A 56,167-nucleotide genomic window follows, 5' to 3' on the forward strand; every position below is an offset into this window, starting at 1 on the left:
TCAGTTCATTGGTTGGTTGAGTACCCAGCCAGGTCAACAGAATAAAGGCGACGGCAAACACCAGAATAAAGGTTCTGCTCATCCAGCCTTTATAGCGCCAGCTGCGCACAGGACTGCGATCCAGCCACGGCAGTACAAACAGTACTGCAATGGCAGCACCCATCGCGGCAACACCCAGCAGCTTGTCGGGTACAGCACGCAAAATCGCGTAGAAGGCACCAAAGTACCAGACAGGAGCAATATGCTCCGGTGTTTTCAGACCGTTAGCCGGTTCAAAGTTGGCATACTCCAACATGAAACCGCCGCCTTCCGGGAAGAAGAACATGACCGTACAGAACACCATCAGGAAGACCACAATACCGACCAGGTCGTGTACTGAGTAATAAGGGTGGAATGGCACGCCATCCAGAGGAACCCCGTTTTCGTCTTTCAGTTTTTTGATATCGATGCCGTCAGGGTTGTTGGAACCCACTTCGTGCAGGGCCAGCAAGTGCATCACCACCAGACCAACAATCACCAGTGGCACAGCCACTACGTGCAAGGCAAAGAAACGGTTCAGCGTTGCACCAGAGATCAGGAAGTCACCACGAATCCATTCAGTCAGTTCGTTACCGTAAGGCAGAACAGAGAACAGCGAGATAATGACCTGAGCACCCCAGTAAGACATTTGTCCCCATGGCAGTACATAACCCATAAAGGCTTCTGCCATCAGAGCCAGATAGATGGCCATACCGAAGATCCAGATCAATTCACGTGGTTTCTGGTAGGAACCATACAGAATCGCCCGCATCATATGCAGATACACCGCGATAAAGAAGAAAGTTGCACCGGTCGAATGCATATAACGAATCAGCCAACCCCACTCGACATCACGCATGATGTATTCAACCGAGGCGAATGCGGCATCGGCACTTGGGGTGAAGTTCATGGTCAGCCAGACACCGGTCAGAATCTGGTTAACCAGCATCAGCATCGACAGTACGCCGAAGAAATACCAGAAGTTGAAGTTCTTCGGAGCATAGTACTTCGACATATGCTTTTCATAGGTGCTGGTAACCGGCAAGCGGTCATCAACCCAACCCATCAGGGTGTTTTGCTTGTTACTCATCAGGCGTTCTCCTCATCCACACCGACTACAACCACATTGGCACTTTCATAGCTGTGCGGTGGAATTTCCAGGTTGGACGCAGCCGGAGATCCCTGAAAAACACGACCAGACAGATCAAAACGAGAACCGTGACATGGGCAGAACCAACCGCCAGGCCAGTTTGCATCAAACTGTTGGGGTTGAACTTCGCCAAAGTACTTGGGAGCACACCCCAAGTGGGTACAAACACCCAGCACAACCAGTACTTCCGGTTTGCGTGAGCGATTGATGTTATCAGCGTAGGCTGGTTGCTGAGCCTTGTTGCTGTTATCCGGATCTTTCAGTCGGTCATTGTGCTCTGGAAGATTTTCCAGCATGTCGTCTGTACGACGCACAACGTATACCGGCTTACCACGCCATTCGGCTGTCAGCATCGAACCTGGTTCGATCTTGCTGACATCGATCTTGGCCGGAGCGCCTGCCGCTTTCGCCTTTTCACTTGGAACCCAAGATTTGACGAAGGGTACAGCGACGAAGCCAGCACCAACCGCGCCGACAGCAGAAGTCACGCCCACCAGCAGGGTGCGCCGACCTTTATTAACGCCGTCTTGACTCATTACCATCTTCTCCCATCATTAAAATTCTTTTCTGCCGCGAGGTCGTTTGCCTGAGAGGGACTACGGTCGGCAGACCCGGCGTAGAATGCAGAGCGGCGCACATAGTAAAGAAATTGAGGATTTGAAACAACCGGGAAGACATACCCACTGTAGGGATATAAAAACAAAAAAAGCGTCCATTGACATAAGCCAAGGGACGCTTTTTTTTGTAAGCAATAAATCGCTTAACGTTTGGAGAACTGCGGCTTCTTACGTGCTTTACGCAGGCCGACTTTCTTACGTTCAACCTCACGAGCATCACGAGTAACGTAACCCGCGGCACGAAGTGATGGACGTAGCGTTTCGTCGTATTGCATCAGGGCACGAGTAATGCCGTGACGGATAGCACCCGCCTGACCATTACCACCACCGCCATTAACATTCACGACAATGTCAAACTTCTCCAGACTTTCAGTCAATTCCAGAGGCTGACGGACAACCATACGAGCAGTTTCACGACCGAAGTATTCTTCCAGTGTGCGCTTGTTGATTACGATAGAGCCAGTACCTGGACGCAAGAAAACGCGAGCAGTAGACGTCTTGCGACGACCGGTACCGTAGTATTGAGTTACGGCCATATTATTCTCCCAGCTTCAGTTCTTGAGGCTGCTGAGCGGTGTGTGGATGCTCGCTACCTGCGTAAACTTTCATTTTCTTGAACATGGCGCGTCCAAGAGGATTCTTGGGCAGCATGCCTTTAACTGCCAGTTCGATTACGTCCTGAGGCTTGTAGTCGATCAGCTTTTCAAAAGAGATCGATTTCAGACCACCAGGATAACCGGTGTGGCGGTAATACATTTTATCGCTGGTTTTTTTACCAGTGACTTTTACTTTTTCAGCATTGATCACGACGATATAATCGCCGGTATCAACGTGTGGTGTGTATTCTGGCTTGTGCTTGCCTCTCAAACGGCGAGCAACCTCGGTGGCCAGGCGACCCAGCGTCTGATCAGCTGCATCAACAACAAACCATTCACGTTTTACGGCTTCGGGTTTTGCGCTGTAAGTTTTCATCAAATTCTCGCCTTCAAGGGCATGTTGATCAGAAAAGAGGGCGGCATTCTACAGGACGGTTATTACCCACGCAACCACCTGTGTATTTTTAACACAGTCAATCGCGGATCAGCCGTCACGACACGAGTGCCAGAATGAGCCGTCTTTTCATAAAGGGGCGCGGATTGTATCTTTGGTGCAGAAAATAGTCCACTTAAAAATGGATTATCTACGGATTTCTATTGTCCACAGCACAGATTGGCTTCGTCCATACAAGACCGGCATGGCCTTGTCTATCCATCGCCCAAGAACCGACTCCGTGCCGTTATGAGCGGCGACGGAGAACATGGGCGGTTACAGAGGGCATCCCTGCGCACAATGAATTAATGCTCACGGGTTGAGCGGAATTCAACATCGGGCCAGCGATCCTGAATAAGACTTAGGTTCACCCGTGTCGGAGCGATATACGTCAGATAGCCGCCACCATCAATAGCCAGATTATCGACAGCCTTGCGTTTAAAGTCTTCCAGCATCTTACTGTCGTTGCAGTACACCCAGCGGGCGGTATTCACACTGACCGGCTCGTAAATACATTCAACCTTGTATTCGTCCCGCAAGCGCTGCTGTACAACATCAAACTGCAGCACCCCGACAGCCCCCAGAATCAGGTCATTGTTGTTGATTGGCATAAACAGCTGGGTCGCCCCTTCTTCTGATAACTGCTGCAGGCCTTTTTGCAGCTGCTTCATCTTCAGAGGGTCTTTCAGTCGTACGCGCTTGAACAACTCCGGAGCAAAATGCGGGATACCGGTAAACCGCATGTCATGGCCTTGCGTAAAGGTATCACCAATCTGGATGGTGCCATGATTGTGCAGACCGATAATATCGCCAGAAATAGCCTCTTCGACCTGGCTGCGGTCCCCGGCCAGGAAGGTGACCGCATCCGCGACCTTGATGTCCTTGCCGATGCGGGTATGGCGCATCTTCATGCCTTTGCTGTAAGTCCCGGAGCACACTCGCATAAAAGCAATGCGGTCACGGTGTTTCGGGTCCATATTCGCCTGGATTTTGAAAATAAAGCCGGAAAAGGCTTCTTCTGTTGGCTCGACAGTGCGCTCGTTGGTTTCCCGTGCAATCGGGGCCGGTGCCCACTCAACAAAATAGTTGAGCATTTCCCGCACGCCGAAGTTTGACAGCGCCGTACCAAAAAACACCGGTGTCATTTTGCCTTCGCGGTATTCATCCAGATCAAATTCATAACTGGCACCCCGCACCAGCTCGATTTCATCAATCAGCTCCGTTACCAGTTCTTCACCCAACAAGGCCAGCGCTTCAGCCGACTCAATCCCCTGAATCCGGGTATCATCCGGGACAATGCTCGCTTGCCCTGGCTGGAACACATGAATGGTATCGGTGACCAGGTTGTACACCCCCTTGAACGCCTTACCCATGCCGATTGGCCAGGTAACGGGGGCACACTTGATCTTCAGAATGGTTTCGATTTCGTCCAGCACTTCAATGTGATCGCGAACTTCGCGATCCATTTTATTGATAAAGGTAAAAATCGGGGTATCCCGCAAACGGCATACTTCCATCAGCTTGATGGTCCGATCCTCAACACCTTTCGCGCCGTCGATCACCATTAAGACTGAATCCACGGCGGTCAGGGTACGGTAGGTATCTTCCGAGAAATCTTCGTGCCCTGGAGTATCCAGCAGGTTGACCATGCAGTCCCGATAAGGAAACTGCATCACCGACGTGGTGATCGAGATGCCCCGGTCTTGCTCCATCTGCATCCAGTCCGATGTGGCCATACGGCCCGTCTTTTTGCCTTTTACAGTACCGGCCAACTGAATGGCGTTTCCGAACAGCAACAGCTTTTCAGTAATCGTGGTTTTACCCGCATCCGGGTGGGAGATGATGCCAAAAGTTCTACGCTGTTGAACTTGTTGAAGAAATTCATATGACACTATATTTTTACCAGTTTTGTGTACGCATGGGTGTACACAGTTAGTGAGACACCCTATTTCATGTTGAGTGTCAGTTTACGACACTCAGCTATGGATCAACAAACAGGCTAAATTACCTGCTCTGCACTGAGGTTCACATCATCACCCCAGATATCGACTGCCGCCACTCGCCAGTAGTACGTTGGCGCTACTCCGCCCACCTTATCCACGATAACCTGTCCTTGGCTTGCTGAGCCTTCATAAACCAGCGTACCGCCCCCGGGCGTGAATCCACTCGTGTCACTTGCCCATACTCGATAAACATCGATATCAACGTCTGAGGATGCAGTCCAGCCAACGGTGTGCGTGACCGCATCAGTTGTATCAGTGAACACTTCTGAATAGATGCCTGACAACGTTGCCGGAACCGGATTCTGAACGTCTAGCACCGTTGCAGTTTCAGATTCACCGTTGGCATTAACGCCCACTACCTCAAACCGCAAGCTGCGGCTGGGTGATCCGTCTTCCCGCGCATTTTCGATGCTGTACGTGTACGACAGGCCACTCACATCAACAGTCCGCATTAATGTCACGCCAGCGTCCCGATACACCCGGACCCGATACGACGTCGCGTTAACGACACTCGTCCACTGGACCTTGCAGAATGTGCCCACGAACGGTGTTTGCAGTTGCAGGCCGATAACATCGTTTGGAGCACCAACAGTAACACCCACTTCGCCCTCCCACGTTGACCATGGTCCAGCGCCCACATTGACGCCTGCTACCCGCAAATACAGATAACCCTTGATGATAGGCAGGGTGTACGTCGTGCCAGTCAGTTGCTCAACCAGTGTCCATGCAATGCCATCAGTACTCTGCTGCAGGACGTATGACGTTGCACCCAGCGCCGGTGACCAGCTGACCTGAACCATGGTCAGGGTGTCCGGCAACTGGCTCACACTCAGGCCGCTGACAGTCGGCAGTGCCGGTACGCTCGGCGGGCTGGCTGAGCTGTCCAGATCTGGAGCAGTCAGCGAATCGAATGAATGCACAATCGATTCATAGCTTTCTGCTGTGATTTCGACGCTATCAGATTCACTGGGCTTGATGCTGACCACTTTGCCCAGCTTTGACCAAGCATCAGCCGCTCCGAACATAAACATGGGCGGCTCGGTGGCAGAGCTGAAAAACAGCTCATCTTCCAAGTCTGTCGTCAGCACCAGCTGCTGATCGTGATCGCCAGCCGTCACCAGATACGTGCCAGTGGCGCTGCCGTCCTTTTTGCGGAACACCAGGTAATGGTTACCGGTGGTAAATGAGACTGGCTCTGACACATCAACCGCTCGCCCAGTGATCGACTCAACAAATCCACCAGCACCCCACCGCGGCAAGTCGTGCGTGATGGCAATCAGGTCACCAAACGTCGGTATGTGTCCCTCCATTCCCGTCTGGAATGTGAACGTCTCACGGATGTAACGATCTCGGGCAGCAATGTACATGCCCTCATGGTAGGCATGACTCCGGTCTGTGCAGCCTGGCAGCTGGATGGACTGCGGATAATCCCCAGCACGGTCCGGCATAACACATTGCACTGTCTCTTGAGTCCAACCCGATGGATCTGTGTACTCGATTTCCACCGAGTCGTAATCGCTGTCGTCGATCAGTGTGATATCCCACGAAAACGACCCGGAGACGATATTCTCATGAGTGAACATGGCCACCGGCAGCGTTGCAGGCTCATCACGCACCAGAGTGATGACTGATCCGGAGATGATGGGTACCGCCCGGCCAACCCGGGCAATGGTTTTTGCTGCCTCCCAAACCGTGACTTTTGAATCAAAAATCCAGTCAAAATACTCGCCACGGCTGGAGTATGTCAGGTCAAGATCATACAGGTGATCCAGATCCAGCATGCTGTCATCCATGCGTCCGCCATACGCCGACCGAAACACATCGCAGAAGGCCCATACAATCGAGCGTGTTGGCTGGGGTGCAGACCAGGTGCGAGTGGTTTTGTCCCATATGGGTAGCATACGCGTGCCGACCGCGTTGATACGGTTTGACGACTGGTCATTCAGGTTGTTTGTTGCTCTGGCAGCTACCGCCAGCATGGTCACATCGCCATAATCTTTTGTGGATGGCATGAACGCCCGCAGCGACGACCACAACAGAGTGTCGCCAACTCTGTGACTGTCGCTGGCATCATTTGTGCGACGAGCACGGACCGCATAACGCCCACTCGGAACTGTTTTAGTCAGAGTGAAACGCTGTGGCGTTACGGTTTTCAGGGTTTTGCTGAAGCTGGCCAGACTGGCCCAGGTGCCAACGGCATTGCCGTTGTCATCAATCTGGCGATACTCCCACTCAGCCGTAATGGTGCGTTCATTCAGACCGCCATCATCATTTGCGTAATACAGGCCAGTCGATATCGTCGCGTCCACTTCCAACCGTGTTGTTCTTGTGCCTGAGCTGTTGGCGACAAACTCGCGCCAAGACTCATAACTGGATTCGTTCGGGCCGTAAAGCTCTAGCCCTGCAACCTCGGTTGATGTCTCGACGTTGTCCGGGAACAGGGTGACCGTTTCTCCCGGCTGAGCAATATCCGTTTCGACGTCTTGGAACGACTCAACCACCGTATCCTCAATGTAAATAGTCTCGATCTGAAACTGACCCTGCGTGACGCAAAAGAGCTGATACTGGTACTGGTCGTTATCGCGATATGAGTTGTAAGAGCGGGCAGCATAAGACGGCCAGGCGCGAACGCGGCCATAAGCCACTTCGATTGGCTGCATCAGCCGGATCTGATTGCGTTGACCGGTTAACGCATAAACCGGATCTGCCTCCGGGATTGCCCCGGGCGTGCTCGGGTCGGGAATCATCGACATGGCAATCGCGGCTACTGCCGCCCCGACGACAACCGCGACTAATATTGTTGTTGTCACCGGATCACCCGGCACCGCCACCAGATTGACGATATCGCCGTCATTTAATGGCTGATCCCAATCGGCACGCAAAACCGGATCACCGTTGATGATGCAGATGGTTGGCCGGTCGAACTCAACAAACCCTGGGTACTGCTGTTGCAACCACCCGCGAACCGACACACCAGCGGGCATGGTGTGCCTGGCGGTGTCTTTAAAGGGCTCGAACGGATTGCTGATCTCGATGATGTGGACGGTCATGACAGTGCTCGATGCCGGTAAAACTGGATTGTGCGCCAGCCAGACGCGGGCAATTGATGAACGGGTTGTGCAATAAGCCCTTTGCCATCACAGGCATGGACGACAACGCCGCGATCGATGGCCAGATACAGGCCGACGTGATGGATGATCTTTGATTGCGACAGCGCCACGGCGCAGAAATCGACTGGGGCCGTGGTTGCAATCCAGTCTGACCCGGGTTCCGTGCTGTCGAGCATGATGCCTGACACTCTCCGCTTGTCTTTCGGGTCGACACCAGCCCAGACCGGCAGATCGATGCCGTGATGCTGTCGATAACACCAGACCAGCCAGCCCCAACAGTCGAATGCGTTCGGGCCTCTGGCGCCAGCCAACCACGGTTTGCCCAGGTGATCCATAACCCAATGGTGCATCAGCTACCAATACCAGGGAACCGGGCACGAGTGTAGAGCTCGCATGGGAACGGCATATTCAGCACATCGCCAAACGTTGCGTTAGCCTGCACTTCAACGACGGTCGCGGTGATGCTGGTCAGCTTGAGTGACAGCGGTGGGTCCATTTGCGGCCGGGTCAGATCGTTGCTCAGATATGGACGGTAAATACAGCGAATCGGCTCAGAGTAGGATTTTGCCGCATTGACGAAATCCGACACACGGCGATCGATGTTGTCGATTGCCAGCGTCAGATCCTGACGCCCATTCTCGCCAGCGGCGGGCAAACTGAACCGGAACGGCACTGCATCAAACTCGACGGTGACGCCGGTTTCCAGCGTTGCTGTTACACTCGATCGCTGCTGTACCAGATACAGACTGTCACCACCGGATGGGTTTGTCAGCTCAATTGTATCGAGCGTGACAATGTTTGATGGAGCCACGGCGTAGGCCTCTTTGATTGCGGCGGAGTAGCTACTCGTCATGTTGAGCCAACATCAAATATTGAGGTAAAATAACTGTATTGAGCTGTATCAACGTCTGAATATGAATTACCGCTGACTGTAAGATCCTCACAGTAAATTTGATATAGAATACTACTTCTAGCACTGTTCAATGAGGGTCCCCCCATTGATCTATATCCGCCCCATACAAATGCTGCAATTAGGTCATCTATCTCCTCCGGAACACTCCCTCGGAATGCGCTGGCACCAACACTGACATATTTTGGACCTGTCGTTGACTCTGATGGCCACCGTCTTTGCCCTAGAACAGTGTCCTGAGTACCATATGGACGAGCAAGTCCGTGTTGAAGCATCACGAGGTGACTGGAAGTAGCTCCTGAGTTATTGTAAATGCCGGCCTCGATAGGTTGAGTCCCGCTCTCGTAAATCGCAACATTCGAGATATTCTCAATCACACCCAAGTAATAGGAATGATTTGGATTTTCCAGAATGTATTCACGCAACGCGAGTGGGAAAGTAATGATAGAATATCGCCCCAAACTATCAGTTATCTGGCTAACAACCGCAGCTAGACCACCATCCTCAGTACGTGTTAATACCATGTCCGTACTCTCAGCATTGGTATTAAAAATGGCCTGAGCATCCGAGCTATTACTGCTCGTCAGCTCCATTAATTGTGGCGCTGCGATATTAGTTATAGAGTCACCGTCCACAGGTACGCCGTCTAATTCATTCATGCTGTGCATCATATCAACCAACAACAACGATCCTGAATTTATCAAAGCTGAATTGGCAACCAACGGCATTGAATCGTCTTCAGAGTCAATGGCTTCTACCATAATATTAATTCCCATGCTTAATAGCCCCACTCGTTGATTTTTTCGACAATTGCTGCACTTAAATGAGCATTACCATCCCCATGCGATAAATGAACTACTCCAGAACCCGCCGTTGTGTATTCGACCCAAGTACCGGATTCGTTGACAATAATATGTCCAACGTCGTCCGTATTATTGTCAATACCCCCCTCTCCAGTCCTAATATAGTATTCCAAATCACTACCACCTGTAGGTAACGCCGTATCGTTCCACGTACCAATATACGTCAGATCATTTGGGGACCACGAGACAGAGCTATAATTGAAATAATATGACAGGGGCACTACACCATACGTTGTGGCTACTTCAGATTCAGTCATGCCAGGGTATGTCGGGTCAATCAGAGTGCTAATAGTGCGATCACATAACTCTGCGCGGCAGTCGATGTAACGATCCCCGAACATTTCCCGAATAGCGTGGTTCAACAAAACCAGATCAGCTCCATCGCCGGTTGAATCGTTATTAAATTGTGATTCCTGCCAGTAACATACCAATCTGGAGCCATCCCAGGTCATCTGGCGACGGCCTAATACGGTGATTGGTACGTATCGTTTTGAATTGGCTGTTAGCAGCTCGCGCATCTCAGCGTGGACATACGCTCCTGTCTCCCAGTGCTCCCCGTTCTGCTCCAGCCACGATAAGTGTAACTGTCCACTGAATCGATTTCCGGTCCGAATGTCGTGTCGCATTAGATCCAATATTTCTTGTGACCCTGCGCTGTTGTTGCCCTCGCTGTCATCCAGAGATGCGCCAATATCCGCCGTATAAAATGGGCGAGCTCCAAATGCAGCTGCCAGATCGGTTTTTATATAGTCGGTCATCGAATCCCCATACAGGACAACACTATCTGTATAGTCGGACTGATCATCCAACCTAACGGGCGTTTTGGCACTAAAATATACCTGACCGGTCTTTTCTGGCCGACGTGCTTCCCATTCGTTCGCGTTTGCATAGCAGTTTAATACCCAAGGCTGACCCGATGGAAACGTCAGGACAGGTTCGGTTTTGACCACACCAAATGTCCCACCCATGTAGATCAACCAATCATCCAGCTCTAGTTCGATACCACCTATTGTGCCTGGGCTGGAAACTTGCCAGCAGGATTCCTCCAACGGGCTAGATGGTGCGACCCCCACGCTGGCATCTATCTCTCCCCAGTTGATCCAATCACCAGGCATCCGCTTAGCGAACTCCTTGTAATATGAGCCACCAAATGAAAGGATTACATCGTCAACATCGTAGTACACACAACTGAACCAACCCGCGGCAGACACCCGCCACCAAGAACCATAGGCTTGTATTTGAGACGCGCCATCTGTTGTTGGGGCGTATTGTGGTATCCAGTCAACGCCATCTGAAACTAACAGATCCCCCTGTTGTAAAACTCCAATCGTACCCCCGAAATCACGACTCCCTCCACCTCGACGCCGGAAAACCATATAATCACCAGCGTTGTAATCACTCGCATCGGGCAAATTATCATCGTGATCGATTCGTCGAATCAGCTCCCCAGATGATTGAACCAATCCCGGCGACCAAGTGCCGACATATCTGTTCGCAACCGGTCTCAATGTGCGACGTCGAAACTGATGCGAAAAATCGTCAACCCCTGAAATCATATACGTTTCATAGCTGGCAAATGGCACCCATGCAAATGCCACATCTGACCGATGCGTTTTAACTCCGGTACTAACGGATACGGATCGACTTTCGTGTGCAGGAACAGTTATTGGAGCACGACTGTTAGCAAACAATTCCTCTACCAGCGATTCGCTCAGTGATGAGCCATCAACCTGAAATTTTCCAATAATTTTGCCGTCGGACTTTCGTATAGCCAAGAGGGCTCGCTTTGTTGTTTTATCGGTGATTGCAAACACATAACCCGACTCCGGTGCTAACTCCTCTGACTCCAATCCAGCGGTGCGATTATCGACATCGTCAAAAATACCATCGGTCCTTGCATTAATATCGTCAACAAGAAGACTGAGATCCCCAACCGGGTCATAATCTGACCGAACCCAGGCGCTACCGTCATAGAAATATAAACCGTTATCTTCACCATCATCAAAAACCCTGGCGAGTGGATAATTGCCATTTTCGTCTACAGCAGGCTCCCCAAAAAGAACCAGGTCTGCAAGATATCTGTATGGGAGTTGACCTTCGACCATGGCTTTAATTTCGTCATACGCATCCGCAATCGACTTCCTCACGCTGGGAACACTCTCCCCATCCAATATGACAGAGTCATTCTCTCCGCCCTGAATGATCGTATTGAGATTGTTAATGGCTGTCTGCAGGTCTTCCAGCGCCTGAAACGCGTTCGTCGCCATGTTATCCCCCGTATTCGTTGATCGTTGCGACAACCTGATTGCTCAGGTCTGTAATTGATATGCCGTTCAAACTCGTGAAAATAGCGTCGTCTGTCATGCGATTGGTTTTCTCAACATCCAACCCTGCCGTCACAGTCCAGCCTCCGTCTCGATTGAGCGCCGCTTGCAGTGACCCTGACTGAATCCGCACCTGGTGCGTTGTCACGCCGCCACCAGACACCACCGGGCATTCAAACCAGCTGGTCGCGCCGTCCAGGGCGTGAAACGTCCAGCTTTCGAACAGCTGGAATTCGGCGTCTGTGAATAACCATTTCACCGAAATCGTGTTTTCGGAGTCGAGAAATCGACGGCGCTGGCGATAGCGGCCGGATTCCATTTGCGTGCGAATGGCGCTGTTGTTGATGGTCAACGAATAGTCGCGGGTTGGAGCTGGCAGTGTTGCTGGATAGCTGATCATCAGGCCACCCCTCGCCGCCAGTTGTAGCGAGCCTCACCGGCCCGGCTCACCGCACCGCCACCGTCATAAATGTCTTTAGCAACGGCTTGCTGCGCTTTCTGGATGATCACGTCAACGTAGCGGTCGAGACCGTTGGTGGTTTCGGTTGTGGTTGCTTCAGTGCCGGCGGCGTTGTTATGAACCGTGACGTAGGTGTTGCCAGTGCCACCTTGCTGAACCTGATCCAGTGTTGCATCCAGTTTGGCGGAAGTTTTGGCTGTGGTGACCCTCTCCCCCTCTTCCAGTATCCACGAGCCTGTCTTGGGCACTTCGTCGAGCCCATCATGAGCCATACCAACCGCGCTAATTGCACGCACGTTGGTCATACCCATGGTGATTGCCGCTCCAGCCGCGGCAATCCCTAGTCCAGGTCCAACGATAGGGATCGGTGCTAATGCCGCATAGGCGCTGGTCGCCCCTTCGTAGGTTTTTACCAGTGCGTTGGCCGTCGCCATGGTCTTAAACAGCTTACTTTGCTGGCCATACCCGGCTTCTGCCATCGTGGCCATATTGCCAAAAAAATCCGATGAATCGGCCAGTGTCATATCGTTGTTGGATTTTTTCAGAGCCGCGAGTGCGGCCTCATGCTCTGCAGTATTTCGCTGGCTGAGTTGTTGGTATTTCTGCTCAGTGATCAGTTCGTTTTGTAGCGCATCCTCGATAATCGCTTGGCGGCTAGCGTAGGTTTCTTGTATCTGCTCTCGCTGCGTTTGCAGTTCAGATTCAACGCTTTGCAGGTCTGTTATCAGCTGATCATTAATGCCAGATGTTTTCAGAGACGCGAGTGCTGCCTGATGCTCTGCCTCACTGCGCTGGCTGAGCTGCTGGTACTTCTGTTCGCTGATCAGGCCGCTTTGCAGTGAGCTTTCAATGATCGACTGGCGGCTGGCGTACGCTTCTTCAATGCGCTCTTGCTGCGTCTTCATTTCATTGCTGACACGCTCAAGATCAGCAATCAGTTTGTCGCTGATGGTTGTTCCAGATTTTTCTGAGCCTCCAGTGGCCAATAGAGTTGCCGTTTTGGCAACTTCTTCGCCGGCTCTTTCAGCCTCTTCGGTGACTCGCTGATACCAGTCTGATATTTTTTCAGACGGTGGTGGGGCCATTGCAGCTGCATTCAGTTCTTTTGTAAGTTCTGCAACCTGGTCACTGGAGACTTTGGCCCAGAGCGCCAAGCCGCTATTCCTATCTGCTTGTACATCAATACCCGGAATGATGTTGATCAGATCCAGTACGCCATCGCGTACCGTCAGTAGATTTTGCACGGCGGTGGCTACAAATGTCGCCACCAGCAACTCTGCCCCCTTCCAAACAACCTCTAGTCCATTCACTACATCGGCAACCGCCCCCACGGCCATCACGGCCAGCTGCATCCCCTGGTCTACCGTGTCTTTAAATCCGTCGGACGCCTTGGCTGACTCCACAAAGTCAGTTTTAATGGCAGTCAGCACCGGAGAAATAGCTACCGCAAGCGTGTTGCCCAGGCCATCAAAGACTTTTGCCGCTCGGTCACCCGCATCGTTAGCGGCTTCAATTTTTGCCGCATCAACACGAGATACTGCCAGACCAAGCTGTTCGGCCTCTTCAGCTGCGGCGGCCAGCGCTTCTGGACCACCACGCATGGCGTTAACAAGACCGACACCGCCAGAATCAAACAGCTTGAATGCCAGTCTGACTTTGTCCGATTGAGTATCTACGTCGCCCATGGCTGCAGCAATTCGCGAGAACTGCTCATCTGGCGATAGGTTGTTCAACTCTTTAGCTGACAACCCCAGTTCATCCAGTGCCGATACCGCTTCCCCTGTTCCTTGCGCCGCTTCAGCTACACGGCGCACCATGCGCTGAAGACCCATATCAAGATTGTTCTGGCTGACGCCATTGAGTTCTGCTTGGTGTCGAAGTCCCGCCAGTGCCTCCGTGGTTATGCCAATTTTGTCGGCATGTTTGGCCATGGCGTCCACATTAGCCATTGATTCAACCGTGAGCGCCGTCAGCGCAGCCGCTCCTGCAGCAGCACTGGCCGCAATCGCAGCCGCTCCAATTTTTGCGGATTTTTTGACGTCTTCAGCCCAGTCGTGCGTATTGCTCTGGCTCTTTTTCAGCTCGCTGTTGAACGTGGCTGAATTGGCACTCAGCTCAACCACCAGGCTAGCAATTTTGGCTTTGATGCTCATGAGAAAACTCAGTCAGGTTTTTTGAACGCGGCTTTGAGTGCCATTGCTAATGCTCGTGATTCGCTGGCGCTAACAGGCATTGGATTGGCGTCTGCTTCGAGTGATTCCGGTGTTGCAAACAGATCGGTCGCGGTTAATCGGTGCTCTGGTTTTAACCGAGCCAGAAAATTAACCAGGGTCGCGGTGGCATGACCCAATCGCTGGTTTTCAACATGGAATCCAGCCGGTTCCAGGGCAAAAAATTGACGCCAGTGGCGAACATCGATGGCTGGCAGTTGCATCAACTCGTGGTGCGAATGAATGCCCAGCTGGTGCATGAGTCGGTAATCTGCCAGCAGCTCCGGACTGCCGGCTAGTCCTTTTTTTCGGACTCGTCCGTGTTCGTCACGTCCAAACCACCCAGCCGCATGATTTCGGTGTAAATGCGCTGCACAACGGCCTGTGATTGTTGCACCAGAGCATCCGAATCACCGGACTCAAACACTGGCTGACCGGTTTCATCCATGACGGCTAACTCCAGCGCCTTGCCCATACTGGCAATGGCCCCGGATTCGCGGTAGACCTCATTTACCTGTGCCGATTCGAAGGCCTTGAGCTCACGGATCGGCAGGGCATCAATGCCCCACTCGGGCACTGCAACCGTGCCGGAGCGTAATTTGCTGGCGAGGATTAATTCGCGATTAATTTTCATGGTCAGCCCACCGCGTTGATGTTGAGAGTGAAGGTGACGAAGGTTTCGTCTTTGAGGCTTGGGCCTTTTTTCACATTCGACACCCAGGCGGTGAGCGTCAGGGTTTCGGTAGTCTCACTTTCAGTTTCTTCCGATGGAATGACGTATTCCCACTGGTTTTCGTCACCAGAATTAAAATCCGTCAGGATGCCAGCCAATCCTGCTGAATCTGTCTTGATTTTGAACGCCAGTGCAGACGCGGATTTGATACCAGCGCGAGTTCGTCCCCAGGTGCTGTCGGTACGGGTGTCGTCATTCTCTTCGCGCTTCAAATCGAGTTCCGGCAGCGGATCATACAACGTGCCGACATCGACAAATTCGGGAGTACCCAATGTTCCATCCCAGCGACGCAGGACGGTATTGCCAGCGCCAATTTTAGTATTTGTGCTCATGAGTTACTCCAGAGAATAGTGATATCGAGCGTGTGGTTATGATGTTCTGTGCCGGACTCCCATCCGGGACGAATGTTGGTGACTGCAATCAGTTGAATCACGGTGGTGTCGTGTGTTGCCTGGTAGCCGTCGAGCAGTTCGGCGATGTCGTCGGCCAGTTGTTTGGCGGCCAGATACGTTCTGGCGTACACATCGAGCTGAAAGGTGCTGGTTTTGGTGGTGTGCTGAGTGCCATCGCTGCGGCGCTCTGCCATCGGGTTGCTGATATTGGCCAGCCGAATAGCAGGGTATCGACAACGCTCTGGCAGCACACCAGGATGCACACGATCGGCCACGGCATTGGCAATTGCAGCCGGGGCCGAGCTGGTCAGCATGTCGATCAGAATGGCTTCGAGCATGGCTACTGTTCCGAGTTAATTGCCAGCGGCTTTTTTGGCTGCTTCACGGGCCTGTTTTCTTTCCAGGTTTTTGAATCGTTTGGCGAGAATGGTGCCGAAGTCAGTAGCGACCTGCTGCCACAGGTCGTCTGCAGCTCGGCGCATCCACCCCATAGGCGCCACGCGTTTTGTGCCGAACTCGAGTAAACCAGCGTACCAATGACGCTTCATGCGGTAGCCGATATTGACGGTGGCGCTGGCTTCATCATTGGCCTTTTCAGACCAGCGCTTGGTGCCTTCTTTGAGACTGCTCTTTTGCTTCTTTTTGCGGTTGCTGCCAAGGTACACCGGGTCTGTCGATTCCGGGGCCGTTTCAGCCATTCGCTCTTGCATCGGTTTGGATGCCCGCATCAGCGCGCCACGCAATATCCGCTGACCAGTGATTACATCGATTTCCTTGAATTTGGCGTCCAGCTCATCCAGCCCAGTAACTTCAATCTGCTCGTTTGCCATAACTGGTGTACTCCACTTGCAAAACGGTTTTGGCCCGGAATGGATGATCAACTGCGGTGATGTTGTACAGGGTACCGTCGATGTTCAGGCGCATTTCCTGAGTCACATCGGGCGTGTAATGCGTTGTAACGGTGTAGCCGGCAGTCACGGTTTGGGTGTCGTTGCTACTGCCCTCGCCTGACGCACCGGCCTGCAAACGACACCAGACGGGTTCCAGCTCTTGCCAGATGGTTTCGTTTTCGTTCAGTTCGTTGCGTGTCTGAACCGGCTGCTCAATTGTTGCGTAGGTGTCGAGGATACCGATCACTGCTGTGCCCCTATGCGATTCGGTAAATCTTGTACGGTTGCCATAGGTATTCGATAGCCTTTGGAACTGGCGCATCAATGTCACGAGTGACGTACAGGTGCCCCACCAGCAATAAACAGCCACTGGTGATGGATTCATTCAGAGTGACGGAGTCGTCCATACGCTGCTGACGGTAGTCGATGGCGGCCTGCTGGCTGGCAATGTCGTCCGAGTCTGCGTCTGGCAATGCAGCGGCAACGTCCAGCGCCGTCTGTGCGTTATCGATCAGCGTCTGGGCTGCGTCCTGACTGGCTTTATCGGCGTACAGGTCGCGGTCAGTCAGGTGCGTGAATTGCTGTTCAGCGGCGGTAATCAGAGACTGAATCAGTGCGTCTTCACGAGAGTGCAGCACGCGCAGATGCTGCTTCGCCAGAGCGAGGTCGATCATGTGTCAGGCCTCAAGCGTCGTCTTCAGTGAAGGTGTCTTCCGCCTTTGCCTTCGGCTTCAGGCTCTGTTCGCCAGCCAGCACTTTTTTGTGATCCAGCACGGCGGCGTTCAGTTCGGTCTTGCAGTAGTTAACGTCGGCTGTCTTGTCGGACAGCATGCCGCGCTCTTGCAGTGCCTTGGCCTGGTCATCTGGCAGGTTCTGCACCAGCATGTTGGGCTGGTATTTGATTCCTTCAACGGAAGCAATGGACAGCACTCGGAATACGGTGGTTTTGGTCGCCATGGTTTTGATCTCGTGGTGTGATTGGTTGGCAACCTGTAAGCCTGGCTTACAGGTTGCTGATCATGTTCCTGGTGTCAGGAAAATGATCAGGAGGCAGCACACTGCAGTGTCTTGACTGCACCACCAACATCCAGCAGATTGCCGTCGGCCCGTTGGAAGCCAACAAAGCCAACCTGACCTTTCAGCGTGAAGGCGCTGTCGGTCATACGGAACATCATCAACGCCATCACGTCGCGGATGGTGTAGTGGCTGAGATCACCGAAGGCGACCGGCTTGGCGCTAGCGGCCACATCGGCCATCTGTTGGTTTATCTGGTAGCCATAGCCAAGAATGCGATCCGGCTCGGTTTCGCTGATGGACGGAAGCCAGATTGGACGGCCGGTGGTGTCTTTCTTGTCTTTCAGGTCGCGCAGAGTCAGGTCATTAAACATGAATTTGCAGGCACCTGATTCGCGGTAAGCGGGGTCAACGCTGTGCACCAGATGGTTCAGTTCGTCGAAGGTGATGGCGGTGGCGCTGGCAGATGTCTTGCCAACAGACGCTGCTGTGACCACGCCCTTGGGCTGGCCGGTGCCGGTGCCGATGGTGAAGTGCTTGTTCTGGATGCGAGCCAGACGCATAGCCAGACGTTTAATGACATGTGCTTCAATGTCGATACCAGAGTCTTGCAGCAGCTCAAATGGTAAGGCGATGGATTTGGAACTGTACTTAAAGGCGCCCATAGACAGGGTGCCAAACTCGATGTCGCCAGAGCTTGCGGTGGTATTTTCACCAACAATTTCACCTTCTTCACTGGTGGCGTCGGTGGTAGGCATATCCATCGGGTTGCCAGTGTCGGTTGGCAGGATGGTCGCCACTGCGCGCATGCCGCCGAAGGCTTTCATAGCTTCCAACAGGCGGGCGACAAACTCACGATGCACCAATGCAGCACCATTATTGGCTTCCTGTGTACCCATGGCCGCGTTCACGCGGCGAACTTCGCTCTGCATGAAGGTACGTTGGTCGCTGGTCAGAGCTTCAACGCCACCACGCATCCAGGCATTGGTGCAGGCTTTCAGCTTCAGGTTGCGGGCAGTTGCTTCATCATTGCTGATATTCAGTTGTTCGGCCACGTTATTAACGTGGTTTTGCTGGTCACTGGTCAGATTCAGTATTTCTTCCTTGCGCTTGATCTGGTTGTCGATGCCTTCAATCGCGGCTTTGTGGTCGTCGTAGGATTTCTGGTCATCGACAGTCCACGACTGATCTTCTGGCTTTTCGACCAGTGCGGTCATTTTGGCTGCGATCTGAGAGCGTTCTTCCCGCAGTTCTTGAATAGATTTGGCCATCTTGGGGTCTCCGTTTGGCGTTTTTAGGTACAAAAAAACCCGCACTTGGCGGGTTGGATGTGGTGGCGGGAAGCCGCTACCGGGTTGTGATTTCGTTAAATGGCGAGAGCCAGAGCTTCCACCTGACGTTTCAGGCGGGCACGGTGTTCAGATTCTTCGATTTCTGGTTCTGGTTCGTTGCTGGCTGCCAGTGCTGCCGGGGTGTTGGCGTAGGCCGACAGATTCCAGCGAGTGCGGTTGTTGGTTGAGTCGGTTTTTTCATCGTCAAGGATGCTGTCGATAAATCCGTGATTTTTGGCTTCGGATGCGCTGAACCAGGTCTCTTCTTCCATCCAGATGTTGAGCTGGTCGCGCTCAAGCCCGGTTTTCTTCTGGTAATCGTTCAGAATCGCATCATCGACTTTGGCTAGCAGTGCACGGGTCTTATCCATGTCGCGTTTGTTGCCGATCGCCAGCGTCCAGCCTTCGTGGATCATGTAGAAACCACCATCGGCCATGGTAACACTGTTGCAGGCGGCGCTGACGTAGGTGGCAGCACTGGCGCACAGGCCGTCGATCTGGGCGGTGATGTTGGCTGGATGCTGCTTGATGGCGGTGGCAATGGCGCGACCGTCGAACACGTCTCCACCGGGACTGTTGATATGCAGCATGATGTTGGCGGTGTCGATGGCCATCAATTCTTTAACGAAGGTTTCGGCCTCTACGCCCCACCAGCCGCCAATCGCGTCATACAGGTAGACGTGGGTGGTGTCGGCGCCCGCTTCGGCGTTGATGGTGACCTTTTGGCCACGTTCAGCGTTGTTCTGCAGAAGGTTCAGCAGTCGGTTCATGTTCATTCGGTATCACCTGTTGGCTGTGGCGCGGGTGTTGGTTCGGGGTTGGATCACGGGGACTGGCAATGTCACCAAGTTGGCCGTGGCGCGGGTGTTGGTTCGGTTTCTGTGGTGCCGTCTGAGCTGGTTTGTCCTGTTGAGCTGCTATCGCCTGCCGTTACCGGCTTATACAGCACATCGCCACCATCAACCGGTGCCATGTCTTCCAGTTCGCGCACTTCGTTAATAGTGAAAAAGCCCGGCATCTGGTTACCACCAAGTGCGGTTTTGTAGGCTTCGTAGCGGGTTTTTATGTCGCCACGTAGAAGGCCATCGATGTTGAAGCGGAAGAAGTAGCGGTCAGATCGGATGACTTTGCGATTCACTTCCTGTTCGATTTTGTAAAGCAAAACGCGAACGGTGTAAATCAGCAGACCAAGGTTCTGCTGCTCGATGCCTGAGCCCCAGCTGGTCGACTTTTCAATGTGGCCCACCAGGTGCGGCGGTACGCCGAAAATTCGGGCGATATCAGCCACCTGAAACGAGCGGGTTTGCAGCAGCTGTGCATCTTCCGCGCTCATTGTGATTTCTTTGAACTCGCCACCTTGCGGAATGAATGCAGGTAGGTGGCGCTTGTCCGGGTTCTGATGATGATCGAACCAGTATTTGCGAATGACTTCTGCCTGGGATTCTTTCAGCGGCTGATCGAATCGGATATACCCCCTCGGGGTCGCGTCGTTGGCGAAGAAGCTGGCGCTGTAGCGGTCGGCTGCCAGAGCACCACCAACGCTGTTGAGCATGACGGAACGCAGTGCCGACAGGCCTTTTTTGCCGTTCCAGCCGATATTCGGAATGTGCAGGATATCGTCCTGGTCGAATACCTGGTAACTGCCATCATCAAATACGACGGCGTACTGCAGACGGCCGTTCACGTCGTCTGGCTCTACGCGCCATGGTGCCAATGGGATTAGCTCCAATACCTGGCCGTTACGATTGCGTCGAATCAGGCTGTAGTGATTGCCATCCAGCAGCATGTGGTTCAGCACGCACTCCCAAAACACCACGCTGGTGATCATGGCGTTGGGTTCGTCGTGCAGCAGCTTCTGAGCCGGGTGATTCTTTGCCAGGTCTTTGTTCTGGCCGTTACGCTCGTAAACATGCCCCGGCAGGCTGGCAATAGTGCCAGACAGCAGGCGCACGCAAGCGTAAACGGTGCTGACTTTCATGGCGGAGTCACGAGTAACCGGTTCACCGCTGGCGCTACCACTGACTTGGAACATATCCATCATGGACTCAACATCGCCACTGGTGACAGTGACCGCATTCTGAATGTCGGCCAGCTGGGCCTGAGTGGCCTGTAACTGCTGTTCAAGATGAGCGGTTTTGGATTTGAATGGCCACATGTGGCGGATCACCAGTTGATAAAGTCGAGGTTAATACTGTCGTCTTCCGGCTCATACATCGCCCGGCCAACGCCCATGATTGACGTCACGATGCCGTCGATTTTGTTTTCGCTGGATTCTTTGTCTGGGAAGTAATTTTCTTTTTTGTCGACCTTGTTGGTCGTATTGCTGGCCATCCAGTTGAGGATCGGATCGTCTGGATGGTGGAAACGGCCTGCCATGATTGCGGCTTCCATTTCTTTCATCGCCAGCGTCATGTTCTGGACGGTGTTGCGGTATTCGACGGTTACGGCACCGTCCTCGGTTTCGAACTGCTTGGCCATCTGCGCTGCACGCCATGGGTCGTAGACAATTTCGTTGATGTTGAAGCCTTCACAGTCGGCCGTGCCTTCTTCCTTGATCAGGTTGAAGTCGATTTCATACCCAGGCATGGCCATCAGGTGGCCAGAGGCAACCCAGCGCTGATAGGCGTTTTGGTTTGCCTTCTCTTTGGTGTTATTGATCGTTTCTTCCGGCAGATAGAACTTTGGGAATGCGTAGTAATGCAGCTGACCGTCAATCTCACGGCGGAACAGGCGCATGGTGGCGCACATGTCGATCTTGGCCGCCAGGTCGATGATCAGATAGCCCTCATCATTGCGGAAATCTTCAATATCGAGCGCTGGGTTACCACAGGCGCGCCACTTCACCATGTTCAGCCATTGCGCCTTGGCACCACACCAGATGTTCAGGTGCTTGGTCTTGAAAATGACCTGCCTGGACGGGTTGTTGATGGCGTTGCGCTGCTGACTGAGTAGGTAGTCTTCACCCACTGAAACGCCCATGTTCGGGTTTGCCATGCGCAGTGCTTCGGGCTTTTGCCAGTCGTCATCATTGTCAATGGTGTAGATGATGGCGAACAACTCATCATTCGGCACCGTGCCTTCGAGCATCTTTTGTGCTTCGAGGCGTTTGTCGTAACACGGGCCGGCTAAATTGGTACCAGCCGTGGTGATGATGAACACCAGAGGGTTATCACGGGCACCCATACCAGTGACCATGGTCTCGTACAGGTCTGGCGTCTTGTGCTCGTGGAATTCGTCAATGATGGCGCCGTGAGGTGATGAGCCGTCGCCGGGGTTGCCAACGATCGGCTCAAATCGACTGCCGTCGTCGGGTCGGTTCATGTTCGAGGCGTTCACCTCGATACCGAAGGCTGACAGTAGCTCGGGCGTTTTTCTGACCATGATCTGGGCTGGCCGGAAAACCTCCCAGGCTTGCTTCTCTGTGGTCGCGCCACAGTAGACTTCAGCACCGTATTCACCGTCGAGTGTGAACATGTAGTTGCCAGCACCTGCAGCCAGCACCGACTTGCCTTGCTTTCGGGGTAATTCGCCGTAAAACTCCCTAAATCGACGAGCTTTGTCTTTTTTGCGCTTCCAGCCGAACAGCACGCAGAATATGAACTTCTGCCACGGCTCCAGCTTAATCAACTCACGTTTGCTGGCCCATTTGCCCTTGGTGTGCGGCAGGAGCTGGACGAACATGCAAACCGCTTCGGCCGCAACACGGTCAAACCGATACGGATAGGCCTTGGTTTTCTCTTTTTTCAGGTCATCGAGGTGACGCTGAGCGGCTTTAATCACCCACTTGCATGCGAGAATGCGGCCAGAAACAACGTCTCTGGCGTACTTGTTCGCCGCGTTGACGTTGTGGAATGTTGCCATTTTTCATCATTTTCCGGCCAAAAGCCCCGCCAATTCTGCGAATGGATTGCTCTGATCTTTCTGTTTGGGTACCACCAGCCTGGTTCTGTTGGCCGGATCGAGGCCGAGCACAGCACCGAGCGACATCATCTGGCGCAGCGCTTCGTTGGCTGCGGACAGTGCCGGGTTTTTCTTTTCGGTGCCGTTGTCCTGGGTGATCGTAATGCCCTGCTGTTGAGCCTGCAGCTTTGATTCACGCCACGTGGAATACGCCATGCAGAAGGCTTCGAGGTTCCAAAGATCGGTTACTTTCAGGACGCCAATTTTACAGAGCTCCGGACAGTGAGTTTCCCAGCACTCAACCGCGTGCGGGTAATTATGCAGGTGCTCTGGCGGATCGACGTCGAGAAGCTGAGTGAACTCAGGTTCGTTTGTGTTCAGCGCTCTCTTGCCGGGGTTGCCAGCGGCCTGCTTGGCTGCGGTCGGCTTCGGTTTTCTGCCTTTGCCTCCAGCCATAATTGATTCTCATTGCAAGTCCGAAAAATTTTCAATTTCGCGGGCGTAAAAATTCGACTGAGGCCGACGGTCTGTAGCGGCAGGACTGTAGAGATTTGACCCACCCCCCCTTCGTCGGACTGACGGGTCAACGACCAAAACCCCCATCTTCAGTGGCGGTCTTGCGGTCGTGGTGCTTTTTACAGAGCGGTTGCCAGTTGTCACGATTCCAGAACAGCGTCTTGTCGCCCTTATGTGGCACGATGTGGTCGACAACTGTGGCTTCCATGATCACTCCTTCTTGCTGGCAGTGGACACAAAGCGGATGGCTTTGAAGAAAGCCTGCTCGAGCCTTCTGCCAGCGACTCGTGTAGCCTCGTTGATGAGCTGACTCTCGCCCCTCATTGGCCTGTTTTGCTTTTGCTTTCCTGTGTTTGTCACAATACGTCTGGCCACTGGGCAGCAGCTTGCCACACCCAGCCGCAGCGCATGGTTTGAATCCCATTTACGGCCGCTTAATCAAGCTGTACACCTCACCAGCGGTATCAAGCACAGACATTGCCTGATCTACCTTCGACCTATCTTTCTGCGCCAGCGCCTTGGCTTTCCCTGTCTCTACAACGTGCTTGATAGTGTCGTGAGTTGATCGATCCGACACCGCATACTGCGCAGCATCACCAATTGCATCCACAACATCGGCCGCGCTTTCACTCAGATCTCGCTGTCGAGCCCTGCCGATCACCAACCCCAGCGGCTCGATCAGCCCTCGGTATATCTTGGCATACAGACCTGATCCCTCCGGCCGATCAGTGACAGCAGTAAAGAGACTGGCGGCTACTGACAGTCCCATGATGACTTGCCCCCACACGGGTATGCCTGCACTCGATGCAGCAGCCAGCGCGGCCACAGCATCAACCAGGTCGGCGTCAGCGGCCATAACTACCAGCGGGTAGACCAGCGCGGCTATGACCGCGATCCATATCGATACGGTTTCGAGTTTCATCATTATTAGATTCTCTTTTTTCAGTAGCCGATAATGGCTGGTTTTGCGCTGGATGCGCGAGGATGCAACGTTGTGTACACACCGCCGCGGCGCTCCCAGATCACCAGATCACCAGGTCGGCAGTCCAGGTGCAGCATCAGACGGGTTTTCCCACCCATCTGAGTATCGTAATAGATGCCAATACCAGTGAATCCGCACTGGATAGCAGTCGTCATTGCATACATGGGCGAGCAATCCACAACGACATCACCGGCATCAGATAGACGTATAGGATCATCAGCAGGACCGACAAAGTGCCGACTAGTCTCACTGCCATCATGCCGCCACCAACCACCAGCCAGCGGGCTGGGCGTTACAGGCACGCCCAGTGCGGACCGGAACTCGTCCAGCTGGGCAAAAAAATACGGGTCGCAAAACTCGGAAACGCCCGCCGGAAACTCGTGTGTATCAAAATAATTTAGAGAGCCAAAATCAATCATCGCTAACCTCAACCTCTTGTTTGTACTTCACGATCGCGAGATCCCGATCATGTCGGCTCAATATCTTTTGATGCTCATCGATACGAGTTTGATGCCGAATATGCTGACCGTCATGACCATCCAGCCGGGTGCTGATCTGACCAAAAATTTTCGAGAATCCCGCCACCTGGACAATCACTGTCACCAGCAACGCTAATGCCGGTATCGCAATTTGCAGGTCGATGAAATCCATAAAAAAACCGGGAATCAGAAACGAAAAAGCCCCGCGAATGCGAGGCCTTAAAATACCGCTGGCGTAAAATTACCAGCTTGGGAAATTATCAGTAAAACCGCGTCATGAGTCAAACATTAATCTACTTGATCAAACAGTTTGGCTGTTTCATGCAAAACATCACAAAGCTTCGATTTTTCCCCCGTCGAAAGCCATGCATATTTCTCATTGCCAATAACCCTGACAGCGGCCAAATCCGTCAGTTCTTTAATATTAACACCAGCGGCAACGGCTTCCGCCGCCAAAGCTTCAAGCGCCTGTTTATAAACGTCTTCCATTTTCATCTCCATTGAATAAGTAACTATCAGCGATCCAAATTATTCCAACACACCAGTGATGATCAATCAATCTCCCATATTCCTGCCTTGGCCATATCCGCGATTGCCATCACCGACCGGGGTGGCGGTTTTTTTCAACATTCTGTTGTAACTGGCCAATCGATCCACCCGTACACGCAAAAACAAAACCGCCTCCTCCAACGATAACGGCACTCCGTCCGGCGGTACCCATCCAATACCGTTGCAGTGAATACACGCACAGTCGGGGTTATTAGCCAACATCGACGATTTGATACCACTACCACAACACACATCACAACGCCGCCATGTATCCCGGCAAAACTGCTGACGCTGCAGCGCCCTGGTTTGATATGTTGTCGCCCCCATGCTATGCAGCCCCACGGAACTGACGGACACTGCGCAGAGCATCCGCCACCGTCGGCAGGGTCACTGAGTCCAGCCAACCACAAGCGCTGTCCACATTTCCAGGCAGTACACCAAAATCCCGGTGGTAGTTTCGCAAATCCAACCCGATTTCCCCGCCACTGAGCCGACGGACGGCCTTATCAAGATGCGCGGGTTTTCTGTACTTTTTATGCCCGGATAGTGCCAGTGCCCGATAATTATCCATATGTACATACAATAATAGCTGAGCGCGAACAGCAACAGCGTGGCGGTGCTTGCCCATCTCTTGGGCCACATCAAAGCCGGCAGTATTCAGCGCATCCACCAGCGCAGCAATCGCACCTTCTTGTATACTACGCATGACAGCCATTGTGGGGGGGCCGTAGCACCACAGCAGCCAGTCCTTCATTGGCTCCGGCTGATCCTCTACTGCCGCAATGATTTTGCCAGCTTCATACTGGCTCGCAATCCGATGCGTACTACTGACCGCCGGCCGACTACCACACTCAACAAATCCTGATGATTGTTGGTTAATGCTATACGCCTGCAAAATTGCAGTACGCGCTGAATACATGCTCGTGATCATATCCACCCCTAAGCCGATATTGCCTTGTCTTTTGGTACCCCATACAACGCCAACAACGCCGCATCACGAGTATCCGAATTGCTCCGGCCAGACCAGCCAGTTAACCGATTGAAAAACACGGCGTCCGTCTTGGCTTGGCGCTTGGCAGGCCCCTTCAGCGGCGCCACCTGCACTACACGAAAACCACGATGCTGCAAACACTCCACCAGGACCCGTGCAACACCCTTCACTTGACCGACGTTCTGAGCAATGCGTGCATGCTGGCGAGCATTGGTTTTAGCGCGGTGATAGGTCGTTTTGTCGGTCTCGACATCCTCCACCACGAACAACACATGTTCAGTATCCAGCCCCACGGCGTATTCCAACAGATCCGGAAACGAGCGCTTATTCAGGCTCAGTAGCTCCCCACCACGCACTTCAGCGACACCGCTTTGCACCAGATCTGGGTCAATACCCACCACCAGCTGTCCGGACACCACAACCGGGAGGGGTAACTTACGTTCAATGGCCACCAGCCGCTCACGAGCCGCAGCCCTGGTATCAATCATTGGTTTCATAATCCACCCTCATCGCTAAAACGGAATGTCGTCGTCAAAATCGTCAAAATTGTTTGCTGGATGCTGATACCCGCCTTGAGATGGCTGGTCATGCAAGTACGCGCCCTGGGGCTGATTGGCAGGAGGAGGCGTAGCGACTGGGTTATATGGCGGCCGCTGGGGCTGTTGTGCTGACTGACGGGGTTGTTGTGGCTGCTGACCATACCCATTCTGGCCACCCGACTGCGGCTGATCGGTACGGGGCGTCAGCATCATCATGTCGTTACAGATGATTTCCGTGGTGTAGCGTTTGACGCCGTCTTTTTCCCATTCGCGGGTTCTCAAACGACCTTCAAAGTAGGCTCTGGAACCTTTTTTCAGATACTGCTGGCAGATTTCTGCCAATTTGCCGTACACGGTCAAACGGTGCCATTCGGTTTGTTCTACCTTTTGGCCGGTTTGTTTGTCGTTATAGCTTTCATCGGTCGCCATCGTCATGTTGGCAACGGCATTGCCATTCGGCATGTAGCGTACTTCCGGGTCTCGGCCCAGAGTACCAATCAGTGTCACTTTGTTAACGCTGCGACCCATTATCGCCCCTCTTTTCTGTATTTTGTTGCCAGCTTCTCTATGGCCAACGTCAATGACTTGGCGCGAACCATTACGATCTCTTCGCCATCGTCCGTGACGATTTTTAATCGGTGCCACCGGCCAAACAGCGATACCAGAATCCACCCTGTAGCCCGGTATGAAAGCCAGCCAATAACCAGACAAGTAGAAAAATAGGTGGCCACACCGAGACCCATACAAAACAAATCAGAACTCATACCACCCCCTGACCGATTTCACGACGTAGCCCCCGGTTCGAAAGTCCAAGCTGTTGACCGAAGTTGGATCTGATTTCGGATCGTTTACAGAGTCAGTCATTGGTTAATCACTCCTGATGACGGCTCAAACCGCTTCACAAGCCACTCGTAACGAATATTAATCCAGCCCGCCAACATGGCATCTTCCGCCACCATGCCGAACGTCACCGACGCATCGTCAGCGGCATCGGCCAGCGTCTGGGCCACCGAATCCACCAGCTCCTGAGTCACCACCTTGCACGCCGCCCGACGAACCTGTAGCCAGTGGCGGACGTGATCCGGATTGAAATCACCCTGAGCGCTCCAGCTCGACCAGTCGAAATCCTCGATCTGCCACTTCGGCGCTCTGGCCTCTGCGCCCTTCTGGCTCTGAGCCTTCACCCATTGGCTGCGGGCGTGTTTCAGTAAACTCAGATCCCAGCTGCCAGACCGAGGTAGATCGGGAGCCAACAGCCAGAACACCCGAAACTCAGGCACCAGCGCCAACGTGAAATCTTGAGGAACACCAGCCTGCTGAATTCTGGCCAGCGTGTCTGGACTCGGTTGCCAGTCATCCGTCATCGCAACCCCGGAACGATCACGCCGAACCGCCGCAATATCGTTGTTGTGCTGATAATTGGTTAACGGATAAATATTGGTAGGCTGATTGGCGGGAAATTTTTCCCGGGGGGGTGGGGAAATTTTTCCCGGGGGGGCGGGATTATTATCCCGGCCTAAATCAGTCTCTGGGGAAATTTTTCCCGACTGAACCGAATCAGATTCAAGGGCGGGATTATTTTCCCTATCGGTATTTTTTTCCCTGTCTGAACAATTATCCACACACAATTCAGATGCCTCATGATCATCCAGCCGGTTCCAGCCCTTGGCCTTCTCCGTCAAACGAAACAGAGGGATCGAATCCTTACCACGAAACAACGTCTTGCGAACAATCAGGCCTGCGGCCTCCAGGGCTTTCATGTGGCGCTTGATGGTATCGGGTTTATCCGTCAGCAACGGCAATTCATCCATTACCTTATCCTTCGAAACCGATATCCACACCTCCCCACCCTGCGCGATCGGCTTAGCCCAACAGGGAGCCTCGTACAGAAACGAGAACAGCGCCGCCTGAGGGAAATTCAAGCCCCATTCAAGCGCTCGTGGCTGATTGATATAAATTGAAAACTGCATCGATGCAAAAGCCTCGTCAGTTAGCCGGAAACCATCGTCGTGGCATCACGCAATGGCCAGAAAAAGAAACCGCCCCAACGCTTCACAGCGGCACGAACGGCATGGTGCATAACCCAGCACCGGGAACAATCACACACCACTTACGGCGGTGAATTGGCTGTCTTTCCAGCTGTCTGCCACCGCACCCGAAAAAGGTGAACCGAGTCGGAAGCTGCGGGTGTTGTTTCTGTCCTCCACGACCGCCCGCTGCGCGAAGCCTGGGTTACCGCCCAAGTCGGTGGTTGATCAAAATCGGTAACGCCGCGCTTGTGCCTCGTTAACCGCCTGGCATTCAACACACAACTGAACGCCAACAATATGAGCACGGCGCGCCTCCGGAATCGGCTCGTCACACTCAATGCAAGACACCGCACTCTGCATGCTGGCAGAGGCAGCCTGAGCGCGTAACGAATTACGGAACGCCTCCTGCTGCTCGATTAGTACCTGTGCTCTATCGGCATCATCTGCCATAATTAACCCCGTCAAATTTTTAGCGATTGGCTCGCAAAACATCAGCAACACCAACAACAGCAGCGCGCCAACAGCCTCGATCCAAGCGCGATTAAAGACCTTTAAATTCATACCGCCCTCTGCCAACATCACTGCAACTCAACAAGGAAGTGTCTGCATGCCTAACCACATTGTTGCCGGTACCAGCAAAGAAGGCCGCGGCCAGATCGTGCGCGACTACTGTCAGCCAGGTGCATCCACAACGCTCGTCCGAGAACCCAACAACCCTCACGACCCAAACGCAGTCAAAGTCATGATGGGCAAACACCACATCGGCTACCTGAAAGCCCCAACGGCCAAACGGTATGCAAAACATATGGATAACGGTGTCCAGTACAGCGCCGTGATCGACTCCATGTTCATGCCAGACAACAGTGAATGGGCACGAGTAACCATCTCGGTCACGAAGATCGGAAGCAACGTCCCACCCACCAGCAGTGCCCAACGCAAGAACTACTTCATCCTCAAAGAAGTCAGCTCTGGCCAGCACGCAACGGTCATTCGCAAACATGCACAGCCAGACAGCCCTTGCCTGATCAAAGCGGACAAAAAAGGCAAAACCGCCTCGGTCTACCTCCTCGTACCAAAGCTGTTTGGTCTGCTCGACTGGCCTGTAAAAATTGGCGTTATTCAACCAACCCAGCACGTCCAAGAGCTTCTGCTGCATCATCAACGTCTCCATGCCAGACTCAAAGACCTGCAAATGCCAGATAACGCGTTACCAACATCTGCTGTTGCTGTGAAGCTCACTGTATAAATACCCATGCCCAAACAGGCATTACCGACCCCCAAAAAGCCGAGTACCATGAACATCATTGGTGCTTGGCATAGGCGGCAGGGTCGTAACGCAGCGCCCCCCGGGTCATCCAATCCAGTTGAATAGCTCGTTTTTCAGGCACACGATCTCCCCACTGTGAGATTGAGGGAAGCGTAATGTTTAATGCCTGCGCTAATTTTGTCTTTGAGCCGTAGTGAGCTATCACCATTGCCTTGTTCACATTTCTGTCCTGTCTTAGAAGCCAATAAGTTTAGAATACCAAACTTTTGAAGTTTAAGACTACAAACTTTTAAAGGTTTAGTATCCTAAACATGGATGTATCAACCAGAATTCAAGAGCGCATGCAGGCTACCGGCCTAAAAGCTGTTCAAATCGTCAAGCTGACAGGCGCTACCAAAGGCTCTGTATCTCAATGGGTTAATGGTTTATCCAAACCAAGCGGGGAAAAACTGCTGGCGCTTGCGAAAGCATTAAGGTGCGACCCTGAATGGCTTTTGACCGGTAAAAATGATCAAAATATAGATATTCAGGAAGAGCCAGCCCAGTGGATAGGCGGTATCGAGACCTGGGACAGCAGAACAGAGCTCAGGGAGGATGAGGTCGAATTGCCCTTTTTTACGGACGTTCAACTAGCCGCAGGATACGGTGCGGCGCAAGTGCTAGAGAATCACGGTCCAAAACTGAGGTTCGCCAAATCCACCCTCAAGCGTAAAGGCGTCGATCCGGCTCATGCCGCTTGCGTCAAAGTGACTGGCAGCAGCATGGAACCGGTATTGCCAGATGGCTCAACTGTCGGCATCGATACCGCCCAAAAGACCGTCATTGACGGTAAAATGTACGCCATCGACCACGACGGCATGTTACGAATCAAATCGCTATACAACGTCCCTGGTGGTGGCATACGCCTGAAAAGCTACAACAGCGTGGAATACCCGGACGAAACCTATCAGGCCGCCGACGCAAAAAACATCCGTATCATTGGCCGAGTATTCTGGTATTCGGTGTTAATCTAATTCCGGAATTTAGAAAAAAGGAAGGACCCTTATGAATCTGGTCAAGAAATCACAAACAACTTCGCTCTTTCTCACCATCCTGCTAGGCCCTCTGGGCGCATTTTATGGCAGCCCGATTGGTGCGCTAATACTGTGTGTTATCGCCATAGTCACAGCTCCAACAATCGTTGGACCAGTCATATGCTGGATACTGGCTATATTTGTTTCCGATTCTGGCGTCAACAAACACAACAAATCCATCGACATTTTTTTGTCTAATAAAAAAGATTGATTAATACAGCGCCCTTTCGCATCGTGAAATCCAAGTCAAGCATTCATGGAATTTCATCAAAGGTTTTGCCATTCAGGTGTCGACCATTAACCTGCTTGCTGCGACGAACACCATCAGCACCCCACCACACTGATTAAAGAAAAACGCAACATTTGATTAAGGACAGTACCAAGGAGTAGGCACAATGGGTAATACAAGCAAGGCGACTCATATCTTCGGCGGCGCCCACACCCGTAGAAAACTCGAAATTCTTCGGGCTTATATGGGCCTATTCACAAAAGCGATGAAAAACCAGACCTGGGATATTCACTACATCGATGGGTTTGCAGGTACAGGCGAACAGTCATTCAAAACAGATCAAGATTTACTGGGTGGAGAAAGCATCATATCCCTGGACGGATCGGTAAAAATGGCACTCGAAGAATCCTTTGCTCACTACCACTTTATTGAGTTAAAAAAAGATCACATTGAAGCGCTGGAAGAACTCAAAGCCACCAGCGAAAAGAAGAATCAAATTCATATTCATCAGGGCGACGCCAACACCCTTGTAAAAGACCTGTGCCAACAAATCGACTGGCGCAGCAATCGAGGCATTATATTTATTGATCCCTACGGCATGGAAGTAGACTGGGAAACCCTGGCAGCCATCGCCAATACCAAATTGGATATGTGGTTTCTGTTCCCTCTCACCGGGCTGATTCGAAATGCCCCAAAAAGCAAGAGAGCCCTGGACAGCCACAAACGAGCAGCACTAACCCGAATTCTCGGAACCCCCGAATGGGAAGACAAGCTGTACTCTCAAGAAGAAGTAGCCGTAGGTGCTACGGGCGATTTGTTTGGAGACACCTGTGAGCCGGAGCTTCAGCTCAACGTCAAAGGCCTGGAGCATTACGTAACAGAACGCCTTGGCACCATCTTTTCGCATGTAGCCGAACCCGTCACGCTACACAACAAGCTCAACGTCCCGATTTTCTCGTTCTACTTTGCAATAGCTAACGATAGCGCAAACGCCAAAGACCTCGCCAACCGCCTGGTAACTGGTGTCAGGAAGTCACTGCGCGCATAGGAATTTCATCAAAGGTTTTGCCATTCAGGTATCGGCCATTAGCCTGCTTGCTGCGGCGAACACCGTCGGCACCCCACCCACCCCACTGCTTAAAGAAAAACGCAACATTCTGGTTGGCACACGCCAACTGAATCGCCTCGACCCACTCTGGCTGCATCGGGCGCGCCTTCGATCCGGACTCCCCGCCAACAATCACCCAATCGATATTGGTCAGGTCTATTTCCCCCAACTCTTCCAATAATGGCTCAACGGAAAGAAACCGAATGCCAGCATCCACCGTGCGCAGCTGGTCTATGCGTGGCAGCCCGTAGGCTTTGTCTTCAACACTCACGCCAATCCAGGCGTTACGTGGCGCGGGACGGTTGGCAAAGTATTGCGCCAGCCGCTCCGCCCGCTTGGTCAGAATTTGATACGTGTGCTGCGGTGTCCTCTGAATAACATCAAACACCCGATCAATGTAATCAAACGGCACACCCTCATGAAACAGGTCGCTCATGGAATTCACAAAATACACCGTCGGCACTTTACGCCTTACGGGTTGCTCCAGCCTGTCTGGCATCAGCGTCAGTTGAAAGCCGTTCTCGTACCCTCTGGCCCCCATTGCATGTAGCCGGTGAGCCATCGTCTCTGCATAGCAATGTTTGCACCCTGGAGAGACTTTGGTGCAGCCCGTTACCGGATTCCAGGTTTGTTCCGTCCATTCAATTTTTGTTTTGCTGGTCATGAGATTGTCCTTCTCGTTATGCGCTGAGTTTAGCACGTAGCCAGATGGCGCTCGACGCCCACCGACAAATGGCAATGGTCAATCAACCAATCTGCTACTCCGGTTCATTATTTCAAAAATAAGTTTATTATACTAAACATATTGACTCTTGTTTGTTTAGAGATCTAAACTATGAGCATACCAAAGACAAACAAGGTCGATGCCATGACAACCTACACCACTACACCCGGGGTTTTACCGTACCGGCAGGCCCAGACCCTGGCAGGCATAGCCAATGGATTAACCAATAAAGAAATGGCCGCCGAGGCAGGCATATCCACCAGCGTGATTAAAAACGCTGTTAACGATCTTTTCTTCAAGTTTCACCTCAGCAAGGGAAAGCGTTCGCTGCTGGTGGCTGAGGCCATGCGCACTGGCTGCCTGACCACCAAATTGTTGCTGGTGGTCTGTCTGTTCGTCAGCGCTGTGCAGGACGACCAAACCGAGCGCGTACAACGCCGCTCCACCAGCCGCCTGACCGTTAGAACACTGCGAACTGTGCGCAGCGGCCGCAAAGAAGCTCCTTACTGGAGCGACTTGTTGGTACTGGATGAAGGAGAGCTCTCGTGAAAAAAGCCGAATTCGACGCAGTCGGCTCAACCTCTACCAGCCACCAGCCACTGACCGACTGGCTCAAGGAGCAATTGCAATGATTTTAATCTGCACACCTGCTGGGTGGACCGGGCTGCTCAATGGCCGTTATCAGGCCAAAGGCAGAAGTCCAGCAGAGGTAATCACTCTATTGCTAGATCAACAGTTTGGTCACTGGCGAATAGCGGAATGATTTAGCCCTCGGCGGCCAAGGACGCCGCCCCTTTAAAGGGATGTTTTTTGGATTACGCCTATTCCTGGGCTTAATCCAAAGGGCAGCACCCTGAATCGGCCAATGCACAGGCAGGAGCCTCAGCAACGGCCCGCGATCCGGCGCGGCAGTAACTGGAAATCAATCAATTTCATCAACCGCAAGAGGACACACCGATGACAAAACCAACCGAGATAAGCGTATTCATTGCCGATTGCGACGGCGGAGTATTCGACGGGCAGGTATCCAAAATCCTGAGCGAAGCCGCCATGAGCGCCGTCACCCACAGCAAGCAAAGCAAGGTCGTGATCGAGTTCAACATGAAGCGCATTGGCGAAAGCCAGCAAGTCATGATCGACCACAAACTGAACTACAAAATGCCCACATCCAAGGGATCTGTCAGCGAAGACAGCACAACCAACACCCCATTCTACGTTGGTCAGGGCGGTCGCATGACTCTGTTCCCAGACAGCCAGTCCGACATGTTCAAAACCGACAAGAAGCAGAACGCGTAAGCGCTCTACCCAAACCCTTTAAACCGAAACCACGACAACCAACACCGCCAAACCAGAGGAAAATCCGATGTCATTGGACGCAACTGCCATCCGCGAAATCCAGCAATCCGCAACCACCCAGCACCTGAACAAGGAGTTGGACTACGAACGCGTACTGATCGCACCTGAAAACTTCAAACCGATCGATATGGAAAAATTCCAATCTGGTCGCTCAAACTACCGTGGCGAATTCAACACAGCCAGCCTGAAAGCCTTCGGCGAGTACTGTGAAGAACATGACCCCGCCGAGGTAATCAGCTGCTACATCAACAGCGACCAGATGAGTGCCAAGGTGATTTTTGACCAGGGAGATAGTGAAAATCCTGGCCACTGTCAGCACGTTGCGACCCTCTCACTAGACAAAACACCAGAATACAAAGCCCTGCTGCGCCTCAATGGCGAGAGCATGAACCAAAAGGACTTTGCTGAATGGTTCGAAGACTGGCGCGACCACGTTATCCCATTCGGTGAAACGACCACAGATGAAGAAACCGGCGACGAACAGGAAGACCCAATCATGCCGATCGGCAAGGCCATTGCCGCGATCCGTCGGGTAAAAATCAAAGCCAGCGCCGAATCCACTCACGCCGAAGGTGACTTCAAGGCCAGCTCCAGCCGCATGGGCGAAGTCAGTGCCGCATCAGAAGGCGGCAATGTTGCAGGCTTCACCTTCAAGTGCGTGCCCTATACCGACCTTCCGGAAGTCGATTTTAATGTTCGTGTCAGCATCCTCCTGGGTGGCGAAAAACCCGTGTTCAAAGCCCGTGTTCGCCAGATAGAAAAGTGCCAGATAGTAATTGCCGAAAACTTTGAAGAAAAACTCCGCAACGAACTGGCATCAACCTGCATCAGCCCCGTTATCGGCACCTTCAACCCAGGCCGTTAATCCATACCCGCCCGGCGCAACGCCGGGCCTGATTGATACACAAGAAATAGAGGATAACCAAGAGCATGAGCACAAAACCTGCCACTAAAATCGTCCCTGATCAGGTCGTCATTCACTGCGAACAACACCCTGGGTGCTGTGGCTGTGATATCAAAGACCTATGCCAACAGGTCACACCTGGCAACTACCACAAGCGCATCGACGGCATGATTAAAGCCATCGACGACAGCAATATCAAAGCCACCAGCAAGGAGACGACTCATGGTTAAAGGCTACTGGTCGACCAAAGACCTGTGCGAGCGCTTCCACTGTTCATCTCGCACCATATTTCGCTGGATGAAACGGGACACACACCCATTCCCGCAACCCATTAACCGCGCAGCTGGCGGGCATAACCGCTGGGCCATCGACGACGTGGAGCAGTGGGAACAGACGTTGAAACAAGTGGCCACCGCGGCATGAGCCATGCCCGTTCGGAAAAAATCACATCGACTCCGGAGACAGCAATCTATGAAATATGACCACCGATTCACCCGCTATGAAGACAGAGAAACCCTGGAACGCATCCAGCGCTGGCCAAATCTCGCCAAGCGCTTTGCACAAGTAAGCGTCCGATCCGCTGCCTGTGGGGCCTACTGGAAAGACGGTAAGTTTACAGCCACCAGAAATAACGCCGATCGATTCAGCATGAAGGATGCTATGGCTCTATGCAGTCAATTTAATACTCAGCATGAAATCCAGCTTGTACAAGCCGCCGCCAGCCGCAACACAAACAACCGCTCCCAATACCCGAAACAAAAACCACGCTGGTCACAACAAGAAGTAGACCAACTGATTAAATCCAGCCAAAACAAAACCGCCAACCAGATAGCCGAAGACCTGGGCAAAACAGCCAGTAGCGTTTGGTCAAAGGTGCGATATCTCCGCAGAACCACACACCCTGATCTGATACTGCAGAAAAATGGCGAACAACATCACCTCACCAAATACACGGAACAGGACGTAGAACTCAGTCGCCAACTGAGCGAAGCGGGACTACCGCACAGGATCATTGCGGAAAAGATGGAAGCCCCCATGGGAACCATCCACGGGTGGTGCGCCTTCCACTGTCGGCGCAGCGCCGCAACCAACTAAAAACGCAACCAACTACAGAGCCGCCGCCATGAAAAACAAACTCACTGACCTGAACGACCACCTCTTTGCACAACTGGAAAGACTGGGAGACGAAGACCTGAAAGGCGAAGACCTGGAGCGAGAAATGGAACGAGCCAAAGCCATCACCGACGTAAGCAAATCCATCGTAGCCAACGCCAGCTTGCAGCTGAGCGCGATCAAACTCAAATGCGAACACCAAGGCTACAAAAACAACGACCTGCAGGCCCTGATCAACGCAGGAGTAAACGCATGAAATGTCGACCCATCAAATACACACAAGCGGAACTGGGCTGGCTAAGCGACAACCGAACGCTGCCCATCAGCAAATACACAGAGCAATTTAACGTCCGCTTCCTACGTAACGTAAGCAAAAACAACCTTCACGCCCTGCGTAAACGCAAGGGCTGGAAGACAGGACGAACCGGCTATTTCGAAAAAGGCAGCAAGCCACACAATGCCGGTACCAAAGGCTTAATCAGAGTCAACAAAACCAGTTTTAAAAAAGGCCAGGTACCACAAAATAGGCGCCCTATGTACTCCGAGCGAATTAACAAGGACGGCTATGTAGAAATCAAGGTGCCAGAACACAACCCGCACACAGGGAACGCCACCCGCTTCAAACTCAAACATCGTTGGGTGTGGGAGCAGGCCCACGGGGCAATACCACCGAGCCACATACTGAAATTCAAAGACGACAACAAAACCAACTGCGACATAAGCAACCTGGAACTTATGCCCAGGGGCGTACACGCCATCCTCAACAAGCGCGGCTACAGCCACATGCCAGACGAAATCAAACCCACAGCCAAACTGATTGCCAAGATCGATCACAAGCGGTTTGAGTTGAAGAACGGGAAAGGAGTGGCTGCGTGATCACCTGTAACTCTTACTTCAGCGGCGCTGGCCTGATGGACTTCGGTCTGCATCAGGCCGGTATCCAGATCGGCCAAGCATTCGAGCTGGACGCAGACGCATGCAAAACCTACCGTGCAAACCACAGCCATAAACTGGTAGAAGGCGACCTTACGCAACGACTGGTGCTGGAGCAAGACAATTGCGACGTTATGGCATTCACTTACCCATGCACGAAATACAGCCGCATTGCTGATATCCATGGCACCCGCACCGGTGATGAATTATTCCTGCATGCCATCCGCCATCTTGCCATTGCCCGGCCAGAGGCATACGTAGTGGAAAACGTACCAGGCCTGCGGGCGTTCCCCATTGTGATGGAAGCCATGACAAAAATGCCAGATTACCACGTGCAGACATTCTGCCCAGTAAAAGCCGAAACATGGCTGCCACAGCGCCGCCACCGCCTGATTATTATCGGCACCCGCCGTCAGTTTTCCATTCGGCCACCAGAGAATGCCCGCGCCGTAACGCTGGCTGAAATCATTGAGGCAGACCCGCGGGTAACCATTCCGAAAGCGGTGGCGCAGCGCATGAACGGCGAATACCGCGACCTGCCAATTATTTCCGACCCAGCAAAAGGCGATATTGCCCCAACCTGCATTGCGCACTACGCCAAAGACAAGAGCACAAGGCTTATTGCCGATAAACGCTTCCCGCTGGGAGTGCGCCCCTACTCCGTGCGCGAATACGCACGCCTCCAGGGGCTGCCGGATTCGTTCATTTTTCCAGTATCAGAAACTGCTGCTTATAAGCAGATCGGCAACGGTGTGCCGGTTGATATGGCCTGCTGGGCAGGCGGTGAGCTGGTCAGATACTTCAAACAACGGAGAGTGTCATGAGCAATCAATTCGACTTTATAACTGCGGCGGATTTGGCAAAGGGTGAAGCGGTTGAGCGTGAACGCGCCACGTCATTTGCCGTGATGGCTCGTGAGTATTTGAAAACAGAGCGCGAACAGAACGCTCTTCTGGACGCCAGAAAAGACGCACTCTGGCAGCAACTGATCTCAGTCCGGGGCTTCGTGGCATCAGACAAAATGGCCTGTACCTATCAGACTCTTGGACAGTACAGAACTGCTGTTCTGGAGCTGCTGATTATCGACGAAGAATCAAAACACAACTGCAAATGCAGTCAGCTCCGCACTGCCCTGTCTGAAGCTATTCGTCTGATCAAAGACGGCGGAATCATTACAGCCGACGACATTGAGCAACTGGAGATTGTAATGAAGGAGGTGGGCAGTGATTAACGTATCAGACGAAATGAAAACGTGGTTGCACAACTACCCAAAAGAGAAAGGGGTCGACCAGGCATGAAAAAAGGCCAGTACAACACAATACGGAAACCAAAATGAAAATTGAAAAATTTGTAGAATTTGAAACCGAAGTCGAAATTCATGTTGATATTGATGATATCGCATCAGCAATTATTGAGGATCGGGAGAAATCGCGCCACGCCATGTTGAGAGGAATAATAAACTTCCATAAGTTTATGGAAGCAATGCCGGACGATATTGTTTCTGAATGTAACTCAGAGCAAGCAAAAATAATTGCCGGTTTTTTTGAAAAGCAGTTAGTTCGGTTTAAGTCCATATAACCCTAGAGCTAATGCGCGAGCGTTAGCGAGTCGAATTGAGCGCCTTGTTATGGCGCGGAGGTGTCTAATGGAAATTGAATATTGCTGCGGTGAGGATGGCCCATCGTACTTTACACGAGACCATGTACCGCTAAACGAATTTATGACTGAGGTGGCAAGGCATGTTGATCCCAATGACCGGATTTTAAACGAGGAGCCTGTCCACTGCTGGATGCGAGTTTGCCGAAATTTCCAAGAAGAAATAATGATGTACGCTGAGGCAAAGCCGGAAAGCCGAGGCGCATTTAAATGCACTTGGGTGCAGGCGTATTGAGCACCATAACCCCTAACTTTGAGGACGAGCGAATGAAGAAATGTGAAGTTTGTGGCTGCGAAGAGATTGGACAGGGCGGCTACCTGCAATGCGAATGCCCGGCCCCAGCGAGTTCCGGCAACAGTGAATTGTTATTGCGCGAACCGGTTGAAGATGTGACCAAGGCAATATTGTTTGAGGACTGCGGAAGCACTGAGGGTTGGCAGGATAATACAGAGCTTGGAGAGGCTGCGTGCAAAGCATATAGGTCCACGCTTTTTAGGCATTGCCAGTTTTGGCGGAATGACGCCCTAGAAGCTGCTGCGAAAATTGCCGAGCGGTACGGGCAAATAAATGTGGCAAACGATATACGGGCGCTGATAGCGCAATAACACCCAGATAGCGAGCCGCAGGTCTCGCTAATCGCCGTGTTATCACCAGGACTGGCAATCCAGTTAATCACCACTACTTATCCATGTATTTAATACGCAGTTATTCCGCAAACTCGATGTCTACCACCTTCGCAACGGCTTTACCTTCGGCCCAATCGGATAACGCAGAATCCAGTGTGTAATACTTGTCTTTATCCATCTCTTTTACATAACCCGGCTTTAGCGGCTTATTGTCATTGCCATATGAATACTTGCTGACCAGAACAGGCAGATAGTCTTCCTCATAGATCACATTGCCCTGTCTTTAAAATATACAACCACCTTAACCTTATCCAATGAACGGTCACCTGTGTTTTTTAATGAGATACGAGAAGAAAACACACTCGTGTGTAAATAAATCAACCAAGACAGATATCAGAAAGGCGAGCCCACCATCGGGAGTAGGCCGTAGCCTGTTCCTTCAGATAGTCGTACTGATCGTAAACCTGCCACTGACCTGGCAACTTGTGGCCAAGCATTATTTCTGCAACATGTGGTTCAGTGAGTTCAGAGAAATTGGTTCGGGCTGTTTTGCGCAAGTCATGTACAGACCAGTGCGCCATTTCGTAGCCCTGATGCCGCCGCAACCATTGACGAATGTTGTATGGCAACTGAAGAGGAACACTGGGACCCATAGGGCTATCCAGGTTAGATGAATCAGGGAACAGATAATCACTATCACCAGCCAGTAAAAAGGCGTCTTGAATCAAGTCTGCAACTCCTTCAACAATGGGGCGTAATAGAGGCTTACCGGTACTTTTCCCCATTTTATGATTCTCTGGTGGAACCGTCCAAACCATCAAATCAAAATCAAAGTGATTTTTGCGAGCAACGCGAAGCTCTCCATTGCGACAGGCAAACACCAGGCACAACTTCAAAAACAGCTTGTTCCTGGGAATCATCCGAGACTGATCCACAGCCAACCAGAAATACCGGATCTCCTCAGCAGACAACGACCGAGAACCCGGCTGCTTCTTAACATTCAGATCCTCAGCTGCCTTCATGTCAGACAATACATTGAGCGTCACCAAACGACGGCGAACACCCCACTTCAAAGCCTGCTTGCTGTTCGTAAGGATCCGATCTGCAATACCAGGTACCGACTTGGCCAAAGGCTCAAGCACCGCTAACCACTCATGCAGAGTTACTTTATCAGCTGGCAACTGTCCAATTTTTGGAAACACATAAATCTCAAACGAGCGTAGAATTTCCCGATGGCCCTTCTTGTTCGCCACGCAGTAAGACTGGTACCACTGGCGAATCAGGTCTTCCAATGTACCCGCTTCCTGAACCGCCTGCTTCTCAAGCTGGCGAACAACACGCGGATCGTGACCCTGCTCTAGCTCAGCACGTAAACGCAGACACTCAGCGCGGGCATTCTTTAATGTCAATAGAGGATAGGTGCCCAGATCCAGGCGAGCGGCTTTACCGGCATAACGGAACCGCATTTGAAACGTGATTTTACCCGCAGGCGTAACGCGAACACTCAAACCATCGCGGTCTGAAACCTCAGACCGTTTCTCCCTGGCCTTACTAGAATTAGCCTTCAACCATGAATCTGACAGCGCCACCAGCCCACCTGTGTACACACAAAAATTTAGTTGACTTAAATTTAACGCATATGTACACAGATGTGTACTAAATTACAGTGGCTCAGGTTGTTATTTAATGTCTCGGCTTGTCGTTTTGATTGTGTAAAAACGAGAGGATTAACTAGTAAAAACAGTGAGTTAAAAAAAATAATGACACTGTTTGTCTCGCTCTGTCGCTAAGTTAATGATTTGGGTGGGAGATGATGGCGAAAGTACGACGTGTCGAGACTTCCTGAGAGATACTAGACATAGACATCCGGTTATTGTGGCTACAGCCTTGGCACAGCACGCCACAGCGACTTGAAAATAGAACAGGCGCTATTTTCACCAATCAATGGAAAATCCACAACCGAAAGCTATTAACCTAGACAAGATTCCTGGAACGCCGACCGGCGACACGGATGCCCTCCCCTCTCCACGACCCCACCCGCGATACAGAATAATGAGGTAATACTTCAAAGTGGATTACCGGGATTGCTGTCAGCATCACTCAACCCCTTGGCCGATCTTGGGCCAGGTTGGTGCCGTGGCCGGATAATGGAATTCTTTATATTAACCCACACTTCAAACCAAGCGACACGTATCAAGAAACACTCAGCAAGAAATCCCAACCTCACAATAAATCCAAAGCACAAAATAACTTCAAATTACAAAACGGATATTATTCTAAAAATAACACCCATCAAACGTCAACCAACGCTCTAATTTGGATATAAAAAACAACTAACATCATCTTATGTAAGAAAGTGCAAATATATGAAAACAAGTTTATCAAAAATCTGACATTTTAAACTTGTGTATAAAATCCGTTTTCAAAAATCCATAGCCGCCTCTTCTCCAAAAAACAAATCGATCAAAAATGATTAACGATACGACTTGTAAATACTTATAAAAATATCTGACCAACCGAACAGGTAATTACATTGCCAGCAACATGCAAGATTTAAAAATATAAATTTTAAGACGACTCAACTGCGAGGAAAATTCACTGACAGAATAAAATAAAAAACATCTGAATACAGTCGAAGGGAAATTCAAGGCTTATAATGCAAGCAAACTTGCATCAGCCCAAGATATTCACTTCTTCCATATTCAGACGTTCTTTTCAAGCGGACTCTATGAGTTATTATTATTGAATCAGTCTATTCTTATTGCTCAGTCGTCAGCTCTGGCGTATTAACAGGAGCCTGGCGAGGGTTAACCTGTTCCTGATAGCTGTATGCCAGTTTAATCAGAGTGGCCTCATCAAATTCCCGACCCAACATTTCCATACCAATAGGCATTGCGGGATCATCATCCGTCATACCAGCAGGCATGCTCAACGCAGGGAACAAAGAGAACGGGCTCAGACGGTTATTTCGTCCGGCACTCGGTGAACCACCCAGGTCTCCGGCTTCACCGGTCAAGCTTGGGTACAGTAATACGTCATACGCTTCGCCCAGGCTGTTACCTTCGTCATCCACATTGTTCAATGCTTTTAACAAGCTGGTACGGACAACAACAGGCCGCTCAACTGTGTTCAGGGTATACACTTCTTGCTGTTCGTCTGTCAGGTTATCCAGATCAATCGTGCCACGGTATTCCAGTGAGGACTTGTAGTTCTCAAGGTAGCCATTGCTGTCGATCAGTCCTTGATAGGTTGTAATGTGCCCATCAACCGACGTGGTCCAGCTGTTCAGGTAGCTGACCAGGTCGTGCTGAAACTCATAGCTGGACATGGAGGCGTAGTCATAAAGAATCGACTCCAGGTTATCAATGGTCACTTCTTCAACCGTGGCTCCAGCCGCTTCCATCGCTGCAATCGCACTGTCCATCAGAGCGTTGACGTTTTCGTTATCGCCGAACAAGTCACGATCGATGGCAATACGAGCGCCATTCAGACCATCAGCATCCAGGTAGTCGGTATAGGTTTCCGGCACACCCGTCACTGACAGGTATTCTTCTTCACTGCTAATGGCAGCCGCATCAATTTCAAAGCTGACGCGCTGATTGGCATATTCAGAATCATCAAACCCAACCATGACATCCATCATCAAGGCACAATCTTCAACAGTACGGCAGATCGGGCCACCGGTATCCTGCCAGGAAGCCAATGGCATGATGCCGTCCTGGCTGACCAAGCGCATGGATGGGCGAATACCGACCAGGCCACCCAGGCTGGCAGGTACCCGGATAGACCCTCCCGTATCACTGCCTGTCCCTACCATTGCCAAGCTGGATGCAATGGCAGCACCGGTACCACTGGATGAGCCACCCGCACCCTTGGTTTGGTCATACGCGTTTTTAACCAGGCCTCGGACCGAGCTTTCGCCCGTATATCCAAAGGCAAACTCATCCATATTGGCCTTGCCCAGAACAATAGCACCGGCGTCACGCATCTTGCCAATGGTGTAAGCATCACTGACGGGACGGTTATACTGGAATGCCAATGCGCCACCAGTGGTTGGCATTTCAGCAGTATTAAAGTTGTCTTTTGGCAAAACAGGAACACAATAAAGGGAGCCATCAATACCATCGTCTTCAAATGCCAGATCTTTTGCACGAGCTTCATCAAGAGCAGATGAGTTAATCGCAATGACACTGTTCAATTCAACATCGGTACCTTCATCGTCATAGGTATTAATACGTTCAATATACCCTTCAACGACTTCTTCACAGGTAATACCGCCAGTAGCAAGAGAAGTATGCAAACTTTCGATGGTCGCTTCAGTAAATGAAAAAGCAACCGGAACCACCTCATCATCATCGTTGTCAGATCCATCACAGCCGCTGAGAATTACTGAAAAGGTAAGTACCGCACCAGCCAATTTTTTCATTTGGAACATAAATATCTCCGCAATTGTTTTTGTATTCCCTTCTGTATTGGCACTCGCCAATAATATCCTTCTGGCCGATCTATAATCATTTATCGTGCCACACCGATCAACTCTAAAAAAAATGTCGATTTTGTCGAAAATAAAATGACGAACGTAATTTGAATAACAAAAAAAACACAGAAAAAACTATTTTCACAAATAAAAACATGGCCCCGCATTTGAAATCATGATGCTTATACGTTATCAGGGCCGTCGTTTACTATAATGCTTGACTCAATATACCCATACTTTATTTGATGACTTTATTTTGGTGCGATAAAAATTCTATCGCACATTATTATGGCACCTCCCGGCACCTGTTTTTGGAAAGTTGAAATCACTACCATCACCTCGAGTCATGACCCCAACAGCCAAGCAGTCACAGAAACCAAAGTGAATATGTAACCGAGCATCCGATTCAGTTGTCAGGAATAAATAGAGGGAGGAGGGGAAGAAAAGGAAAAGGTAAGAAAGGGAGAACTCGATGAATCTTGAGGCGCCGCTGGCGGCGCCCTTTCACTGAGCACTATAAAAAGAGGGAGTCTCATCCAATGAGACAGCGCCCTCCAGGGCCGGGGCAACACCAAAGGCAACATACAGCTCGACCAAGGCCTGGATATGTTTCTGGCGCTGCACCACCAAGCTGTCTCTGGCGTTGAAGAAAGTGCGCTGGGCATTAAGCAAATCGGAAAAGTCCGTATCGCCATATTGGTAACGAATGTCAGCCAGTGCCAGCAACTCCTGATTATTTTCCAGGGTATCAACCGCAAGTTCAGTCTGCTGACGCTCATAATCAACCGCTTCCATGGCATCCAGTGTTTCTTGCATGGCATCGATAACAATACGGCGGTATTCCAACCGGGCAACGGCTTCTTCTACTTCGGCCTCAGCTACCGCCGCAGCCTTGCTGCCTGCATCAAACAGCGTGACCGACAAGGCTTCTGTCAGACTCAAGGTCCAGTTCCCGGCCAGGGACATTAAATCCGCTGGTGACAACCCGGCACTGAGGCTAAGACTGGGCCAGCGATCACTTTCGGCCAGATAGATATCTTGATGACGTTGACGCAATGCCAACTCCGACGCGACGATATCCGGCCTTTGGGTTAACAGCTCAGCGGGCTGCACACTCGCCACCCGTGGAATCTGCAATTGGTCAAAATGTTCGTCACCCAGATGAATTTGCAGATTGGATCGGCCCAGTAAAGCTGCCAACGCTCGTTGATTGACCGCCAGCTGTTGCTGTAACGACACCGCACTACCCAGTAATGACAAGGTGGTATTACGTTGTTGCGCCATTTCGATGCCACTGGCATCACCGGCATCAAAACGGATCTGTACCAGTGACTCCATTTCCCGGCTGGCTTGCAGATTCTGCTGCGCCAGCTGTAAGCGAGCCTTGGTTGATAGCCAGTCCAGGTATTGCGTTACCAGATTACTCTGTAGTGTGATGCGGGCGCTGGCCAGGTCCACTTCTGCGGCCACTACGTCCAGCTCTGCCTGTTCGATCAATGTCCCCCGCCGCTGCCATAAGTCAACGGTGTAACTGGCTGACAGATTCAATCCCGTACTGTTACTGCGTCCACTGGCATCATTCAATGCCTGCTTCTGACTGGCAGAGGCGCTGGCAGACAGTGTCGGCCAGCGATCGGCATTTTCGCCATCCAGTGCAGCGCTGGCTTTGCTTATACGCAGCAAGGCCTGACGCACATCGATATTATCCAGTTGCGCTTCAGCCATCAGCCGGTTCAGCTGCGGTGAACCTAACTGTGCCCACCACTGATGTTGTAATTGCCCGACGTGCAAGGCCTGCTTGGTCTGTTGTTCATTGGCTGCCATATCAGGTAATGCCACGACTTCCGGCTCAAACCGCTGTGGCCCGGCGCAACCACCAGCCGCCAGCATCGCAGCCAGAGCGGTAATTTTCATGGCCATCATGTATGACCCCGAATGCAATCTACTCACTTAATCCTCCGCCAATGCGTCAATCGGGTTCAAACGGGAAGCCTTGCGTGCCGGAGCATGACCAAACACCAGCCCGACCAGCAGCGCCGACGCAAATGCCATCAATGGCGGTGCCCAGGAAAAGGCCACGGCAACATTCATTTGTCCCATGATCAAAGCGATAGAGCCGCCCAGCATCAACCCCACAACCCCGCCCAGACAGCAGACCACCAGTGCTTCAATATTGAACTGTTGCAGAATGTCACTGGGTTTGGCCCCGGTAGCGATCCGCAAGCCGATTTCCCGTCGACGTTCCGACACACTGACCAGCATGATATTCATCACCCCGATACCACCAACAAATAACGAAATAGCCGCAACAGAGCCTAACAACCAGGTCAGGGTATCCTGGGTTTCTGAAATGGCTTCAATCAGGGAGGCGGTGTTACGTACGGTGAAATCTTCACTGCCATGCCGGGCAGTCAGGAGTTGGGTGACTTCGGCTTCGACCTGATCAATGCTGTCGGTGTCCTCAACCTTGACGGTAATGGAGCTCAGGTATTCACGGCCAAAAATCCGCACCATACCGGTCGAGAGCGGCACCAGCACCTCTTCATCCATGTCATTACCTCCGGCCGTAGCCCCTTTGGCCTCCAGCACGCCGACAATCAGATACATGCCATTTTTCATAAACACGTATTGGCCAATCGGGTTTTCGCCATTCACAAACAGTTGATCCACAATGGTTTGCCCAACCACCAGCAGTGGAGCCAGTGAATCCATATCCGCACTGGTAAAGAAGGTGCCTTGCGATAACTGCCAATCTTTCACCCGCAGGTAGTCTTCCGTGGTTGCCCGGATACGCCCGGAATAATCACGATTGCCAAAACGGATGGTGGCATTGGAATTACGCTCTGGAGAGACCACTTCGACACCGGGCAATTCAGCCAATAGCGCAGCATCCTCGCGGCTCAGCGTGGCAGTAGCACCCGAGTTGCGATTATTGGCACCGCCGGGGCGAATCAGTAACAGATTGGTGCCCATCGATTCAATACGATCCAGCACTTGCTGTTTGCCCCCTTCACCAATGGCCATCATGGCCACTACGGCAGCGACGCCAATCACAATGCCCAACAAGGTCAGCAGCGTACGAAACCAGTTGTTTTTTAATGATTGTAACGCCGTCATCACCGATACCAGTGCACTGACCGAAGGGTATGACTGCAGAGGTGGTGGATTGACGGTCTCAGGGACTGGTGTTGGTGAATGACTCTCTTCATCACTGTCTGACAGAATGCGGCCATCGTGGATCTGGATCTGACGTCTGGCCGCTGCGGCAACCTCGGCATCATGGGTAATCAGAATCACTGTCACCCCTTCAGCATTCAGCTGACGGAGCATGTCCAGCACCTGGACACCGGTTGCACTATCCAGAGCACCGGTGGGTTCATCTGCCAGAATCACATCTGCGCCGTTGATCATCGCCCGGGCGATGGAAACTCGCTGTTGCTGTCCGCCCGATAGCTCCGCCGGGGTGTGCTGCATACGCTCGGCCACGCCAAGCTTATCGAGTAATGCTGCCGCGCGCTGGTGACGGGCCTCTTTCGGGGTGTGGGCATACACGGACGGCAAGGCGACGTTTTCCTGGGCAGTCAGGTTGGCCAACAACTGATAACGCTGAAAAACAAAGCCAAAGGTTTTGAGTCGCAATGCAGCCAGTTGATCGGGAGACAGACTGTTTACATCATGTCCATTAACCCGATATTCACCCGAGGTTGGATGATCAAGGCAGCCGAGAATATTCATCAGTGTTGATTTGCCCGATCCGGATTGCCCCATCACCGCAACAAATTCACCACGCCGAATGGTCAGACTGACGTTATCCAATGCTTTGACGACAACATCTCCAGCCTGGTAATAGCGGCATACGCCACGCAATGAGATCAATTCATGCTGTGGTCTGGTATTGGGTTCAGCCACCACGTCGGCCTCCCATGCCGCCACCCATACCACCACCGGGAGGGCCTGGACGGTCATTACCAGTCATGCTTCTCGCCTCTGTGGTGGTCTGTTTTTGTTGGCTGCCGGTAATTAACAGCGCGCCTTCGTCCAGACCAGAACGAATTTCGGCATGAGTACGGCTCTGAACCCCTAATTCAACCGGCACACGTTCGATACCATTGGCACCGGCAACCCGGGCAAATGCGCCATTACGGCCGTTACGAATGGCCGCTACAGGCGCAACCAGCACATGACTGGCCGCCCCTTCAACAAAAAACACCTTGGTGGTCATCGAGTCCATCAAACGGTCATTATCGTTAGCCACATCCACCAGCACCTGATACAGCACAACATCATTCACTTCTTCCGGTGTTGGCAAGATCTGCCGGACGGTCGACCAGCGGTAGCGATTGGGATTCCCCAGGGTGGCAAATTTGACGTCCATACCACGGCGAAGCTTGGGAACGTCTGCTTCCGATACTTCAGCGCGTAGTGTCATCACTGACAGATCCGATATTTGCAGTACGGTCGGGGCACTGTTCGTGGCATTCAAGGTCTGGCCTTCGCGCACATCAATACTGGCGATGGTGCCATCGATCGGGGCATAGATCCGGGTGTAACCCAGCGAAACCTTATCGGCTTCCAGTGCCGCGGCATTTGCTTTGATTTCGGCTTTCTGGGCGGTTATTTTGGCTTTGAGTATTTTCACATTGGTGCGGCTTTCAAACAGCGCGTCTTCGCTGATCGCCTTGCGGGCGTACAGCCCTTCGTTACGCTTCAGCCGTAACATTTCCAATTCCAGCTCGGCTTCCTGTTGCGTCAACTGGGCTTTCAGGTTTTCCAGCCCGGCTTCCGCCGTTTGTACATTCAGTTCAAATACCGAGGCGTCAATTTCTGCCAATAACTGGCCTTTCTTGACCACTTCACCTTCTTCAACCATCAAGTGTTTGATCTGGCCAGATACCTGAGCACCAACTTCAACGTAATTTTTGGGTTCCAGCGTGCCGGTAGCTGCGACACTCTGCTCAATATCACCATAACGCAGCGGTTCAACCAACCAGTCTTGTGATTCATCGTTTTCGACCAGTAGCCACCAGTAGGCAGCAGCCCCCAGCAAACAGCCCAGAACAACGACCCACAGCAACAGAGAGAGCCAACGCCGGGGGCGTGAGGTGGTGGTGAATTGCGTCATCCGTTGCGATTTCCTTAACTGTTTATGTATTCATAAGTCCGACAATCTTGCACCTGATACCGGGCTACGCGATTAAACACAAAATAATAATTAAATTGATTGTTATTTGCATTAATTTGCACTTCATTATTTTACCGAACATTCGGAAAAACAATGCACTGCACCGGCCCACCGTAGTGACTCACTGGTCTTGCCAGTCAGGCAAAGGTATAGTCTGGGTTCTTCGCCGATGTCGTAAAATAACAACCGATCCATACCATTGCGCGTCCCTGTGTCCTTGCTACGAGGTTGGCTATGAGTCTTCTTGATCAAATCGGCGAGCAGTTGGAAAGCCTAAACAAGTCCGAACGCAAGGTCGCTGAAGTCATTCTTCAGGACCCCAAAAGCGCGACTCGCATGAGCATTTCAACACTGGCCAATGCATCGCTGGTCAGTGAACCTACCGTGAACCGCTTTTGCCGTAATTTCGAAACGTCCGGTTTCCCGGATTTCAAAATCCAGCTGGCTCAAAGCCTGGCAACCGGTACACCGTACGTCAGTCGCGATGTCGAGCAAGACGACAATACCGAGGAATACACCGATAAAATATTCACCTCGACCATTGCTGCGATGGAAAATGCGCGCAAGCATGTGAATTTGATGGCGATCGAAAAAGCCGTGGACATACTGATCCAGGCCAAGCAGATTGCATTTTTTGGTCTCGGTGCCTCAGGCCCGGTCGCGATGGATGCACAGCACAAGTTTTTCCGCTTCAATTTACCGGTGATGGCTTACGATGATGTGATGATGATGCGTATGGTCGCCGCAGCGGCTCATACTGGTGATGTGATTGTGGCGATTTCCTATACCGGCCGTACCCGTGACATGGTGGATATCGCCCGCATTGCCCGCAGTAATGGTGCCAGCGTGATTGGCCTCACTGCCGACCAGTCGCCACTGGCGGCTTCCAGTAGTGTGCACCTGTCCTTCCCGACCCCGGAAGACACGGATAAATACATGCCCATGACGTCACGGATTGTACAACTGGTGTTACTGGATGTGCTGGCTACTGGCGTTACCTTGCGCCGGGGCGTCGACTTCCATGCGCACTTGAAGAAGATCAAGGATAGCCTGAAAGCAACCCGCTACCCCGACCTGCCCACTCAACCCTGACACCTGTCCAGCGAATAATCCCCTTGCCGTATCCTTTAACTAACGCAGTACCGGTTTGATAAATTTCAGTGTCATGCGGTCACTTTCCCCTATCTCCTGATAACGGTCGCGATCCTGATCACCCAGCCGGTATGACGGTGGCAAGGTCCAGACACCTTTGGGGTGACGGGTCGTATCGGCCGGATTGGCGTTGACTTCGCTGCTGGCAGCCAGTGTAAAGCCAACCTGTTGCGCCATACGAATTACATACGCCTGGTTCATATAGCCGCTGCTCTGCTGATCAGCCAGTGGCCGGTCGGCAGCCAATCGATGCTCGACAACTCCCAGAATACCACCGGGTTTCAGCGCCCGATAAAACGTCTCGAAAGCCGCCAGTACCTGTTCATCACCACCCCGCATATACCAGTTGTGTACATTCCGGAAACTCAGCACCCGATCAGCGCTGCCATCGGGTGCAATGGCGTGGTCACTGCCCGGGGCAAAGACCGTCAGGGTTGTGCTGCCAAATGACCCCGGCTGGCTGGCCATTTTGGCCTCAAATCGCTCCCGGCTGTTGCGAAAATAGCCCACCGGGGAATCCGGATCAAAATGCGCCGCATAATACTGTCCTTGCTGAGCCAGAAATGGCCCCAGAATATCGGCATACCAGCCACCACCGGGCCATATTTCCACAACCGTCATATCGGCTTGTAGATCAAAAAAAGCCAGCGTCTCGGCAGGATGACGAAAGGCATCCCGCGGGCGATCATGCTGACGCACATCACTGGCCAGCACGGTGGCAAAATCCGCAGCGGACGCTGCTTTTACATCAGCCTGACTGACGGACACAACACTCGCCAGACTCACAACGATCAAACCATCCAGGCACCGGCGGCCCAACCTGAAAAACTGCTTTGCGTGATCCCGGGCGGTATTGGCTTCTGACTGCATCGGTCGACATCCCTTGCTATCTATTATCTGTTGTTGGCCAATCGAGGTTATCCTGGCACAACGGTGCGCATGCCACGGCGTCATGGCGGCAGTATGATATCAGGGAGTTTACGGTTCACCCACACGGTTCACCCACACCCTGCCAGATCGCCCGCCGTCACCCGCTGAAATCATGCCTGGAGCACAGAGTCGGTCACTCGCAACCCGCTCTGACAGGTACCAGCTTTTTGGCCATCTGGATCAGGTAACGCCACCGACTCACCAGCAAGGCCGTGAAAATCAGCCCGCAGCCCAACATTTGTATCGGCGACATACGTTCGGCAAACCAGAAAGCCGCCAGAAATGCTGTCCAGACCGGCTCCAGTACCATAATCAGGGCTGCGGAGCTGGATGCGGTCTTACCCTGCGCCCAGGTCTGCAGAAAAAATCGCACACATGTCGCAATCAATGTACTGGCTAACACCCATAGCCAGATATCAACGGTCTGCGGCAGTTGCCATTCTTCCAGGATCAGCGACAACGGCAGCGCAACCAATCCCACCATGGTCAACTGCACCGATGTCAGGGCAATCGCAGGAATTGTGGCCGCCGCCCGACTGGTCAGGACAAATGTCAGAGAAAACATGCAGGCCGCCGCCAGATAACAAAATTCGCCAAGGCCAAACACAAAGTTTCCATCCAGTGACAAACACCCCAGCCCGGTTGCCGCCAGCGGCAGCGATACCCAGGTAGTCGACGGCGGGCGATCGCCAAACAGCAACACCACCAGCGGCACCATCACCACCCCGAGACAGGTCAGAAAGGCCCCGACTCCCATGTGCTGACCATTCTGTAATCCCATGATCCAGAAAGCGATCGCCATACCAAAGCAGGCTCCAGAGCGTAAAGCCCGCAGCCAGTCTGATGAACTCATGGCACGAATATCCTGACTGCCCACCAGTCCCACGATCATCCCGGCACTGACAAAACGGATAAAAATAAACGCCAGTGGAGCCATGCCCGCCAAGGCTTCCTTGGAAAAAATCCAGCCAGCGGCAGCCAGCAAAGTCACCAACACCAAGGCCAGATCAGCCTTGACGGATCCCACTTTATTCATCACAAAAACTCCAAATACCACACTCTGTTGTACACAAATCTAAAATAGAGACGCACTGTACTCGCAAACGAAGGCAGATGATTGTGCCAATTGCGGGATAATGATGGGTGCAGACACCTCGATAGGCGCATGGCCATTCATATACACTGCGACCAAATAACGCAGGGCAGATCATCCCGGGTAGAATCAAGCCAGACAGAATCCCTTATACTGACGGCCGATTACCCTTGGACACCGCTTTATTCATGCGCTCGCTGGCTTCTCCCTCTTCCGGACTCAATCAGGTACTGCAGCGACTGGCCCTGCTGCAGCTGGCCATCGCAACGGTATGGCTGTTATTTCTGAGTTATCTGCACTCGCAAGGTGTCGCCAATCTGGAGGCTGCCTGGGTACTGCTGGCGCTGTATTTACCGCTGCAGGTCTTCAGTCAGTGGCAAGTCACTCAAGGGGCCATCCAGGACTGGCAGCTGTTTTTACACCTGTCACTGGAGTGTCAGTTATTTACCGGACTGCTGTTTTTTACCGGTGGCGCCACCAATCCGCTCATTTCTTACTTTCTGGTACTGCTGGTGCTCGCCAGTTATGGCTTACCCTGGATACTGGCCATTTGGATGACAGCATTATGTGTCGCCGACTACAGTTTGCTCAGTATCTGGTATCAGCCGTTGTTATTGCACCATGGCCACGCGATGAGCAGCGTATCGCTGGTCGACTGGCACTTGTCGGGGATGTGGCTCACCTTTGTGCTCAGTGCGCTGATTCTGGTGACGCTGATTCCACAACTGATCCGAACCCGCCAGCGCCAGCAGCAGGAAATCCAGCAACTGCGGGAGCAACAGCTCAAAAACGAACAGCTGGTGGGGATCGGTACACTGGCTGCCGGTACTGCTCACGAAATGGGCACGCCATTGATGACCATGGGAATGCTGCTCGACGACCTGATCGATAGCCAGACCGCAGCAGAGATCGAACCGGATCTGTCCTTGCTGCGGGAGCAGGTGAATCGTTGCCAGCATTCGTTACAGGAACTGGCTCGACAGGGACGTGAAGCCCGTGATGCACGACAACAACTCGCCAGCGACTGGCTCGAAAGCCAGCTACAGCGCTGGCAACTGAGCCAGCCCAACGCGGTATGGCAGCCATTTGAACACCATGGCTCGGCGCTGATTCATACCTCCCCACTGCTGGACCAGGCGTTATTAAACCTGCTGAACAATGCTGCCGAAGCAGGCCAACAACCCATCGAACTCCAGGCCAGGGAACAACAAGGTTATTGGATGCTGGATATTATCCAGCCTGATCCCCACGCCGCCGCTTCCCTGAGCCGTTACTCACCATACAACAGCAGCAAGCAGACCGGGCTGGGGATTGGCCTGTACCTCAGTAACGCCAGCGTTGAGCAATTTGGCGGCAATATTGAACTACAAGCCCTGCCTGACGGTGGCAGCCGTTGCACGCTCAGCTTGCCGATTTCCTTTTTACCGGAGCCACAATCATGACCTCGACCCAGTCTCTTCCTCGCATACTGGTGATTGACGATGATCTGCATTTCAGCCAGGTCTTGTGCCGCAGTCTGGAGCGACAGGGATTCAGCGCCCGACCGGCACACAACAGCAATGAAGCACTGGCTGCTCAAACCAGTTTCCAGCCACAATGGGCGACTCTGGATTTACGGATGGAGCAAGAATCCGGCCTGACCCTGATTCCCCGATTACTGCAACAACAGCCGGAGCTGACCATCGTTATGCTCACCGGTTATGCCAGTATCGCGACAGCGGTAGAAGCCATCAAATTGGGTGCACACAATTACCTGCACAAGCCCGTTACCCTGCAAGAGCTGGTCGCTGCCTTCAAAGACAACAACAGCTCCCATCCAGTCGATAGCTGCAGCGAACCGGCACAGGTGATGTCAGTGGATCAATTAGAGTGGGAGCACATCCAGCGAGTACTGAATGAACATGACGGCAATGTATCCGCAACCGCCAGGGCATTGAATATGCACCGCCGCACACTACAGCGAAAATTACAGAAGTACGCCCCCAGGTAATCCTGGGGAGATGGTCAATTTCAGAGGCCGTACTGATGTTCCAGTGCGGTAATGGTGCCGTCTTCCTTTAAGCTGCCAAGGGCATTTTGCAGGCTCTGGAGAATCTCGTCGTCTGTCTCGGTATTAAACGCCAAGTACACAGGGGACGATTTTAATTCCAGCGCTATCTTTAATTCATCCAGATCCCCAGCTTCGGAAGCCTTGTAGGGACCAGCCAACACATCGGTTACCCACAAATCAATCGAGCCATTCTGCAAGCGCAACGGATTGGCCATGTCATCGCTGGCAATGGATACATTCATGCCTTCAGAAACCATTTGGCCGGTAAACGCATCTCCCTTATAACCGCCAATCGTATATCGTCGGGCATCCGACAGCCGATTCAGCTTGATGCCCGAATCCCCTTTCGCCATCAATGCGACCTTCATAGTCGTAATCGGGCCGACCCACTTGAATACCGACTCCCGCTCTTCGGTACGTACCGTACAGAACAAACCGTGGTTAACGCGACGCTGGACACGATCCATACCATAGCTCCAGTTACGCAGCTTCATGCGGTATTCAATACCCGCCTTGGCAAAAGTGGCTCGTATGATGTCGGTGCATAAACCACCAATGTCTTCAGATTTATGGGCATACCCCTGCACCGTCATGCTCATGTTATAGGGCGGATACTGTTCTGTAAGTAAGGTGATTTTTTCAGCGGCTGGCGCTACACAAGAAAATACCGAGAGTATGATCCCTGCGACTATCCCCATCCGGTTTTGTCCAATCATAGATGTGCCTCTAATATCGGTTGTTTGATGCGATAATCTTTCTGAAACCAGGCCAGCTGATTCACTCTGAACCTTCTGAGTATGCCGAACACCAGTAGCCTGCTGATTTTTCTTCGCCTTGGCCCAAGACTGGTCAAGATCAAGGGCAACCAGACGGTGCAAGGCAGCGACAAAGCGAGAAACAGAACAAGGGGAAATCAGCATTAACATTCGGCCGCAGCAACACAGCGCCTAATTTCTGGCCAAACCCTGGCGTCATCTACTCTGTTACAACGCTTGGGACCCTGGTCGAGCCATTGGATATGGAAAATTACCGTACACCATAACGGTTCAATATTGCGGCGCGATTCATACTTTTTTATTACAAATAGAACAATTTTCAGACCAAGTGTTTAGTAATTGATTGGTCATGATTTCATCAAAAATTGCAATGATTCTGGCTCGGCGAGCCATCAGGTGCGGAAATGAGGGCGGTTGCCTACACAGCGGGGTGAACGGTTCGGGATGACAGTGCATCAACCATCTATTTGAAATAAG

General features: G+C 52.1%; 67 protein-coding genes (2 of these 67 running past the window's edge). 19 read left to right on the forward strand and 48 right to left on the reverse strand.

Translation table 11 applies throughout. The annotated features are described in order from the left end of the window. From Q8W32_RS06610 to Q8W32_RS06785, 36 genes are all read right to left on the reverse strand, one after another. On the reverse strand, positions 1-1,108 hold the 5' portion of the coding sequence (locus tag Q8W32_RS06610; RefSeq protein ID WP_303432713.1) for a cytochrome b N-terminal domain-containing protein. It extends 119 nt beyond the left edge of the window; 1,108 of the gene's 1,227 nt are visible here — the first part of the coding sequence; its start codon is at positions 1,106-1,108; its stop codon lies beyond the left edge, outside the window. Beyond that, positions 1,108-1,704 carry a ubiquinol-cytochrome c reductase iron-sulfur subunit gene (gene petA, locus Q8W32_RS06615; RefSeq protein ID WP_303432714.1) on the reverse strand — a complete coding sequence of 199 codons (597 nt, stop codon included), beginning with the start codon at positions 1,702-1,704 and terminating at the stop codon, positions 1,108-1,110. Before petA ends, Q8W32_RS06610 begins: the two co-directional genes overlap by 1 nt. Before the next feature lie 224 nt (positions 1,705-1,928). Continuing rightward, positions 1,929-2,321 (reverse strand): 30S ribosomal protein S9, encoded by a 393-nt coding sequence (gene rpsI, locus Q8W32_RS06620; protein WP_303432715.1) that lies wholly within the window; start codon positions 2,319-2,321, stop codon positions 1,929-1,931. 1 nt (position 2,322) lies between these two features. Beyond that, positions 2,323-2,757, reverse strand: coding sequence for a 50S ribosomal protein L13 (rplM, locus tag Q8W32_RS06625; RefSeq protein WP_303432716.1), 435 nt, complete (start codon positions 2,755-2,757; stop codon positions 2,323-2,325). A 362-nt stretch (positions 2,758-3,119) separates the two neighbouring features. After that, complete coding sequence (locus Q8W32_RS06630; RefSeq protein ID WP_305414210.1) at positions 3,120-4,706, reverse strand: peptide chain release factor 3; 1,587 nt, start codon at positions 4,704-4,706, stop codon at positions 3,120-3,122. Between the two features lie 107 nt (positions 4,707-4,813). Further along, complete coding sequence (locus Q8W32_RS06635) at positions 4,814-7,867, reverse strand: host specificity factor TipJ family phage tail protein (protein ID WP_305414211.1); 3,054 nt, start codon at positions 7,865-7,867, stop codon at positions 4,814-4,816. Then, the gene (locus Q8W32_RS06640) at positions 7,864-8,277 is read right to left on the reverse strand and encodes an NlpC/P60 family protein (RefSeq protein WP_305414212.1); all 414 of its coding nucleotides are present in this window, start codon (positions 8,275-8,277) and stop codon (positions 7,864-7,866) included. The genes Q8W32_RS06635 and Q8W32_RS06640 overlap by 4 nt, the downstream gene beginning before the upstream one ends. Continuing rightward, on the reverse strand, positions 8,277-8,780 hold the full coding sequence (locus Q8W32_RS06645) for a DUF1833 family protein (RefSeq protein WP_305414214.1): 504 nt from the start codon (positions 8,778-8,780) through the stop codon (positions 8,277-8,279). Before Q8W32_RS06645 ends, Q8W32_RS06640 begins: the two co-directional genes overlap by 1 nt. Further along, positions 8,777-9,598, reverse strand: coding sequence for a hypothetical protein (locus Q8W32_RS06650; RefSeq protein ID WP_305414216.1), 822 nt, complete (start codon positions 9,596-9,598; stop codon positions 8,777-8,779). The genes Q8W32_RS06645 and Q8W32_RS06650 overlap by 4 nt, the downstream gene beginning before the upstream one ends. Positions 9,599-9,615: 17 nt before the next feature. Then, a complete protein-coding gene (locus tag Q8W32_RS06655) occupies positions 9,616-11,967 on the reverse strand; it encodes a hypothetical protein (RefSeq protein WP_305414218.1) in 2,352 nt (783 codons plus the stop codon). Between the two features lies 1 nt (position 11,968). Beyond that, a complete protein-coding gene (locus Q8W32_RS06660) occupies positions 11,969-12,424 on the reverse strand; it encodes a hypothetical protein (protein ID WP_305414220.1) in 456 nt (151 codons plus the stop codon). Then, positions 12,424-14,637, reverse strand: a complete 2,214-nt coding sequence (locus tag Q8W32_RS06665; RefSeq protein ID WP_305414222.1) for a hypothetical protein — start codon at positions 14,635-14,637, stop codon at positions 12,424-12,426. Before Q8W32_RS06665 ends, Q8W32_RS06660 begins: the two co-directional genes overlap by 1 nt. 8 nt (positions 14,638-14,645) lie before the next feature. Further along, the gene (locus Q8W32_RS06670) at positions 14,646-14,954 is read right to left on the reverse strand and encodes a hypothetical protein (RefSeq protein ID WP_305414223.1); all 309 of its coding nucleotides are present in this window, start codon (positions 14,952-14,954) and stop codon (positions 14,646-14,648) included. A 35-nt stretch (positions 14,955-14,989) separates the two neighbouring features. Beyond that, positions 14,990-15,328, reverse strand: coding sequence for a hypothetical protein (locus Q8W32_RS06675; protein ID WP_305414225.1), 339 nt, complete (start codon positions 15,326-15,328; stop codon positions 14,990-14,992). 2 nt (positions 15,329-15,330) lie between these two features. Continuing rightward, entirely contained in the window at positions 15,331-15,759 is a 429-nt protein-coding gene (locus Q8W32_RS06680) for a hypothetical protein (RefSeq protein ID WP_305414226.1), read from the reverse strand. Continuing rightward, complete coding sequence (locus Q8W32_RS06685; RefSeq protein ID WP_305414227.1) at positions 15,756-16,157, reverse strand: DUF3168 domain-containing protein; 402 nt, start codon at positions 16,155-16,157, stop codon at positions 15,756-15,758. The genes Q8W32_RS06680 and Q8W32_RS06685 overlap by 4 nt, the downstream gene beginning before the upstream one ends. Positions 16,158-16,172: 15 nt before the next feature. Further along, a complete protein-coding gene (locus Q8W32_RS06690) occupies positions 16,173-16,649 on the reverse strand; it encodes an HK97-gp10 family putative phage morphogenesis protein (RefSeq protein ID WP_305414229.1) in 477 nt (158 codons plus the stop codon). Further along, the gene (locus Q8W32_RS06695) at positions 16,630-16,956 is read right to left on the reverse strand and encodes a phage head closure protein (protein WP_305414231.1); all 327 of its coding nucleotides are present in this window, start codon (positions 16,954-16,956) and stop codon (positions 16,630-16,632) included. Before Q8W32_RS06695 ends, Q8W32_RS06690 begins: the two co-directional genes overlap by 20 nt. A gap of 10 nt (positions 16,957-16,966) precedes the next feature. Further along, a complete protein-coding gene (locus Q8W32_RS06700) occupies positions 16,967-17,383 on the reverse strand; it encodes a head-tail connector protein (protein WP_305414232.1) in 417 nt (138 codons plus the stop codon). 10 nt (positions 17,384-17,393) lie between these two features. After that, positions 17,394-17,666, reverse strand: coding sequence for a hypothetical protein (locus Q8W32_RS06705; protein WP_305414234.1), 273 nt, complete (start codon positions 17,664-17,666; stop codon positions 17,394-17,396). Between the two features lie 86 nt (positions 17,667-17,752). Further along, complete coding sequence (locus Q8W32_RS06710; protein ID WP_305414235.1) at positions 17,753-18,994, reverse strand: phage major capsid protein; 1,242 nt, start codon at positions 18,992-18,994, stop codon at positions 17,753-17,755. Positions 18,995-19,089: 95 nt separating this feature from the next. Next, complete coding sequence (locus Q8W32_RS06715) at positions 19,090-19,830, reverse strand: head maturation protease, ClpP-related (protein ID WP_305414237.1); 741 nt, start codon at positions 19,828-19,830, stop codon at positions 19,090-19,092. A gap of 65 nt (positions 19,831-19,895) precedes the next feature. Next, the gene (locus tag Q8W32_RS06720) at positions 19,896-21,209 is read right to left on the reverse strand and encodes a phage portal protein (protein WP_305414239.1); all 1,314 of its coding nucleotides are present in this window, start codon (positions 21,207-21,209) and stop codon (positions 19,896-19,898) included. A gap of 8 nt (positions 21,210-21,217) precedes the next feature. Beyond that, complete coding sequence (locus Q8W32_RS06725) at positions 21,218-22,915, reverse strand: terminase large subunit (protein ID WP_305414241.1); 1,698 nt, start codon at positions 22,913-22,915, stop codon at positions 21,218-21,220. A 6-nt stretch (positions 22,916-22,921) separates the two neighbouring features. Beyond that, on the reverse strand, positions 22,922-23,410 hold the full coding sequence (locus Q8W32_RS06730) for a phage terminase small subunit P27 family (protein WP_305414243.1): 489 nt from the start codon (positions 23,408-23,410) through the stop codon (positions 22,922-22,924). A 127-nt stretch (positions 23,411-23,537) separates the two neighbouring features. Further along, entirely contained in the window at positions 23,538-23,894 is a 357-nt protein-coding gene (locus Q8W32_RS06735) for an HNH endonuclease (RefSeq protein ID WP_305414244.1), read from the reverse strand. After that, positions 23,895-24,395 (reverse strand): hypothetical protein, encoded by a 501-nt coding sequence (locus tag Q8W32_RS06740; RefSeq protein WP_305414246.1) that lies wholly within the window; start codon positions 24,393-24,395, stop codon positions 23,895-23,897. It abuts the gene before it with no gap. 17 nt (positions 24,396-24,412) lie between these two features. After that, a complete protein-coding gene (locus Q8W32_RS06745) occupies positions 24,413-24,871 on the reverse strand; it encodes a hypothetical protein (protein ID WP_305414247.1) in 459 nt (152 codons plus the stop codon). Next, a complete protein-coding gene (locus tag Q8W32_RS06750; RefSeq protein WP_305414248.1) occupies positions 24,864-25,103 on the reverse strand; it encodes a hypothetical protein in 240 nt (79 codons plus the stop codon). Before Q8W32_RS06750 ends, Q8W32_RS06745 begins: the two co-directional genes overlap by 8 nt. A 116-nt stretch (positions 25,104-25,219) precedes the next feature. Continuing rightward, positions 25,220-25,420: a hypothetical protein gene (locus Q8W32_RS06755; RefSeq protein ID WP_305414249.1), complete on the reverse strand. Its 201-nt coding sequence runs from the start codon at positions 25,418-25,420 to the stop codon at positions 25,220-25,222. A gap of 388 nt (positions 25,421-25,808) precedes the next feature. Further along, positions 25,809-26,411, reverse strand: a complete 603-nt coding sequence (locus Q8W32_RS06760) for a hypothetical protein (RefSeq protein ID WP_305414250.1) — start codon at positions 26,409-26,411, stop codon at positions 25,809-25,811. Positions 26,412-26,419: 8 nt separating this feature from the next. Beyond that, the gene (locus Q8W32_RS06765) at positions 26,420-26,968 is read right to left on the reverse strand and encodes a hypothetical protein (protein ID WP_305414252.1); all 549 of its coding nucleotides are present in this window, start codon (positions 26,966-26,968) and stop codon (positions 26,420-26,422) included. Positions 26,969-26,983: 15 nt separating this feature from the next. Further along, positions 26,984-27,538 carry a single-stranded DNA-binding protein gene (gene ssb / locus Q8W32_RS06770; protein WP_305414253.1) on the reverse strand — a complete coding sequence of 185 codons (555 nt, stop codon included), beginning with the start codon at positions 27,536-27,538 and terminating at the stop codon, positions 26,984-26,986. Beyond that, entirely contained in the window at positions 27,538-27,774 is a 237-nt protein-coding gene (locus Q8W32_RS06775; protein WP_305414254.1) for a hypothetical protein, read from the reverse strand. The genes ssb and Q8W32_RS06775 overlap by 1 nt, the downstream gene beginning before the upstream one ends. Before the next feature lie 96 nt (positions 27,775-27,870). Beyond that, the gene (locus Q8W32_RS06780) at positions 27,871-28,980 is read right to left on the reverse strand and encodes a DnaT-like ssDNA-binding domain-containing protein (RefSeq protein WP_305414256.1); all 1,110 of its coding nucleotides are present in this window, start codon (positions 28,978-28,980) and stop codon (positions 27,871-27,873) included. Between the two features lie 285 nt (positions 28,981-29,265). Then, positions 29,266-29,490, reverse strand: a complete 225-nt coding sequence (locus tag Q8W32_RS06785) for a TraR/DksA C4-type zinc finger protein (protein WP_305414257.1) — start codon at positions 29,488-29,490, stop codon at positions 29,266-29,268. A gap of 157 nt (positions 29,491-29,647) precedes the next feature. Here Q8W32_RS06785 and Q8W32_RS06790 point away from each other — a divergent pair, with 157 nt between their 5' ends. Then, a complete protein-coding gene (locus Q8W32_RS06790; protein ID WP_305414259.1) occupies positions 29,648-30,286 on the forward strand; it encodes an HIRAN domain-containing protein in 639 nt (212 codons plus the stop codon). A 55-nt stretch (positions 30,287-30,341) separates the two neighbouring features. Here the strand turns inward: Q8W32_RS06790 and Q8W32_RS06795 are convergent, their stop codons facing one another. Then, positions 30,342-30,527 carry a Cro/CI family transcriptional regulator gene (locus Q8W32_RS06795; RefSeq protein ID WP_305414260.1) on the reverse strand — a complete coding sequence of 62 codons (186 nt, stop codon included), beginning with the start codon at positions 30,525-30,527 and terminating at the stop codon, positions 30,342-30,344. A 91-nt stretch (positions 30,528-30,618) separates the two neighbouring features. Between Q8W32_RS06795 and Q8W32_RS06800 the strand changes: the two genes are divergently transcribed. The 3 genes from Q8W32_RS06800 (at position 30,619) to tcmP (ending at position 32,657) form a co-directional block, all read left to right on the forward strand. Further along, on the forward strand, positions 30,619-31,320 hold the full coding sequence (locus tag Q8W32_RS06800; RefSeq protein ID WP_305414262.1) for a helix-turn-helix transcriptional regulator: 702 nt from the start codon (positions 30,619-30,621) through the stop codon (positions 31,318-31,320). Between the two features lie 31 nt (positions 31,321-31,351). After that, positions 31,352-31,591: a hypothetical protein gene (locus Q8W32_RS06805; RefSeq protein ID WP_305414265.1), complete on the forward strand. Its 240-nt coding sequence runs from the start codon at positions 31,352-31,354 to the stop codon at positions 31,589-31,591. A 184-nt stretch (positions 31,592-31,775) separates the two neighbouring features. After that, the gene (gene tcmP, locus Q8W32_RS06810; RefSeq protein WP_305414266.1) at positions 31,776-32,657 is read left to right on the forward strand and encodes a three-Cys-motif partner protein TcmP; all 882 of its coding nucleotides are present in this window, start codon (positions 31,776-31,778) and stop codon (positions 32,655-32,657) included. Here tcmP and Q8W32_RS06815 read toward each other — a convergent pair. Further along, positions 32,635-33,381 carry a DUF5131 family protein gene (locus tag Q8W32_RS06815; protein WP_305414268.1) on the reverse strand — a complete coding sequence of 249 codons (747 nt, stop codon included), beginning with the start codon at positions 33,379-33,381 and terminating at the stop codon, positions 32,635-32,637. The genes tcmP and Q8W32_RS06815 overlap by 23 nt on opposite strands. Positions 33,382-33,552: 171 nt before the next feature. Between Q8W32_RS06815 and Q8W32_RS06820 the strand changes: the two genes are divergently transcribed. The 12 genes from Q8W32_RS06820 (at position 33,553) to Q8W32_RS06875 (ending at position 40,009) form a co-directional block, all read left to right on the forward strand. Then, positions 33,553-33,990 (forward strand): LuxR C-terminal-related transcriptional regulator, encoded by a 438-nt coding sequence (locus tag Q8W32_RS06820; protein ID WP_305414269.1) that lies wholly within the window; start codon positions 33,553-33,555, stop codon positions 33,988-33,990. Between the two features lie 408 nt (positions 33,991-34,398). Further along, a complete protein-coding gene (locus tag Q8W32_RS06825; protein WP_305414270.1) occupies positions 34,399-34,737 on the forward strand; it encodes a hypothetical protein in 339 nt (112 codons plus the stop codon). Between the two features lie 67 nt (positions 34,738-34,804). After that, a complete protein-coding gene (locus Q8W32_RS06830) occupies positions 34,805-35,662 on the forward strand; it encodes a DUF2303 family protein (RefSeq protein ID WP_305414272.1) in 858 nt (285 codons plus the stop codon). Between the two features lie 65 nt (positions 35,663-35,727). Then, positions 35,728-35,931 (forward strand): hypothetical protein, encoded by a 204-nt coding sequence (locus Q8W32_RS06835; RefSeq protein WP_305414273.1) that lies wholly within the window; start codon positions 35,728-35,730, stop codon positions 35,929-35,931. Further along, positions 35,924-36,124, forward strand: a complete 201-nt coding sequence (locus tag Q8W32_RS06840; protein WP_305414274.1) for an AlpA family transcriptional regulator — start codon at positions 35,924-35,926, stop codon at positions 36,122-36,124. The genes Q8W32_RS06835 and Q8W32_RS06840 overlap by 8 nt, the downstream gene beginning before the upstream one ends. Before the next feature lie 48 nt (positions 36,125-36,172). Next, a complete protein-coding gene (locus Q8W32_RS06845) occupies positions 36,173-36,796 on the forward strand; it encodes a hypothetical protein (RefSeq protein WP_305414275.1) in 624 nt (207 codons plus the stop codon). A gap of 28 nt (positions 36,797-36,824) precedes the next feature. Continuing rightward, positions 36,825-37,070 (forward strand): hypothetical protein, encoded by a 246-nt coding sequence (locus tag Q8W32_RS06850; protein WP_305414276.1) that lies wholly within the window; start codon positions 36,825-36,827, stop codon positions 37,068-37,070. Then, positions 37,067-37,690: an HNH endonuclease signature motif containing protein gene (locus tag Q8W32_RS06855; RefSeq protein WP_305414277.1), complete on the forward strand. Its 624-nt coding sequence runs from the start codon at positions 37,067-37,069 to the stop codon at positions 37,688-37,690. The genes Q8W32_RS06850 and Q8W32_RS06855 overlap by 4 nt, the downstream gene beginning before the upstream one ends. Then, positions 37,687-38,571: a DNA cytosine methyltransferase gene (locus tag Q8W32_RS06860; RefSeq protein WP_305414278.1), complete on the forward strand. Its 885-nt coding sequence runs from the start codon at positions 37,687-37,689 to the stop codon at positions 38,569-38,571. Before Q8W32_RS06855 ends, Q8W32_RS06860 begins: the two co-directional genes overlap by 4 nt. Then, complete coding sequence (locus tag Q8W32_RS06865; RefSeq protein ID WP_305414279.1) at positions 38,568-38,978, forward strand: hypothetical protein; 411 nt, start codon at positions 38,568-38,570, stop codon at positions 38,976-38,978. Before Q8W32_RS06860 ends, Q8W32_RS06865 begins: the two co-directional genes overlap by 4 nt. Before the next feature lie 101 nt (positions 38,979-39,079). After that, the gene (locus Q8W32_RS06870) at positions 39,080-39,325 is read left to right on the forward strand and encodes a hypothetical protein (protein ID WP_305414280.1); all 246 of its coding nucleotides are present in this window, start codon (positions 39,080-39,082) and stop codon (positions 39,323-39,325) included. Between the two features lie 345 nt (positions 39,326-39,670). Further along, positions 39,671-40,009, forward strand: a complete 339-nt coding sequence (locus Q8W32_RS06875; protein WP_305414281.1) for a hypothetical protein — start codon at positions 39,671-39,673, stop codon at positions 40,007-40,009. 100 nt (positions 40,010-40,109) lie between these two features. Here the strand turns inward: Q8W32_RS06875 and Q8W32_RS06880 are convergent, their stop codons facing one another. The 6 genes from Q8W32_RS06880 to Q8W32_RS06905 all read right to left on the reverse strand — a co-directional run bounded on the left by Q8W32_RS06880 (position 40,110) and on the right by Q8W32_RS06905 (position 49,629). Beyond that, the gene (locus Q8W32_RS06880; RefSeq protein ID WP_305414282.1) at positions 40,110-40,301 is read right to left on the reverse strand and encodes a hypothetical protein; all 192 of its coding nucleotides are present in this window, start codon (positions 40,299-40,301) and stop codon (positions 40,110-40,112) included. Between the two features lie 106 nt (positions 40,302-40,407). Beyond that, positions 40,408-41,619 carry a site-specific integrase gene (locus tag Q8W32_RS06885; RefSeq protein WP_305414284.1) on the reverse strand — a complete coding sequence of 404 codons (1,212 nt, stop codon included), beginning with the start codon at positions 41,617-41,619 and terminating at the stop codon, positions 40,408-40,410. A gap of 1,169 nt (positions 41,620-42,788) precedes the next feature. After that, positions 42,789-44,465 carry an amidase gene (locus Q8W32_RS06890; RefSeq protein ID WP_305414286.1) on the reverse strand — a complete coding sequence of 559 codons (1,677 nt, stop codon included), beginning with the start codon at positions 44,463-44,465 and terminating at the stop codon, positions 42,789-42,791. A 546-nt stretch (positions 44,466-45,011) separates the two neighbouring features. After that, the gene (locus Q8W32_RS06895) at positions 45,012-46,457 is read right to left on the reverse strand and encodes an efflux transporter outer membrane subunit (RefSeq protein WP_305414287.1); all 1,446 of its coding nucleotides are present in this window, start codon (positions 46,455-46,457) and stop codon (positions 45,012-45,014) included. Further along, positions 46,458-48,473, reverse strand: coding sequence for a MacB family efflux pump subunit (locus Q8W32_RS06900; RefSeq protein ID WP_305414289.1), 2,016 nt, complete (start codon positions 48,471-48,473; stop codon positions 46,458-46,460). Then, positions 48,409-49,629 carry an efflux RND transporter periplasmic adaptor subunit gene (locus Q8W32_RS06905; protein ID WP_305414291.1) on the reverse strand — a complete coding sequence of 407 codons (1,221 nt, stop codon included), beginning with the start codon at positions 49,627-49,629 and terminating at the stop codon, positions 48,409-48,411. The genes Q8W32_RS06900 and Q8W32_RS06905 overlap by 65 nt, the downstream gene beginning before the upstream one ends. Positions 49,630-49,917: 288 nt before the next feature. Here Q8W32_RS06905 and hexR point away from each other — a divergent pair, with 288 nt between their 5' ends. Beyond that, positions 49,918-50,781: a transcriptional regulator HexR gene (gene hexR, locus Q8W32_RS06910; RefSeq protein WP_303432725.1), complete on the forward strand. Its 864-nt coding sequence runs from the start codon at positions 49,918-49,920 to the stop codon at positions 50,779-50,781. A gap of 39 nt (positions 50,782-50,820) precedes the next feature. Here the strand turns inward: hexR and Q8W32_RS06915 are convergent, their stop codons facing one another. Further along, positions 50,821-51,627, reverse strand: coding sequence for a class I SAM-dependent methyltransferase (locus Q8W32_RS06915; RefSeq protein WP_305414294.1), 807 nt, complete (start codon positions 51,625-51,627; stop codon positions 50,821-50,823). A gap of 277 nt (positions 51,628-51,904) precedes the next feature. Then, entirely contained in the window at positions 51,905-52,807 is a 903-nt protein-coding gene (locus Q8W32_RS06920) for a DMT family transporter (RefSeq protein WP_303432727.1), read from the reverse strand. 227 nt (positions 52,808-53,034) lie between these two features. Between Q8W32_RS06920 and Q8W32_RS06925 the strand changes: the two genes are divergently transcribed. Then, complete coding sequence (locus Q8W32_RS06925) at positions 53,035-54,306, forward strand: ATP-binding protein (RefSeq protein WP_305414295.1); 1,272 nt, start codon at positions 53,035-53,037, stop codon at positions 54,304-54,306. Then, positions 54,303-54,854, forward strand: a complete 552-nt coding sequence (locus tag Q8W32_RS06930; protein ID WP_303432730.1) for a response regulator transcription factor — start codon at positions 54,303-54,305, stop codon at positions 54,852-54,854. Before Q8W32_RS06925 ends, Q8W32_RS06930 begins: the two co-directional genes overlap by 4 nt. A gap of 20 nt (positions 54,855-54,874) precedes the next feature. Here the strand turns inward: Q8W32_RS06930 and Q8W32_RS06935 are convergent, their stop codons facing one another. Continuing rightward, positions 54,875-55,834: an ABC transporter substrate-binding protein gene (locus tag Q8W32_RS06935; protein ID WP_305414296.1), complete on the reverse strand. Its 960-nt coding sequence runs from the start codon at positions 55,832-55,834 to the stop codon at positions 54,875-54,877. Positions 55,835-56,153: 319 nt separating this feature from the next. Continuing rightward, positions 56,154-56,167, reverse strand: the end of a protein-coding gene (locus Q8W32_RS06940) for an energy-coupling factor ABC transporter permease (RefSeq protein WP_305414298.1). It continues 640 nt past the right edge of the window; the window shows 14 of its 654 coding nt (coding positions 641-654); the start codon falls outside the window, past its right edge; the stop codon is at positions 56,154-56,156.

Origin of the sequence: Oceanobacter sp. 3_MG-2023 (genome assembly GCF_030688925.1) — a bacterium.
Lineage (GTDB): Bacteria > Pseudomonadota > Gammaproteobacteria > Pseudomonadales > Oceanobacteraceae > Oceanobacter.

Excerpts from the sequence above, each read along its gene's own strand:
- petA (WP_303432714.1), bottom strand. The coding sequence starts at position 1,704 with ATGAGTCAAGACGGCGTTAATAAAGGTCGGCGCACCCTGCTGGTGGGC.
- rpsI (WP_303432715.1), bottom strand. The coding sequence starts at position 2,321 with ATGGCCGTAACTCAATACTACGGTACCGGTCGTCGCAAGACGTCTACT.
- rplM (WP_303432716.1), bottom strand. The coding sequence starts at position 2,757 with ATGAAAACTTACAGCGCAAAACCCGAAGCCGTAAAACGTGAATGGTTT.
- Q8W32_RS06635 (WP_305414211.1), bottom strand. The coding sequence starts at position 7,867 with ATGACCGTCCACATCATCGAGATCAGCAATCCGTTCGAGCCCTTTAAA.
- Q8W32_RS06640 (WP_305414212.1), bottom strand. The coding sequence starts at position 8,277 with ATGCACCATTGGGTTATGGATCACCTGGGCAAACCGTGGTTGGCTGGC.
- Q8W32_RS06645 (WP_305414214.1), bottom strand. The coding sequence starts at position 8,780 with ATGACGAGTAGCTACTCCGCCGCAATCAAAGAGGCCTACGCCGTGGCT.
- Q8W32_RS06650 (WP_305414216.1), bottom strand. The coding sequence starts at position 9,598 with ATGGTAGAAGCCATTGACTCTGAAGACGATTCAATGCCGTTGGTTGCC.
- Q8W32_RS06655 (WP_305414218.1), bottom strand. The coding sequence starts at position 11,967 with ATGGCGACGAACGCGTTTCAGGCGCTGGAAGACCTGCAGACAGCCATT.
- Q8W32_RS06660 (WP_305414220.1), bottom strand. The coding sequence starts at position 12,424 with ATGATCAGCTATCCAGCAACACTGCCAGCTCCAACCCGCGACTATTCG.
- Q8W32_RS06665 (WP_305414222.1), bottom strand. The coding sequence starts at position 14,637 with ATGAGCATCAAAGCCAAAATTGCTAGCCTGGTGGTTGAGCTGAGTGCC.
- Q8W32_RS06670 (WP_305414223.1), bottom strand. The coding sequence starts at position 14,954 with ATGCACCAGCTGGGCATTCATTCGCACCACGAGTTGATGCAACTGCCA.
- Q8W32_RS06675 (WP_305414225.1), bottom strand. The coding sequence starts at position 15,328 with ATGAAAATTAATCGCGAATTAATCCTCGCCAGCAAATTACGCTCCGGC.
- Q8W32_RS06680 (WP_305414226.1), bottom strand. The coding sequence starts at position 15,759 with ATGAGCACAAATACTAAAATTGGCGCTGGCAATACCGTCCTGCGTCGC.
- Q8W32_RS06685 (WP_305414227.1), bottom strand. The coding sequence starts at position 16,157 with ATGCTCGAAGCCATTCTGATCGACATGCTGACCAGCTCGGCCCCGGCT.
- Q8W32_RS06690 (WP_305414229.1), bottom strand. The coding sequence starts at position 16,649 with ATGGCAAACGAGCAGATTGAAGTTACTGGGCTGGATGAGCTGGACGCC.
- Q8W32_RS06700 (WP_305414232.1), bottom strand. The coding sequence starts at position 17,383 with ATGATCGACCTCGCTCTGGCGAAGCAGCATCTGCGCGTGCTGCACTCT.
- Q8W32_RS06705 (WP_305414234.1), bottom strand. The coding sequence starts at position 17,666 with ATGGCGACCAAAACCACCGTATTCCGAGTGCTGTCCATTGCTTCCGTT.
- Q8W32_RS06710 (WP_305414235.1), bottom strand. The coding sequence starts at position 18,994 with ATGGCCAAATCTATTCAAGAACTGCGGGAAGAACGCTCTCAGATCGCA.
- Q8W32_RS06715 (WP_305414237.1), bottom strand. The coding sequence starts at position 19,830 with ATGAACATGAACCGACTGCTGAACCTTCTGCAGAACAACGCTGAACGT.
- Q8W32_RS06720 (WP_305414239.1), bottom strand. The coding sequence starts at position 21,209 with ATGTGGCCATTCAAATCCAAAACCGCTCATCTTGAACAGCAGTTACAG.
- Q8W32_RS06725 (WP_305414241.1), bottom strand. The coding sequence starts at position 22,915 with ATGGCAACATTCCACAACGTCAACGCGGCGAACAAGTACGCCAGAGAC.
- Q8W32_RS06730 (WP_305414243.1), bottom strand. The coding sequence starts at position 23,410 with ATGGCTGGAGGCAAAGGCAGAAAACCGAAGCCGACCGCAGCCAAGCAG.
- Q8W32_RS06735 (WP_305414244.1), bottom strand. The coding sequence starts at position 23,894 with ATGGGATTCAAACCATGCGCTGCGGCTGGGTGTGGCAAGCTGCTGCCC.
- Q8W32_RS06740 (WP_305414246.1), bottom strand. The coding sequence starts at position 24,395 with ATGATGAAACTCGAAACCGTATCGATATGGATCGCGGTCATAGCCGCG.
- Q8W32_RS06745 (WP_305414247.1), bottom strand. The coding sequence starts at position 24,871 with ATGATTGATTTTGGCTCTCTAAATTATTTTGATACACACGAGTTTCCG.
- Q8W32_RS06750 (WP_305414248.1), bottom strand. The coding sequence starts at position 25,103 with ATGGATTTCATCGACCTGCAAATTGCGATACCGGCATTAGCGTTGCTG.
- Q8W32_RS06755 (WP_305414249.1), bottom strand. The coding sequence starts at position 25,420 with ATGGAAGACGTTTATAAACAGGCGCTTGAAGCTTTGGCGGCGGAAGCC.
- Q8W32_RS06760 (WP_305414250.1), bottom strand. The coding sequence starts at position 26,411 with ATGATCACGAGCATGTATTCAGCGCGTACTGCAATTTTGCAGGCGTAT.
- Q8W32_RS06765 (WP_305414252.1), bottom strand. The coding sequence starts at position 26,968 with ATGAAACCAATGATTGATACCAGGGCTGCGGCTCGTGAGCGGCTGGTG.
- ssb (WP_305414253.1), bottom strand. The coding sequence starts at position 27,538 with ATGGGTCGCAGCGTTAACAAAGTGACACTGATTGGTACTCTGGGCCGA.
- Q8W32_RS06775 (WP_305414254.1), bottom strand. The coding sequence starts at position 27,774 with ATGAGTTCTGATTTGTTTTGTATGGGTCTCGGTGTGGCCACCTATTTT.
- Q8W32_RS06780 (WP_305414256.1), bottom strand. The coding sequence starts at position 28,980 with ATGCAGTTTTCAATTTATATCAATCAGCCACGAGCGCTTGAATGGGGC.
- Q8W32_RS06785 (WP_305414257.1), bottom strand. The coding sequence starts at position 29,490 with ATGGCAGATGATGCCGATAGAGCACAGGTACTAATCGAGCAGCAGGAG.
- Q8W32_RS06790 (WP_305414259.1), top strand. The coding sequence starts at position 29,648 with ATGCCTAACCACATTGTTGCCGGTACCAGCAAAGAAGGCCGCGGCCAG.
- Q8W32_RS06800 (WP_305414262.1), top strand. The coding sequence starts at position 30,619 with ATGGATGTATCAACCAGAATTCAAGAGCGCATGCAGGCTACCGGCCTA.
- Q8W32_RS06805 (WP_305414265.1), top strand. The coding sequence starts at position 31,352 with ATGAATCTGGTCAAGAAATCACAAACAACTTCGCTCTTTCTCACCATC.
- tcmP (WP_305414266.1), top strand. The coding sequence starts at position 31,776 with ATGGGTAATACAAGCAAGGCGACTCATATCTTCGGCGGCGCCCACACC.
- Q8W32_RS06815 (WP_305414268.1), bottom strand. The coding sequence starts at position 33,381 with ATGACCAGCAAAACAAAAATTGAATGGACGGAACAAACCTGGAATCCG.
- Q8W32_RS06820 (WP_305414269.1), top strand. The coding sequence starts at position 33,553 with ATGAGCATACCAAAGACAAACAAGGTCGATGCCATGACAACCTACACC.
- Q8W32_RS06825 (WP_305414270.1), top strand. The coding sequence starts at position 34,399 with ATGACAAAACCAACCGAGATAAGCGTATTCATTGCCGATTGCGACGGC.
- Q8W32_RS06830 (WP_305414272.1), top strand. The coding sequence starts at position 34,805 with ATGTCATTGGACGCAACTGCCATCCGCGAAATCCAGCAATCCGCAACC.
- Q8W32_RS06835 (WP_305414273.1), top strand. The coding sequence starts at position 35,728 with ATGAGCACAAAACCTGCCACTAAAATCGTCCCTGATCAGGTCGTCATT.
- Q8W32_RS06840 (WP_305414274.1), top strand. The coding sequence starts at position 35,924 with ATGGTTAAAGGCTACTGGTCGACCAAAGACCTGTGCGAGCGCTTCCAC.
- Q8W32_RS06845 (WP_305414275.1), top strand. The coding sequence starts at position 36,173 with ATGAAATATGACCACCGATTCACCCGCTATGAAGACAGAGAAACCCTG.
- Q8W32_RS06850 (WP_305414276.1), top strand. The coding sequence starts at position 36,825 with ATGAAAAACAAACTCACTGACCTGAACGACCACCTCTTTGCACAACTG.
- Q8W32_RS06855 (WP_305414277.1), top strand. The coding sequence starts at position 37,067 with ATGAAATGTCGACCCATCAAATACACACAAGCGGAACTGGGCTGGCTA.
- Q8W32_RS06865 (WP_305414279.1), top strand. The coding sequence starts at position 38,568 with ATGAGCAATCAATTCGACTTTATAACTGCGGCGGATTTGGCAAAGGGT.
- Q8W32_RS06870 (WP_305414280.1), top strand. The coding sequence starts at position 39,080 with ATGAAAATTGAAAAATTTGTAGAATTTGAAACCGAAGTCGAAATTCAT.
- Q8W32_RS06875 (WP_305414281.1), top strand. The coding sequence starts at position 39,671 with ATGAAGAAATGTGAAGTTTGTGGCTGCGAAGAGATTGGACAGGGCGGC.
- Q8W32_RS06890 (WP_305414286.1), bottom strand. The coding sequence starts at position 44,465 with ATGTTCCAAATGAAAAAATTGGCTGGTGCGGTACTTACCTTTTCAGTA.
- Q8W32_RS06900 (WP_305414289.1), bottom strand. The coding sequence starts at position 48,473 with ATGACCGTCCAGGCCCTCCCGGTGGTGGTATGGGTGGCGGCATGGGAG.
- Q8W32_RS06905 (WP_305414291.1), bottom strand. The coding sequence starts at position 49,629 with ATGACGCAATTCACCACCACCTCACGCCCCCGGCGTTGGCTCTCTCTG.
- Q8W32_RS06920 (WP_303432727.1), bottom strand. The coding sequence starts at position 52,807 with ATGAATAAAGTGGGATCCGTCAAGGCTGATCTGGCCTTGGTGTTGGTG.
- Q8W32_RS06930 (WP_303432730.1), top strand. The coding sequence starts at position 54,303 with ATGACCTCGACCCAGTCTCTTCCTCGCATACTGGTGATTGACGATGAT.
- Q8W32_RS06935 (WP_305414296.1), bottom strand. The coding sequence starts at position 55,834 with ATGCTGATTTCCCCTTGTTCTGTTTCTCGCTTTGTCGCTGCCTTGCAC.